This is a genomic window from Pseudochelatococcus sp. B33 (genome assembly GCF_053570585.1).
This window is the reverse complement of record NZ_JBSEFH010000003.1, coordinates 282398-331954: the sequence shown is the minus strand read 5'-3', so window position 1 is coordinate 331954 and position 49557 is coordinate 282398. Positions and strand designations below refer to the sequence as shown.

Here is a 49557-nt window from a genome sequence, read left to right as displayed (position 1 = left end):
ATCGATCGGACCAAGCTACAGCGCACTTTTACATCAAAAATAGAACCGCAACAGTCATGTCAGGGAGAACCGTCAATGAATGAAGTGATTTCGTCTACTCTTCATTCCCCTACCTCGCCGCCGGTTCGGGGTCTGTTCATCGATGGCGAGGAACAGCCCGTCGGTAACCGCGAGACCTTCCCCATTCACGCGCCGAATACCGGTGAAATCATTGCCCACACCGTGCACGCCACCGACGCGGACGTGGACGCGGCCATCCGGAGCGCCCGCCACGCCTTCGAGGGTCCCGACTGGCGCAAGATGTCGGATCGCACACGGGCGAAACTTGTTTACAAGATCGGCGACGTGCTGGAAAAGTATCTTGACGAACTGTTCGAGCTGGAATCCCTCAACAACGGTCGACCGACCCGCGAGACCCGCGCCCAGCTCAAGAAGGTTCCCGATCTCTTCCGCTACAATGCCGGCCTTGCGCTCTCGCGACGCGATGCAACCATCCCTGTCGAGGGCGATTACCTCACCTACACCTTGCGCCGGCCGGTAGGGGTGGTGGCGAATGTGACGCCGTTCAATCATCCGCTGCTGATCGCATCGCGCAATCTCGCACCCACTTTCGCCTCGGGCTGCACAACCGTGGTGAAGCCCTCGGAATACACGCCCCTCACCACGCTGCGGATTGCCGAGATCTGCATTGAGGCCGGACTGCCGCCAGGCGTGTTCAACATTGTCACCGGCCTTGGCGCCACGACGGGCAAGGCCCTCTCGAGCCATCCGGACATCAACAAACTCGTGCTCACCGGCGGAACGGAATCCGGCCGTCTGGCGGGCGCCGCTGCGGCGCGCAATTTCGCTCACCAGACCCTGGAACTGGGCGGCAAGGCCCCCGTCGTCGTGTTCGACGACTTTGACGTGAATCAGGCGGTGGACTATGCGGCTTTTGGCGCCTTTATCGGCGCCGGCCAGACCTGCGTGTGCGCCGCGCGTCATCTTGTTCAGCGCACCGTCTACGATGAATTCGTCGAGAAACTTGCAGCCAAAGCGAAATCGATCAGGGTCGGCGATCCCTTTGACCGAACCACCCAGATGGGACCGGTCATCTCCGAGCGACAGCGCGCCCGCGTGCTCGATTTCGTGAAAATCGGTCTGGATGAAGGCGCCCGCCTGGTGGCTGGCGGCGGCGTTCCCCGGAACATGCAGAACTCCGCCGGTTTTTACGTGGAGCCGACCGTCTTTGCGGATGTTCGTCCCGACATGCGTATCGCCCGTGAAGAAGTGTTCGGTCCGTTCACTGTCGTGATGCCTTTCGACACGGAAGAAGAAGCACTGCGCATTGCGAACGACTCCATTTATGGCCTCGCCGCGGCCGTGCGCACCCAGAATATTGCCCGTGCCCATCGCTTCGCGGAAGAACTTGAGGCAGGTATCATCTGGATTAACGATCACCACCGGGTAGACATTTCTTCACCGTGGGGTGGTGTGAAGGCGTCCGGCACGGGACGTGAATTCGGGCAGGAAGCCTTCGACCATTACTTCTTCACGAAGGCCGTTACCGTAAACATGAGCAACGAGCCGTTCGACTGGTTCGAGGCTGAAATGCGGGACCTTCGACTGAACTAGATGTCGGGAATGTATAGAGGTTTCCATGCGGTAAAGACGCCGCGCAGGCATGTATGACTGCCTGCAAGAGAAGCAGAAGATCGTAGAAAACAAAAAGATAATAGATAACAGGAAACACTCAGGGAGACGTAAATGATCATAAATCGGCGAAGCATGATCAAAAGCATCGGCGCCGGTGTCGGGCTGGCCACGATTGGAGCGCCGGCTATTCGTGCGCAGGTCGAACCCGTCCGCATCGGTTTCATGACCGTGAAGACCGGACCGCTCGCATCGGGCGGCATTCAGATGGAGCAGGCCGTTACCCTCTTCATGAAGGAACGCAACAATGTGTTGGGTGGCGTTCCGGTCGAGCTCATCACCATGGATACCGGCGGCGCGCCGGCAGTGGCCCGCACGAAGATGCAGGAACTGGTGGAGCGCAACCGGATCTCGGCGATGATAGGCCCGCTCTCCACCCAGGAGGCATTGGCGCTCGACGACTATATCCGGGAAACAGAGACGCCCACTGTCTCAATCGCGGCGGCGGACGACATGACCCAGCGCCTGGCGAATCCATGGTTCGTGCGCTGTACGGCCACTTCCTCGCAGTGCACCCACGTCATAGGCCACTACGCGGCCAAGGAGCTCAACTATCGGAGATGCTCCATCATCGCCGACGACTTCGCCTATGGACATGAACAGAATGCGGGCTTCCAGCGGGTATTCGAGGAAGACGGCGGCAAGGTCGTGCAGAAGTTGTGGCCGCCGTTGGCCGTGCCGGACTATGGCACCTACATTGCGCAGATCCTGACCGACGTGGATGGCGTGTTCGCGGCCTTTGCAGGATCCAACGGCTTTCGCTTCTTCCGGCAGTTCAACGAATATGGCCTGCGTGACAGGCTGCCTCTGCTGGGTGGCATGACCGCGTTCGACGAAAGCCTGCTCCAGCAGATGGGCGACGACGCCATCGGCCTCATTTCGGTGAGCAACTATTCCGCCGCCCTCGACATCCCCACCAACCAGCGGCTCGTCGAGGACATGCGTCGCGAATACAAGGTCGACCCTGGCTATTACGCTGCGGCCGCCCATGCGGGCTGTTCCGTGATCGAGGCAGCTCTCAAGGCGACCGGCGGCACGGGAGGAAAGCGCGCTTTCATGGACGCGTTGCGCGCCGTCAAGGTGGATGACACCTGCCGCGGACCCATCGCCTTCGATGACTTGGGCAATATAATCGGCAATGTCTATATCCGGCGAGTCGAGAAGAAAGACGGGCGCCTCGTCAATACTGTCATCAAGACCTATGAAAACGTAAGCCAGTTCTGGATATATAATCCGCAGGAATACCTCAAGGAGCCGGTCTACTCGCGGGACTATCCGCCGGCGAGGAACCTGGAGAACTGAAGATTACGCTCGGGCCGCCCGGCGGTCGGGCGGCCCCTTCACGCCATCAGCCGCGAACCGACGCCGCCCGCCGCCGCGCCATACGCCAACCGCCAACGGCATTTGCGGCGGCACGGGATCAGGCTAGGCCCGGCGGCTGCCCGGCTCCATGACGCTTCCGGGCAAGCGCTCTCCAGAGGAAGATCAGAATGCAGTTCTGGCTGATCCAAACATTCAACAGCATCGCATTCGGCGGGCTGCTGTTCCTGTTGTCATCGGGCTTCTCACTCATCTTCGGCCTGATGCGCATGCCGAACCTCGCGCATGGCGCTTTCTTCATGCTGGGGGCTTATTTCGGCGCGACCTTCATGATCTGGGGGCTCAATTTCTGGCTGGCGGCTCTCGCCAGCGGCCTTGCGGTCGGCGCGCTCGGAGTTCTGTTGGAGCGCGGCCTTCTGCGTAGGCTGGCGGGCAACACCCAGGGCCAGGTGCTGGTGACGCTGGGCGTATCCTTCATCATCGCTGATCTGTGTCTCATGATCTGGACCGGTGATCCCGTGCCGGTGCCTGCGCCGGCCTGGCTGCGCCCGCCCCTGTTCCTCATGGGCTACGCCTTTCCCACCTATCGCCTGGTGGTGCTCGCCATCGCTGTTGTGGCGGCGCTGCTGCTCTATCTGCTGATGGAGCGAACCCGGCTGGGCGCCATGATCCGTGCCGGCGTCGACGATATGGAGATGGCGCGCGGCGTCGGCATCCGCGTCTCGATGCTGTTCATGATGGTGTTCATGCTGGGCGCGGCGCTCGCCGGCCTCGGCGGCACCATCGGCGGGCCCATCATGCAGGCCTATCCGGGTCTCGACCAGGACATGCTGCCGCTGGCTCTCGTGGTGGTCATCCTGGGGGGCGTCGGCAGCCTCCTGGGTGCGTTTGTCGGCAGCTTCACCGTGAGCTTCATCTACAACTTCGGCACGGCCCTGTTCCCCGATTTCGCCTACGTCATCCTCTTCCTTCCCATGGTCGCGGTGCTCGTGCTGATGCCCGAGGGCCTGTTTGCAGGGGCACGCCAATGAACCGGCTTGGCATCGCCTTTCCCGTCTCTCTCGTTGCGCTGGCGCTCGTACCCTTCGTGATGAGCGACTTCTTCATCAACCTGTCAAGTCAGATCCTCTGCTATGCGCTGTTTGCGGTGAGCCTCAATCTCATTGTCGGCTATGGCGGCATGACATCGCTCGGCCATGCCGCCTATTTCGGCATTGCCGCCTATGGGGTGACATGGCTCTACACCGTGGCTGGCTGGGATCATGTCTCCGCCGCAGCCGGCGCCGTGGCGATCGCGACCGCTGCCGCCGCGTTCTTCGGCGTACTGGCGCTTCGGGCGAGCGGGCTGTCCTTCCTCATGATCACACTTGCCCTCGGACAGATCGTATGGGGGGTCGCCTATCGGTGGGTCAACCTCACCCAGGGCGATAACGGCATGCGCTTTCCCGCACGGCCGGAGCCGTTCGGCATCTCCATCAATAGCGCCAGCAGTTTCTACTATTTCTCGCTGATCGTGTTCGCCGCCTCGGTCTACGTCATATGGCGCGTGGTCAACTCGCCTTTCGGGGCTGCACTGCGGGGCGCGAAGGACCAGCCGCGGCGCATGCGCATGCTGGGCTACAATGTATGGATGATCCGCTGGGCCGCCTTCGTCATGTCGGGCTTCTGGGCTGCTGTCGCGGGAGTGCTGTTCGTCTACTATCAGAAGTTCGTCAGCCCGTATGCGGTCTCGCTGCAGCAGTCGGCCGAGGTCCTGCTGATGACCATTCTGGGAGGGGCCTCGACCCTCACCGGGCCGATGGTCGGCGCGGTGGTCGTGACGCTCGTCAAGAACGTCGCCTCCACCTACGTCGAACGCTGGAATGCGCTGCTGGGCCTCATCTTCGTGCTGGCGGTGATCTTCATGCCGACCGGCCTTGTCCCGGGCTTCCAGAAGCTCTGGACGCGCCGGCGTAAACCCGGGGCGGCCACGCCGGCCGTCAGCATGCGCTCGGCGGAGCAGGCATCATGAACTTTCCTGCGCTCGAGATCACCGGTCTCTCCAAGAAATTCGGCGGCCTCACCGTCACCCGCGAGGTATCCATGCGCGTCGCTGCCGGCGAGCGGCGCCTCATCATCGGTCCGAACGGCGCGGGCAAGACCACGCTGTTCAACCAGATCACGGGTGACCTCAGGCCCGACGCCGGATCCATCCGCCTTTTCGGCGAGGAGCTGGTCAAGCTCCACACGCGGCACCGCGTTGCCAAAGGTCTGGCGCGCACCTACCAAATCCTGACCCTGTTCCCCGACGACACGCTGCTGCACAACGTGGTGCTCGCGCTGCTCGGTCTCAGGACCGAGCGCTGGGATTGCTGGCGCCTGCTGCGCAGGCGGAGCGATCTTTTCGACCTTGCCCAGCAAGTACTGGCACAGGTCGGGCTGGGCGAGAGCGGCCACCGGCTCGTGAAGGAAACCTCCTATGGCGAGCGGCGGCGGCTGGAGCTTGCCATGGCGCTGGCCCAGAAGCCCAAGGTGCTGCTGCTGGACGAGCCGCTGGCCGGCCTCTCCCAGGACGAGCGCAATTCGGTGAGCAATCTGCTCACCGCCATCCCGCGCGACGTCACCATCCTCATGATCGAGCACGACATGGACGTGGCGCTGGCCTTCGCCGAGCAGATTACCGTGCTGCATTTCGGCCAGGTCATCGTTGAGGGTACCCGAGCTGACGTCGTGGCCGATCCGCGCACGAGGGAGATCTATCTTGGCGAATGAAATCCTCCAGCTTTCCGACGTGCACGCCTATTACGGCGACAGCCATGTCCTGCATGGCATCAGCTTCTCTCTCGGGGAGGGACGCCTTCTGGGGCTGCTCGGGCGCAATGGTGCGGGGAAGACGACCTCGATGAGCACCATCATGGGCTTCCTGTCGCCCAGGCGCGGCACGATCACGCTCGCGGGCGAGATGATCAGCACCTGCACGCCCGAGGCCATCGCACGCAAGGGCATCTGCCTCGTGCCCCAGGGCCGGCGCATTTTCCGTTCCCTTACCGTGAAGGAAAATCTCCAGGTGGCAGCACAGCAGCACGAGGGCAGAGCCGCCTGGACGCTCGCGCGTGTGTTCGACATTTTCCCCCGGCTGAAGGAGCGACAGGCCCAGTTTGCGGGTTCACTTTCCGGCGGCGAACAGCAGATGCTCGCCATCGGTCGTGCGCTCATGGGCAATCCGCGCGTGCTCCTGATGGACGAGCCTTCCGAGGGATTGGCTCCCCAGATCGTCGCCGACGTGGGCCGCACCATCGCCCTGCTGAAGGCGGAGGGGCTGTCCATTGTTCTTGTCGAGCAGAACATCAAGATGACGCTGAACCTCGCGGACGACATCGTCATCATCAACACCGGACAGGTGATGTTCTCCGGCCCGGCGGCCTCCGCCGCCACCGACCATCATCTTATCTCCCATCACCTCGGCGTATTCTAACGCCTACTTGCAGGATCCCTAGTCCAATGACCGATATCTGGAATTCCTACGGCCCTACGGCTGGCCGCAGCCATGCCGCGACGACCCGTCCCCGGAGCCTGACTTTTGATATTCATTCCCACGTCGCGGTAGCGGAAGCGGCCAAGGTTGTAGACAGTCATCTCGACATGTCTACTGTCCCGCTCGCCCATTTCAGTTCGCCGGAAACCAAGGCCGTCAACCAAGTACAAGATAGGGACCGTGCCTCGCGCATCACACAGTATGACGAGCGCCTTGCGGACATGGATGCTGCCGGCATCGACCAGCAGCTCATCATGCCTCCGCCGGGCCAGTGCTATACCACGGTTTCCGCCGACATTGCCGGCAAGGCGGCCCGCATCGTGAACGAAGGACTCGCCGAATATGTCGCCGGCCGTCCCGACCGCTTCGTCGCACTCGGCACCGTCCCGCTCCAGGATGGCCATATGGCTGCCGAGGAGCTGGCCTATGTGATGAAGCTCGGGCACAAGGGCGTCCAGATCCTCACCAACGTCGCCGGCAAGGAACTCTCCGATCCCGAATTCGCGCCCTTCTGGGCCAAGGCGGAGGAACTAGGCGCCGTCGTGTTGCTGCATCCCAACGGCTTCACCGAGGCCTCGCGCCTGTCGCGATTCTATTTCAACAACATCATCGGCAATCCGCTCGAGACGACCATCGCCATCAGCTACCTGATCTTCGACGGCGTTCTGGAGCGTCATCCGGATCTGAAGATCCTTGCCGTCCATGGCGGAGGGTATCTGGCGGCCTATTCGGCGCGCATGGATCACGCCTGGGGCGCACGTTCGGATGTGAAGGTGATACCTCATCCGCCCACCACCTATCTCAAGCGCATCTATTTTGACACGGTGGTATTTTCGAACGAGCAGCTCGAAGCCTTGGTGAGGCTGGTCGGGCCGGACCACGTGGTGATGGGAACCGACTATCCCTACGACATGGCCGACAGTGACCCTGTGGGCCATGTCATGGGCGCGGCCCTGGACGACGATGTGAAGACGGCGATATGCGGCGGCAATGCCATGAAGTTGCTGGGGCTGTAAGATTCATGCATGTTCCGCGATCAACGGTGGCTCCGGGCCGTCTGCCGTTTGATCGGCAGCGGTGCCGGAAGTGATCTTGCTGCCGGCCTTCGCTCCATCCTATATTTTGTTCTGGCCTGAGAAACGCTGGCCGGACAAAGTCGGCTTCCGGCCAAGAAGCGGGCACCGATCCGAGGGTAGCTGGGCCAGGGTGGTTCTCGATGCGTTCGGACAGCTTCCCGGCGCTGCTTGTCGAGAATCGACGCATCGTTTCGCATCCATTGGCAGGCCATCACCATGTCGCCGTCACGTCTCGTGCTTCACATACCGGCCAGCGTGAACCAACGGGTTGCGCTGGCCTATCTCCCGCACCCGCCATCTCCTGTCGGCCGCAGGTTGCCCAACGGCACGATTATCGTCACGGACGATGCCTTCCCATCATTGTTGTACAAATTCAGTCCCTGGAAAAATTCTTTACTGGCTTTCAATGAGGTCGACACATATTCACGGCTATACACAATCGAAGATCCGTCCGGCATCGTGCAACTGGAGGGGGTTTCCGGGACGGAGGACCACTTCGTTCGCGTACTGGAGCGTTCTCATGCAGGGCCACTGGACAGGTTCTTGCTCGACAAGGCGCGGGGAGACCGCAGGCTGGTCGAGACCGAATTGACACGATCAATTCTCGCGCAGATAGCTGAGAGCATGGCGAACATTCATTCGCTGAACATCATTCATCGAGACCTCAAGGCCGAAAACATTCTGATGTTCGACGAAGATCCGGATGCCGGGAATGGGAGGAGCGTGAGACCGAAAGTGGCTGATTTCGATCGTGCCGTGGAGTTGTCCGATGGAGAATTTCTGCAGGAGCCCGTCGGATCGGTGTTTCACATGGCGCCGGAATTGCTGGCCTGGCAGAAATACAGCAGGAAGGTCGACGTTTACGCCTTTGGAATTCTGATGTTCGAGGTCGCGCACGGCGGAGCCCGGCCTCATTCCAATGTCGCCACCAGCATGCCCGGGGCGATTACCAGAGCGGAATTTGCGGACAAGGTGGTCAATGAGGAACTTCGGCCCAATTGGCTTCACGAAGACGAGGCTTTGAAACATCTCGCGTCGAGGTGCTGGGCTACGAATCCCGACGATCGGCCGGAGTTTCAGGAAATTGTCGAGCTGTTGAAAGCCGGTTCTCCGCGGCACAAATCGCTCGGCCAGGCCGCACTCGAAAAGCAGACAAGACGCGAGCACGCCGATATCGACGGCGTCGGGACCGCGAGCGACATCGGGAAGGTGCGAACGAGCATGGAGGACGCGGTTTGCGTGTTGAAAACCCCCGATGCCCTCGTTGCGTGCGTGTTCGACGGCTTGCGCGGGCCTCGCACCAGCGCCTTTTCGGCCAGACGATTTGCCATGGCCTTGATCGACGAACTGACGAAGAACGCCGAAGATGGTGAGGCCGCGGTAAGACATGCGTTCAAGATCGTGGATGCCGCGTTGCGGACGATCGAACCGCCGATCGAGTGTGGAAGTACAGCGGTCGTTGCCTTACTGCGTGACAACGACCTGCTGGTTTCGTGGCTTGGGGACTCGCCTGCCTATCTGTTTCGAAAGACCGATGCCGGGACCGGGCATTCCGCCGTCCCCCTCGTAGACAGGCATCACCCGGGCCGCGACGACGAAGCCGCTCGCATCGCGGCGAACGGAGGTGTCGTGCATCGGGAGCAAAGGTGGCTTGACAGCGGGGAGGCTGTCCCGTGGGGTCCCTTGCGTGTGTTTGTTCCGGACGTCAGCCGGAGCAGCGGCATCTCGCTGTCGCGGGCGCTTGGCCTGTTTCCCTTCAGGCCCGCCATCGGCGATGAACCGGAAACTGTCCGGCTCGAACGGCAGGGCGATGATCTTTTCCTGGTGCTCGGTTCCGACGGCGTTTTCGATGTACTCGATACCGAAGCAGCGTACCAAATCGTTGCTGCGGCCGGTTCGGCCCAATACGCGGCGGATGCCGTTATCGATACGGTATTGAAGAATGGCGCTCCCGACAATGCCAGCGTTGTCGTCATCGACATGAGAAGATAGGGCACGAGGGTGGCTGACCTCGACCGAACGCCGGAGCGCATTCACGCCGGCGATATCGCCGCGATCAAATCCGGCAGATCGGCAAAACGGTCGAACGCCGCCAGGTGGGGCAGGGTGTCTATCGGTGCCTTGCGGTAGCCGCGGGTGAACAGGAAAAGCGGCATTCCCGCCGCTTCCGCCGCAGCCGCATCGATTTCGCTGTCGCCGACGAATACCGTCGGGGCGTCGCCCAGAAGGGCGCTGGCGTGCAGGAGCGGCTCGGGTAAAGGCTTGCGCTGCGGCAGGGTGTCGCCGCCGACCACCGCGTTGAAGAGGGGTGCAAGCCCGGTTGCTGCCAGAATGGCCTTTGACTGGGCCGCCGGCTTGTTAGTGCAGACAGCCAGGCGGTCGCCCCGTGCCCGCAGTTCCGCCAGCGCCTCCGCGACTCCCGGATAGGGCCGGGTGTCGCGCAGCATGACGGCCGTGTAGTGATGGAGAAAGGACCGGTGCCACGTGTCGAGTTGCGCCGGGTCCGCGCCGACTGCGGCGATCACACGGCGGGTCAGCATCTCCGTCCCTTCGCCGATGAAGCCGCGCACCGCTGGCAGGTCCAGACCCCGATAACCGGCCGCCTCCAGCATCTGGTTCACCGCAGCATGGATATCGGGCACACTGTCGACCAGCGTGCCGTCGAGGTCGAAGAGGATATTCATGTCAGTGCCTCCAGCCGGAACCGCAGCCCGCTCAAGCCGCCGAGATCGGCAAAGCTGCCGATGCAGAGCGTCGCGTCCCCCGCCGGCTCGTGGAGCGTGTAATAGCCGCGAGACAGGACGACGGCCAGTCCCGCTGCGCGCGCGGCCCGCACGCCGTTTGCCGAATCCTCGAAGGCCACTGCCTCGTGCCGATCCACGCCCAGCAGCTCCAGCGCCAGCAGGTAGACGTCGGGGGCGGGTTTCTTCACGGCAACAATGTCGCCCGCGGCGATGACGTCGAAGACCTGCTCGGCCGGTTGGCCAAAGGCAGCGAGGCAAAGAGCCTCGACGTTTTCCGGGCTGGTCGTGGTGGCTGCCGCGAGACATAGCCCGCTTGCCCGCGCCTCGGCCATCAGGTCACGGATACCCGGCCTCAATGCGATGCCCTCTTCGATCAACCGGGCGAACGTGCGGGTCTTTTCCGCATGCAGCGCGGCGACAGGCACTTTAGCGGTATCCCTCTCCCGGGCGAAACGCGCGATCCGCTCCTTGCCGCCGGTGGTGGTCAGGAGCGCACGGTACGTGTCGCGGTCCCAGTGCCAGTCGAGGCCAAAGTCCGGGAAGACATGGTTGAAGGCCGCCCGATGCAGTTCCTCCGTTTCAGCCAGCGTGCCGTCGATGTCGAAGATCAGCGCTTTCATACCGCTGACCTCGCCACTTCGGCGGCGGCCCGGATGGCGCGGATATTCGCCCCATAGACCGCGGGTTCGGCGACGGAGCCGCCCCGGAATACCGCCGAGCCCGCCACCAGCACGTCCGCCCCGGCTTCGACCGCCAGCGGCGCGGTTTCCGGAGTGACGCCGCCGTCGATCTCGATGTGCACCGGCCGGTTGCCGATCAGGGCTCGCAGGCGGCGCACCTTCTCGATCTGGGAGCGGATGAAGTTCTGTCCGCCAAAGCCGGGATTGACCGTCATGACGCAGATGAGGTCCACCATGTCCAGCAGATGGTCCACCCCGTCGAGGCCCGTGCCCGGGTTGATGGCGAGCCCGGCCTTGCAGCCCGCCCCGCGGATGGCTTGGAGCGTGCGGTGAGTGTGCGGCCCCGCCTCGATATGGACCGAGATGATATCGGCTCCCGCCTTCGCGAAGGCCTCGACATAGGGGTCGACCGGGGCAATCATCAGGTGGACATCCATCACCCCCTTGATGTGCGGCCGGATCGCGGCGCAGATGGCCGGACCCAGAGTGATGTTGGGCACGAAATGCCCGTCCATCACATCGACGTGGATCCAGTCGGCGCCTTGCGCCTCGACGGCCTCGCATTCCGCCCCCAGGCTCGCGAAATCGGCTGACAGGATCGAGGGCGCGATCAGGATCTTGCGGTCAGTGATCTTGCGGTGAATCATGGCGATCTCCGATGTTCAGGCCGCCCGAGAAAACGCGGCTTGTTGCGATATCCTCGGCCTCGATGGTCGACAGCATCGCCGCATCCACCGGACCCTCGACACGGTCGAACAGCCGGCTCGCCTGCCGCAGGCGCGCCCGGTCCAGGGCATTGCGGATCGAGCGGGCATTGGCGAAGTGCGGCTGCGCCCGCCGCAGCTCGATGTAGCGGGCCATCACGTCCTCCGCCTGCGGAGACAGGCTATACCCCTGCGCGGATAGCATGGACCTGGCGATCTGCCCGAGTTCCGCGTCGGTATAATCGGGAAAGTCGATGTGATGCGCGATCCGGGACCGGAAGCCGGGATTCGACTGGAAGAACCGGTCCATCCGGCCGGCGTAGCCCGCCAGGATCACGACGAGGTCGTCGCGCATGTTTTCCATGACCTGCAGCAGGATCTCGATTGCCTCCTGTCCGTAATCACGCTCGTTGTCGGGGCGGTAGAGGTAATAGGCCTCGTCGATGAACAACACCCCGCCCATCGCTTTCTTGAGGACTTCCTTTGTCTTGGGGGCAGTGTGGCCGATGTACTGGCCGACGAGATCGTCGCGGGTGACGCTGACGAGATGGCCCTTCCGCACATAACCAAGCCGGTGCAGGAGGTCTGCCATCTTCAGCGCAACCGTGGTCTTGCCGGTGCCCGGATTGCCGGTGAAGGACATGTGCAGCGTGGGCACTTCCTGCGTCAGCCCGATCCGCCTCCGCGCCCGGTCGACCAGCAGGAAGGCAGCGGTGTCGCGTATCCGCGCCTTCACGGGCGCGAGCCCGATCAGGTCGCGGTCGAGTTCGTCGAGCACCTCGCGCACGCCGGCACTCTCGAACTCGGCGCGCAGGTCCACGCTCTCGGTGTTGCGATCGACGGTTGCGGCGTCTTCCCCTTCCATGCTCGTTCCCTCGCTCTCGCAAGTTGCCGCCGGATCCCCGGGGGGAGGGAAGTCCCCCCGGGGCAGCCCCGGGCGGGCGTCAGCGCACGACTTCGTGCGTGTAGTGGATCGACCTTCCGTTCACCTCGGTCCGCACCATGCGGATCGTGGGTTCGTTCTTCGGGCGGTTCACGATGAAGCTCATCGTCACCGTCTCGAAACCCCGGGTGGAATCGAAGGCGTTGAGGCGGATGTAGGCTTGCGGGTGTGCCTTGCGGCATTCCTCCAGCTCCAGCATCACGCCTCTGGCATCCCTGAGGTCGAACATCGGATTGCCCCACATCTCCCAATAGGTGTTGCGGGGGTGGGGGTCGTCGGTGAACTCGATGCCCACGGCCCAGTTGTTGCCGAGGCAGTATTCGACCTGCGCCCAGATCTGCTCGTCGGTCAAATCGGGCAGGAAGGAGAAGCAACCTTGAGTAATGCGCATGTCGGCCTCCTTTGTTAGCTCACGGCGGCGGTCGGTACGAAATCCGACGTGTCGGTGGAGGTGTAGTTGAAGGTGATGTTGCCCCAGGTATCGAGGGCGGCCTCAAGCGGTTTGCACCACTTCGCCGCGGCCCGCAGGATCTCGGGACCTTCGGACTTGATGTCGCGGCCTTCGTTGCGCGCCAGCACCATCGCCTCCAGCGCCACGCGGTTGGCGGTCGCGCCGGCCTGGATGCCCATCGGGTGGCCGATGGTGCCGCCGCCGAACTGCAGCACCACGTCGTCGCCGAACAGGTCGAGCAACTGGTGCATCTGCCCGGCGTGGATGCCGCCCGAGGCGACCGGCATGACCTTCTTCAGATCCGCCCAGTCCTGTGCGAAGAAGATGCCGCGCGGCAGGTCGACCTCGTTCCTGAGTTCCCGGCAGACGTTGTAATAGCCTTGCACCGTCAGCGGATCGCCTTCCAGTTTGCCCACCGCCGTGCCGGCATGAAGGTGATCGACGCCGGCGAGCCGCAGCCATTTGGCGATGACGCGGAAGCTGATGCCGTGGTTCTTCTGCCGTGTGTATGTGCCGTGGCCGGCACGGTGCATGTGCAGGATCATGTCGTTGGCGCGGCACCACTCGCTGATCGACTGGATCGCCGTCCAGCCGATGATGAGGTCGACCATCACGATGACTGAACCCAGTTCCCTGGCGAATTCCGCCCGCCGGTACATTTCCTCCATCGTGCCGGCGGTGACGTTGAGATAGTGTCCCTTGATCTCGCCGGTCTCGGCGCTCGCCCTGTGCACTGCCTCCATGCAATAGAGGAACCGATCCCGCCAGTGCATGAAGGGCTGTGAGTTGATGTTCTCGTCGTCCTTCATGAAGTCGAGGCCGCCCTTCAGGCCCTCGTAGACCACGCGGCCGTAGTTCTTGCCCGAAAGGCCGAGCTTGGGCTTCGTGGTGGCGCCGAGCAGCGGCCGCCCGAACTTGTCGAGCCGTTCGCGCTCCACGACGATGCCCGTCGGCGGCCCCTTGAAGGTCTTCACATAAGTCACCGGCAGCCGCATGTCCTCGAGGCGGGCGGCCTTCAGCGGCTTGAAGCTGAAGACGTTGCCGATGATCGAGGCCGTGAGGTTGGCGATCGATCCCTCCTCGAACAGGATGAGGTCGTAGGCGACGTAGCAGAAGTACTCGCCGGGCCGGCCGGGCACCGGCTCTACCTTGTACGCTTTGGCCCGGTACTGGTCGGCGGCGGTGAGGCGGTCGGTCCAGACCACGGTCCAGGTGGCGGTCGAGCTCTCGCCGGCGACGGCGGCCGCGGCCTCGATCGGGTCCACGCCGTCTTGCGGGGTGATGCGGAAGAGCGCGAGCAGGTCGGTGTCCTTCGGCGCATAATCGCCGTTCCAGTAACCCATCTGGGCATATTTCAGGACGCCGGCCTGGTAGCGTTCCTTGCCCCTGAGCTCCTTTATCTTGGTCATTTTATTGTCTCCTTTCAGGTTTCAGGCGGCTCTTGCATTGGTACGGGCGGGCGCGAGGGCGCCCGAGGCATAGCGTCTCGCCATCTCGTCGAGCGGAATCGGCTCGATCCTTGAAGCGTTGCCGGCGTTGCCGAAAGCCTCGAACCGTTCGCGGCAGAGCTTCGCCATGGCGTCCATGGCGGGTTTGAGGAACTTGCGCGGGTCGAACTCGTGCGGGTTCGTGAACGCGACGCGGCGGAACGCGGCGGTCATCGCCATGCGGCAGTCGGTGTCGATGTTCACCTTGCGCACGCCGTGGCGGATGCCGCGCACGATCTCCTCCACCGGCACGCCGAAGGTCTGGGGCATCTGGCCGCCGTTGGCGTTGATGATGTCCTGCAACTCCTGCGGCACGCTCGACGAGCCGTGCATCACGAGATGCGTATTGGGCAGGCGCCGGTGGATCTCCTCGATGACGTGCATGGCGAGGATCTCGCCATCGGGCTTGCGGGAGAACTTGTAGGCGCCGTGCGACGTGCCGCAGGCGATGGCGAGCGCGTCGATGCCGGTCTTCGCCACGAAGTCCTCCGCCTGGGCGGGATCGGTGAGCAGCTGCGCATGGTCGAGCTTGCCCTCGGCGCCGTGGCCGTCCTCGGCCTCGCCCTCGCCGGTCTCCAGCGAGCCCAGCACGCCCAGTTCCCCCTCGACCGAGGCGCCGACCCAGTGCGCGGCACGCGCGACGCGTTCGGTGATCGCCACGTTGTATTCGTAGGAGGCGGGGGTCTTCATGTCGGCTTCCAGCGAGCCGTCCATCATGACGGAGGTGAAGCCGTGACGGATCGCAGTCAGACAGGTGGCTTCGTTGTCGCCGTGGTCCTGATGCAGGCAGATCGGGATCTCCGGATAGGTCTCGGCCAATGCCTCGACGATCCGCCGCAGCATCAGGTCGCCGGCATAGGAGCGGGCACCGCGGCTCGCCTGCAGGATCACCGGCGCGTCCGCCGCGCGGGCCGCCTCCAGGATGGCGAGGCCCTGCTCCATGTTGTTGATGTTGAAGGCGGGAACGCCGTAGCCGTGCTCAGCCGCATGGTCGAGAAGCTGGCGCAGTGTGATGAGTGCCATGTCAGACCCTTTCGCTGTCAGACCCTTTCGCAATCAGACGCTTTCACTCGCGCGCGTCAGGGCAACTATGCCGGGGAGTTCCCGCCCCTCCAGCCATTCCAGGAATGCGCCGCCGGCCGTCGAGACGTAGGTGAAATCGCCGGTGACGCCCGCGGTGTTCAGCGCGGCCACCGTGTCGCCGCCGCCCGCGACCGCGACCGCCTTCCCCGCCTTGACCAGCTCCGCGGCATGGCGGGCGAGCATCGTCGTGCCCGCGTGGAAGGGCGGCAGTTCGAAGGCACCGAGCGGCCCGTTCCAGAGGATCGTCGCCGCCCCGTCCAGCACCCGCTGGAAGGCCGCGACCGATAGGCGCCCCGCGTCGAGGATCATCGCATCGTCAGGGCATTCCTCGGCCGGCAGGCTCAGCGCGGGGGCGAGGGCGCGGAACTCGCGCGCCACCACGACGTCGGAAGGCAGATGGACGGTGCAGCCGGACCGGGCGGCGAGATGCATGATCTCGTTCACCGTATCGGCCTGTTCTGCCTCGTGCAGCGACTTGCCCATCGGCGCGCCCCGGGCGAAGAGAAACGTGTTCGCCATGCCGCCGCCGACGATCAGATGATCGACCTTGCCGACGAGATGCCGCAGCACGTCGATCTTGGTCGATATCTTGGCGCCGCCGACGATGGCGACCGACGGCCGTGCCGGTGCATCCAGAGCGGCATGCAGCGTGGCGATTTCCTCGGCCATCAGCGGCCCGGCCGCAGCGGGCAGGATATGGGCGATCGCCTCGGTCGACGCGTGGGCGCGGTGGGCGCAGGAAAAGGCGTCGTTGACGTAGAAGTCGCCCAGCGCCGCGAGGCGGCGGGCAAACTTCGGGTCGTTCGCCTCCTCGCCCGGATCGAAGCGCAGGTTCTCGACCAGTAGTGCCGTACCGGGACGCACCTCGGCTGCCGCCTCCTCGGCGTCGCGAAGTCCGGTGAAGCCGACCGGCGCGGCGAGCGCCGTCTCAAGCGCCTCGCGCAGGGGCAGCAGACTGAACTGCGCGACAGTGCGCCCCTTCGGGCGGCCCAGATGCGACAGGATCACCAGCGCCGCGCCTTGCGCCAGCAGCGGGCGCATCCCTGCCGCGAAGCGATCGATGCGGGTCGTGTCGGTGATCCGCCCGTCCTGCATCGGCACGTTCAGATCCGCCCGCACGACGAGTCTGCGGCCGGCGACATCGATATCGGCGAGGGAGTGGATCACAGGAGCCTCCCGTGGCCTGCGATACGGCCGAAGCCGTTGACGCCAAGTCCGATGGTCATGTTCTTCTCGCTTCCTTTGCCGCACGAACGATGTCGTCGGCGGTGATGCCGAATTGCCGGTAGAGTTCGGCCGCGGGAGCCGAGGCGCCGAAACCCGTCATGCCGATGAACGCATCGTCGTGGCGCAGCACGGCTTCCCAGCCCACACGAATCGCTGCCTCAATGCCGATGCGGGGAGCGTCGCCAAGGATGGCGTGCCGATAGTCCGCGTCCTGGGTCGCGAAGAGCTCGAACGAGGGGAGGGAGACGACAGCCGCTTCGATATCCTCGGCTGCGAGCCGATCGGCCGCAGCTGTCGCGATCTCGACCTCGGAGCCGGTGGCGATCAGCGTCACGTCGCGCCTGTCAGGTCGGCGGATCAGATAGCCCCCGCGCGCGGTCAGGTTCTCGTCCGCTTGCCCACGCAGGGTCGGCAGGTTCTGCCGCGACAGGGCGAGCAGGACGGGTCGGTCGCGTGTCGCGAGCACGATCTCCCATGCCTCGGCGGTCTCGACCGCATCGCAGGGCCGGATCACGGTGAGGTTCGGAATAGCCCGCAGACTCGCCAGATGCTCGACGGGCTGATGGGTGGGGCCGTCCTCACCGAGGCCGATCGAGTCATGGGTCATGACGAAAATCGTGGGCACGCCCATCAGCGCGGCGAGGCGGATCGCGGGGCGACAGTAGTCCGCGAAGGCGAGGAAGGTGCCACCGTAGGGGCGGAACAGTCCGTGCAGCGCGATGCCGTTCATGGCAGCCGCCATGCCGTGTTCCCGGATGCCCCAGTGAATATAGCGGCCGCTGAAATCTTCCGCAGTGACGGTGGCTAGGTTCCGGGTCCGGGTGAGGTTCGAACCCGTGAGGTCCGCCGAACCGCCGATGGTGAAGGGCAGGACCGCGTTCACCACCTCGAGAGCCAGCTCACTCGCCTTGCGGGTGGCGATTTTCGGGCGTTCTTCGACGAGTTTCGCCTTGTGATCCGCCATCGCCGCATTCAGCGCGGCGGGATTGCGCGCCTGGTGGGCCAGGAAGGCGGCGCGATCGGTGGAGGTGGCCAACCGCGCCGCCCACGCCTCGTGCGCGTCGGCCCCACGGGAGGCGATGCGCGCGAAGGCGGCGTAGATCTCCGGCGGGACCTCGAACGGGGGAACTTGCCAGCCCAGTCGCTCACGGGCGGCGGCGACCTCTTCGGGGCCGAGTGGCGCGCCGTGAACCTCGTGCCCACCCTGCCGGTTAGGTGCGCCATAGCCGATGATGGTGCGACAGGCGATCATGGTGGGGCGGTCTGCGCGGCGGGCTTCGTCAATGGCGCCAGCGATCTCGGCGGGCGCATGACCGTCGCAGGACAGGACATTCCAGCCCGAAGCCCGGAAGCGCGCCGCCTGATCCACAGAGGTCGACAGCGCGGTGTCGCCGTCGATGGTGATGCCATTGTCGTCCCAGAAAACGATGAGCTTCGACAGTTTCAGGTGGCCGGCGAGGTCTATCGCCTCCTGGCTGATACCTTCCATCAGGCACCCGTCACCCGCCATCACATAGGTGTAGTGGTCGACGAGATCGGGGAACCGCGCCGCCGCCAAGCGCTCGGCGAGCGCCATGCCGACTGCCGTGGCGATGCCTTGCCCGAGCGGGCCGGTCGTCACCTCCACCCCCTTGGCGTGGCCGTATTCCGGATGGCCCGCTGTGCGGCTGCCCCATTGGCGGAAGGCGCGCAGCTGGTCCATGCCCATATCGGGATAGCCCAGCAGGTGGTTCAGCGCGTAGAGCAGCATCGAGCCGTGGCCGGCCGAAAGGACGAAGCGGTCGCGGTCGGGCCAGTCATGGGCTGCTGGGTCCAGCTTGATGAAGCGGTTGAACAGCACCGCCGCCACGTCGGCCATGCCCATCGGCATTCCCGGATGGCCGGATTTCGCTTTCTCGACGGCGTCCATGGCCAGGATCCGCAAGGCATGCGCCATCAGCCGCTCGTCGGCGGTCGACAAAAGAGGATTCATGATCTGCTCCTTCAGGCCCGCTTCTTGCGCTCGATCAGCCGCATGATCAGTGGCGTCAGGATCAGCTGCATGGCAAGATCCAGCTTGTTTCCGGGGATCACGACGGAATTCGCCCTGCTCATCCAGGATCCGTGGATCATTGCGATGAGGTAAGGGAAATCGATGCCGCGCGGGTTCTTGAAACGGATGACGACGAGGCTTTCGTCCGCAGTGGGGATCCAGCGCGCGATGAACGGGTTCGACGTGTCGACGACCGGCACCCGCTGGAAGTTGATGTCGGTCTCGGCGAACTGCGGGCAGATGCAATGCACGTAGGCATGCATCCGGCGCAGGATCACGTCCGTCACGGCCTCGGTCGAATAGCCGCGCTGGGCCCGATCGCGGTGGATTTTCTGAATCCATTCAAGGTTGATGACCGGGACCACGCCGATCTTGAGATCCGCCCATCGGGCGAGATCGATTTCGTCGTTCACCACCGCGCCGTGCAGCCCTTCGTAGAACAGCAGGTCCGACCCTTCCTCGAACGGCTTCCATTCAGTGAACGTGCCTTGCGGGGCGCCATAACGCGCCGCCTCCGTTTCGTCATGGACGTAATGGCGCGTGTGGCCGGTTCCCGTCTCCCCATACCGGCGGAAGACGCGGGCAAGTTCCGCAAGTTCATTCGCCTCATGGGAGAAATGCGAAAAGGTCAGGTCGCCCGCGGCCGTGCGGCGGGCAAGTTCGGCTTTCATCGCCTCGCGATCATAGCGATGGAAGGCGTCCCCCTCGATTGAAACGGAGGTGATCCCCTCGCGGCGAAAGATCTGGTCGAAGGTGTGCTTGACCGTGGTCGTGCCGGCTCCCGACGACCCTGTGACCGAAATGATCGGATAGCGGATGCTCATGGAACTTCCTCCAGGATTTCCTTAGGTGCGGAACAGGCTGCGGTTGCCGAAGAGCGCGGTCGTCTCGGCCTCGGGCAAGTCGTGGTAGGCGGCCACGCGTGCCACGTTGTCGGTGGAACCGAAGACGAAGGGGCTGCGCTCGTGCAGACTTTGCGGGGTGTGATCAAGTATGCGGTTTATCGCATCGGTGGCATGCCCGCCGGCCTGTTCGACGATGAAAGCGATCGGCGCGCATTCGTAGAGATAGCGCAGACGTCCGCGCTCGTAGCCGCGCCGTGCATCGGCGGGATAAAGGAATACGCCACCCCGGGTCAGGATACGGTGCGTCTCGCCGACGAGGGATGCGAGCCAGCGCATGTTGAAGTTCCGCTCGCGCGGACCCGTTGCGCCCGCCATGCAATCATCAACCCACGCCCGGATGGGCCGGGACCAATGGCGGTAGTTCGATGCGTTGATGGCGAATTCCCAGGACTTGCGCGCGATGCTCAATCCATTCTCGGCAAGGCGAAAATTACGCGTTTCCGGATCGAGCAGATACTTCTGCACGCCGTTGCCGAAGGAGAGCATCAGGCAGCACTGTGGCCCGTAGATGGCGTAACCGGCGCCGCGCATCTCGTGTCCGGGGCGCAGAAAACTGTCCGTTGGGCTGGCGCCCGCGGGATAGATGGCGAAAATCGAGCCGATAGGGGCGTTGGCCTCGATGTTCGACGATCCGTCGAGCGGATCGATGGCCAGTGCGAGGCTGCCTTCGGGATTGAGCGTTAGCGCCTCCTCCTGCTCCTCGGAAACGAGGAACCGCACCTGCGACCCGGCCAGCGCGGTGCGGAACGCTTCATCGGCGATGACGTCCAGTGCCTTTTGCACGTCCCCGCCGCCCCTGTCGCCTTCCGCTTGCCTGCCCAGTGCCTCATCGGGGCCGCTGCTTGCGATGCGGCGCGAAAGATCCGCGACGACGCCTGCGATCCTGTCGACAACATTCCGGTATTGCAGCGGAATCAGATGTTCCGGCACAGTGAGCCTAGTCTCCAGCACCATGCTTTCCTCCCGATCTGTTCTTCTTGGATTCAAGCTTGCAGCATTCCGACATTTGATGATATTTAAAAAAATACATAGATCATTCAGGAAAATTTAATGCCCCGTGCCGATGCCGTGACCCTTCGCCAGTTGCGCGCACTCATCGCCGTGGCGGAGACAGGGTCCATTACCGCTGCGGCGGAGAGGATGGGCCTGACGCCACCCGCCGTTCACGCCCAGATCCGGGGGCTTGAAATTGCATTGACCGTGCCGCTTCTGCAGCGGGCGGAACACGGCGGCGGATCTGCCCCGACGGCCGAGGCCGCACCCGTGCTTGAGGCCGCGCGCCGGATCGAAGTCGCGCTTTCAGCCTGCGTCACTCAGGTCGCTGCGTTGAAATCCGGCCATGCCGGCCACGTCACCTTGGGCATGGTGTCCACTGCGAAGTATTTCGTCCCCCGCCTCGTGGCGCAGTTGAAACAATTACTACCGGGCATCGACATCGCCCTGATCGAGGCCAACCGCGGCGGCATCATCGCCGATCTCCAACGTCAGGCCATCGATCTGGCCATCATGGGCCGCCCACCGCGCCAGCCCGAGGTCGTCTCGACGCTCATCGGACCGCATCCCCACGGATTTATCGCACCCCCCGACCACCCGTTGGCCGGTCGGCGACTGACGGTGTCGGATCTGTTCGATCAGCCCCTCATCACCCGCGAAGAGGGCTCCGGCACGCGTATCCTGATGACGCGCTATCTGGACTCGCAGGCAGAAGGTCGGGTTTTCGCGCTCACCGTCATGGGCTCGAACGAGACAATCAAGCAGGCGGTTATGGCTGGCCTCGGCATCGCCTTTCTGTCCCTGCATACGGTGATGGACGAATTGCAGGCGGGCAGGCTGGTCGCGCTGGACGTGGCGGGCCTGCCGCTGATGCGCCAGTGGTTTCTCGTTCATCCCGCCGCGACGCGTCTTTCGCCCGCCGCGGCCCTGATCCATGCGCAGATCGAGGCGCTTGGAGCCTCGTTCCTGCCGGCGTTGCCCCCGCGCATTCTTTCCGGACGGTCAGCGGAGCGCATTGAGCACCTCGACAACCGATGACGTGAAGCCGAGGTCCGGCACCGCCTTCGGTCGCACTGTGACGAATACGGTGCCGGAAGCCAACCAGATGCCCCCATAAGGCCAGCAGATGGCAAGCGCGACTTTGACATGAAAAGAATTTTCAGATGTCGGCATAGCATGATTGCTCTGCTTCGTCGCACCGACAGGTTTGCTGTTTTGACATCTGCGGTGCGGGATGAACGGCCGCACCGCAATCACAATTCACCTAAACAGGGCGGCGGTTGTCTGCAGCGTGGACCAGATTCCCCAGAGCAGGGGAATGCCGACCGCAGCCCACGCGAGCAACGTCACGAGATCGAACCGGCCCCGACCGATGCCGTGGGAGCCCATCTGCCCGCCGTTGCCCGATTGCTGCCCCTTGGACTGGAGAGCCGCGAGTTCTTCGGCCGACATGAACCATCGGGAATCGAGCGGCCGTACCATTGCATTGGCGATCAGCCCGACCGCGAGGAAACCGGCGAGGATGTACATGGTGAAATCGTAGACCTGTCCACGCGGAATTCCTGCCGCGATTTGCGCTTCACGGATGTAGTTGACCACCACGGGGCCGACGATGCCGGCCGTTGCCCAGGCGGTCAGCAGCCTTCCATGGATCGCGCCCACGAACTGCGTTCCGAAGATGTCGGCCAGATACGCCGGCACGGTGGAGAAGCCGCCGCCATACATCGACAGGATCACGCAGAAAATCGCCACGAACAGCACCTGGTTACCCATATGCGCGGCCGTGGGGGCCAGGGCATAGAGCAAAATCCCGAGGCCGAAGAAGATGAAGTAGGTATTCTTGCGCCCGAACCTGTCGGACGCCGAGGCCCAGACGAAACGCCCGCCGATATTGAACAGCGACAGCAGCCCCGCGAAGCCGGCCGCGATGGCGGCGATTGCGGTTTTCTGCGGGACGTTCAGCTCGGTGAAGGACAGCTCCGGCAGGCCGATCAGCCGGCCGGCGAAAATCTCCTGCAACATGGGGGAGGCCATGCCGATCACGCCGATGCCGGCTGAGACGTTGAGGCAAAGAACTGCCCAGATCAGCCAGAACTGCTTTGTCTTATGCGCGTCGCGCAGGTGGACGTGATGCTCGGTGATCATCGCTGCCTTCTTCGGCGCGACGGCTTTCGGCTCCCATCCATCAGGTTTCCAGTTCCCTGGCGGCACGCGGTATCCGAAGGCGCCCCCCATCATGAAGACAGAGTAGATCGCGGCCATTACAAAGAAGGTCTGCCAGACTCCGACGCTTTCCGGGGACTGGAAGAAGGTCATCAGCCTGTCGGCGAGCGGGGCCCCGATCATGGCGCCGCCGCCAAAGCCCATGATCGCCATGCCGGTAGCCATGCCTCGCCGGTCGGGAAACCATTTGATCAGCGTCGAAACAGGAGAAATGTAGCCGAGCCCGAGTCCAATCCCGCCGATAAAGCCGGCACCGAGCCACATCAGCCAGAGCTGATGGAGCATGACGCCGATCCCGGCGAGCACCATGCCGCCGCACCAGCAGAGCGCCGCCACGACGCCGGCCTTCCGGGGGCCTGCCACTTCCAGCCAGCCACCCCAGATCGCGGCCGAGGAACCGAGCAGAACGAAGAACAGGGTATAGATCCAGCCGAGATCCGAGATCCGCCAGTCGCAACTGGTGGTGAAGAACGCCGAGAAGAGATTCATCCCCTCGCAGACCACGGGGTCGCTGACCCCGATGGCACGCGAAAGCGGCAGCCAGAAAACTGAAAACCCGTATGCCATGCCGATGCAGAGGTGGATGGCGAGGGCGGCGGGCGGCACCAGCCAACGGTTGAAGCCGGGCTTCGCCACAATCCGCTCGCGGGACAGCAATCCGGGAACATTCTGTTGCCAGGTATCGCTTGCAGCCGTCATTGTTGTTTCCTCCCTGTCCGGGGCATTACCCAGCCTTATCGCGGCCGAGCCGGCCGGCCGCTCCTTGTACGCGGCGGCGTAAACCCCGTTTTGTGGCCTTTTTTCTTTCCTGGTGGATTTCTCCGATCCGACCGGCTGGAAAATGCGCTGTGATCTTCTGAGGTTGAAAGAATTTTCAGCGATCAGACACTGTCATCTGATCGCAAGGCGCTTCGGGCTCAGACGGGATAGGGGCGTCTTGAAATGAAGCGGTGATAGAGCAAGGCCATGACGACTAGCGCCGTGGCACCCGCCAGTATAGGCAGACCGAGAAACGACCAGGCCGAGCCTGTCAGGATGATGACCAACGGGTCCCCGCCGGCGGGCGGATGCAGCGTGCCGGTGAGCTGCATGACCGCAATTGCCAATCCCACGCCCAGACCGCAGGCGAAGAGGCCATTTCCCACCATGGTGAGAACCAGAAGACCAACCAGCGCCGAGAGGAAATGTCCGCCAATCACGTTCTGCGGGCGGGCAAGCGGACTGTGAGGGAGGGCGAACAGGAGAACGCAACTCGCACCGAAGGGCGCGATGAGCAGGGCCTGTTCCAGCGTTTCGGTCAGCAGTGCCAGAATCCAGATTGCAAGCCCGCCGCCAAGGCCGGAAACGAGCGATGGCAGCCAGTTTCGCCCGATGTAGGCGGCAACGGTTTTGGGCATTGCAGCGGCGCGTACAGGATTGGGTATCGTATCCATCATGATACTCCGGCAATCCGAACGGCCCGCGCAGGGCATATCCTGCGCGGGCCGAAACGGTCACCCGATTTTCCTGAACTTGGCGGCCTCTTCGGAACCGCCCGTGGCGTTGCCCTTGGAATAGGAATGCGCCCCGGTTCCTGCCAGCGCCCCACCCTGGACGATCAGATATTCCTCACGGATCGGGCGCCCCTCGAAGTAGGCCTCCAGTATCTCGCGGGTGCCCGCCGCGTAGCGCGCCTGCGCCGACAACGACGTTCCCGAAATGTGCGGGGTCATGCCGTGATGGGGGGCGGTGCGCCAGGGATGATTCTGCGGTGCGGGCTGGGGGAACCACACATCACCGGCATAGCCTGCGAGCTGGCCGCTTTCGAGCGCACGCACGATCGCGTCGCGGTCGCAGAGCTTCCCGCGGGCCGTATTGACGAGATAAGCGCCGCGCTTGAACAGCTTCAGCGTCTCGTCATTGATCATATGCTCCGTTTCGGGATGAAGCGGGACGTTCAGGGTCACCACGTCGCTGACGCCGTACAGTTCCTCGCGCGTCGGATGCCACGTGAGGCCCAGCTCCTTCTCGACGGCTTCCGGCAGGCGGTGGCGATCGGTGTAGTGGAGATGGACATCGAAAGGCTTCAGGCGGCGCAGCACCGCAAGCCCGATGCGCCCGGCGGCGACAGTGCCGACATGCATGCCTTCCACGTCATAGGATCGCGTCACGCAGTCGGCGATGTTCCAGCCGCCTTTCACGACCCACTGGTAGGAGGGGATGTAGTTGCGCACCAACCCGAGGATCATCATCACCACGTGCTCCGCGACCGAGATCGAATTGCAGTAGGTGACTTCCGCGACGGTGATGTTGCGCTCGATGGCGGCCTGAAGATCCACATGGTCCGAGCCGATGCCTGCCGTCAGGGCGAGTTTCAGTTTGGGCGCCTTGGCAATGCGCTCGGCCGTGAGATAGGCTGGCCAGAAAGGTTGCGAGATCACAACCTCCGCATCGGAAAGGTGTTTTTCAAATTCTGAATCCGGGCCGTCCTTGGAGGAGGTCACGATGAACTCGTGTCCCAGCGATTCCACGTACTTTCTCAAGCCAAGCTCGCCGGAGACGGAGCCGAGCAGGGCTCCGGGCTCGAAGTCGATAGACTTGGGCGTCGGTAAGGTTTGCCCGTCCGGATAGTGGTCGATCTTCGGCAAACTGTCGCGGGCATAGGAGGTGGGATATCCATCCACCGGATCGTCGTAGAGGATGCAAACAACCTTGGCCATTGTCCTTCCCTTCAAGGTCATGAGGCAGCCGTCGGCTCAGCCCACAGGGCCTGTCCGGCACACACGGGTCACGTGCCCGCCTCAAAGAGGCTTGCAGTCCCGGCCTCCGCCGGCCATTGCTTCGTGGCTTCTTTCTTAGACGCCTCTGGTTTATCGATAAGTCTTATGAGGCAAGCACAGGGTGCATGTGGTTCTGGGGCGTTTCCAATGGATTTTTCTTACTGATCAATAAGAATCTCCGATCATGTCGCAGTGCAAGATCAGCATGCATTCCGAGTGTAAATGGGTTTTGTCACTGAGTTGAACTTGCCGACGCGGTGATATTTTGCATCGCACAAGTGCAGATGGCCTCAAGAGGCAAAGTACAACACGTTTTTGGAAATTGTTTTAAATTATTGAACCTGATAGGGAGAAGCTACTGATTTTATGTCATATTATAACGATTGTTCTATATGCACTATGGCAGGCGGGGCTCAGAGTGACTTACGGAATGCCAGCGCGAACCGCTGTTCGAATTCTGCCTCGCCGGTGCAATCGCGCAGAGCCGCGGCCATGGGCGATTGCGGAAGCCGATCGGACAACACGAGCCCGACGAGCTGGCGGCGTGACGGCTTGACCATTTCGCGCAGCACCAGATCCGGCGTTCCGCCGAAGACGAAAGCGAAGGTGTGGGGCACGATCGCGCACCAGAGCCCGTTGCGCAAATGTGAGGCAACACCGAGGAAGGAATTGCTCACCACCCGGGGGCGCAGTTCCAGTCCGGCGCTGAGAGCGATGCTGTTGAGGATACGGCGGTTCTGCATGTCTTCCGTCAGCAGGCACAGCGGTTGAGTCACTGCATCGGCCCACGTAACTGCGTCATCCTGCGCGAGCGGATGGTCCCGCCGGCAGGCGAATACGTAGCGCTCATGGTAGAGCGGCACGCAGTGCACGTTTTCGAGAGGCTCGTTTTCTAGATAGGTCAATCCGCCGTCGATATCAAAATTATCGAGACCCTTTTGAATGGCGCGCGACGACATTGAATGGACTTCGATCGATACGAGCGGATGCCGCGCCTCAAACCGCTCGGACAGGAAGGAGACCGATGGCATTGCAGCGGGGATGACGCCAAGGCGCAACGTTCCTGTCAGGCCTTTTCGATTGCCGCTCAGATCGTCCTGCAGGCTATTGTAGTCCGCCAGGATTTGACGTCCCCATTGCAGCATCTTTGCCCCCTCCGGTGTCAGAGAGGTAAAGCGGTGGCCACGGGCAATCAGGGCCACGTTGAGTTCGTCCTCCAGTTTGCGGATCGCCTGTGAAAGGGTTGATTGGGTCACGTTACACCGCTCTGCGGCCCGCCCAAAATGCTGCTCCTCCGCGAGCGTCACGAAAAACTTCAGGTGCCGGATCAGCATTGCCCCTCCTTCCTCCCCATTCATGTTCTGGTTTCGACAGGCTTCGCGCTGGTCTCGATACGGTTGAGCACGAAAATCCGGCGTGTCCGATCCGGCAGCTCGGCAACGGCCGAGCGCAACCGGTCCAGCCTTTGGCGGGCGTCCGCTTCGTCCTCTTGTGACGGGCGATCGTCGGGAATGCCCGCCATTTCATCAAGGGCGGCAGCGTCGGTTCTCTGGCGGGCCTTGAGCCGGACGTGGTCGATCGCGAGGTATGAGCAGTACGATAGAGATAAGAGCGTCCCTGCAGGGCGGCAGCACTACCGCTTGCGTCCTGTTCGGCATAGCGCAAGAACGCCTCCTGCGTCAGATCCGCAGCCGTCTCGGAATCCCGGAGTTTTTCCGTGAGATAAGCCTGTATCTCCCGCCGATGCGCGAGAAAGAGACTTCTTAATGTCTTGCCCGTCACTCTTGCTTGTCAATACTTTCTGTCTGGTGTCGAACATATGTTTAAACGAAGCACTCCCCATTCGCAATGCCGCAAGGCATAGAGAATACCGAGTAGAGGATGCGTAGCATATCCGAAGGCTCTCGCGCCACCCAGGGGCGCGCTGAACCCGTCGATCATCCACCACAAGCCCCGTGTCGACAGTTATACGATCATTGCCTCGCGTGACCGGCAGGCGTAGCGCGGACGGATCGTCCGCCTGGCACGAGCCGAAGTCTGCCGTGCCAGGGGCAGGCCATAGTTTGTGGGGAGGGTAAAGCCGGCGAATAGATAGGCCTGCTTTCTAGACGAATTCTAATTCATTGCAGTTGCAAGGAAATTTCCAGCTGATAATGAATTCCTGGTCTCGTGCAGGCGGGCAGGCATTAGCATGGATGCAAACCAATCGTGGGAACCGACCGAGCGAAAGATATTGCGGCCCATGACTGTCAGTTTCCAGGCCAGTCAGCCGTCTGCTCGTACCTTTCTGTTCTCGCGCGTCGGGACAGCGCTGGAGTGATAGCGAATTGGATGCGGCCCTGACCGATATCTTCCTGAGAAACCGCAAGTCCCTGATGTGGAGCGTGATGCGGATTGTCCGCGATCCGCAAACGGCGGAGGATGTCGCGCAGGAGACCTATGTACGGGCACACAAGGCGATGAGGGAAGGCTCAATCGACCACCTGGAAGCCTTCCTGCACCAGACAGCCCGTAATCTTGCGATCGACTATACGCGACACCATGAAGTGCGCAGCAGGATCGAGCGCGACGATGTGCCGGAGGCTGACGTTGCCAAGATCGCTTCGGCTGCTCCGTCCCAGGAGGTGGAACTCATCCATCGCCAGCGGCTGCGCCTTCTCGAGAATGCACTGGCGAAGCTGCCGAAGCGCGTGCAGACAGTCTGGCTTCTGAGTCGGATCGAGAAATGGCCCTATCCGAAGATCGCCGACCATCTCGGAATTTCACCGAACACGGTATTCAACGATCTCAAGCTTGCGCATGCCCATTGTGTCGACGCCATGGCCAGGATCGATCGCAGCTAAGCGCTTCTCCCCTCACCCGTCTTCCGGCGATACCCGGCTGTCAATCAATCTCACATTCGTGCGTTCCGTCATGGTGGACGGGGATCATTTTTGTGAGATTCTGGATTGTCGAACGTCTCATGTATAAGCCCGCTCTGTTCACGACTTGCCAGAATGGATTGACCTGAGTGGAACGCGAAAAGCCAGAACGCAACGATGATGAAGAGAATTACGTTCATCCGGATCCGGTGGTGGATGCTGCATTGAGCTGGCTTGTTACCCTTCAGGGCGCTCCGGAGGATGAGGGACTGAGGGGGCGGTTCGAGGCATGGCGCAATGCCGATCCCGCCCATGCGAAAGCGTATGCGCTGGTCGCGGGCGTGTGGGACCTTCCCGAAATGGACGTGGTCGCGGATCGGCTCGTGGCACGTGCGGAGCACGGCAGGGCTGGAAGTGCGCCGGTCGTCAGCGAATACGGGCGTCCGAATCGCAAGCTCCTGCGAAAGGCGATCATGGCCGCCGCCGCTGTGGCGCTGCTCGCAGTGGGAATACAGCAGTACCCTGCACTCAGGCTGCAATGGCGCGCCGATTACGTGACCGCGACTGGCTTTCGCGATGAAATCTCGCTTCCGGACGGGTCCCGGATGATTCTCAACACGGCATCGGCCGTTGCACTGGACTTCGAGGGGGGGAACCGATCAGTCATGCTGCTTCAGGGAGAGGCCTATTTCGATGTCGTGCCCGATCCTGCGCGGCCTTTCAGGGTTACGGCGGTGTTCTCCGAGGTCGAGGTCACGGGAACGGCGTTTTCAGTGCGGACCGAAGACGATCAGGACACTGTCGTGCTGGAGCATGGCCACGTTGACGTCGCCCTGCTTCCGGCGAGAACCGATTTGGCATCGCTGGAGCCCGGTGAGAGCATCACGGCGACGGCGACGGCGCTCTCGGCTGTCCGGAAAACGGATCCCGCCACCTCGCTTGCCTGGCTCCACGGAAGGCTTGTCTTCGAAGATCAGCCCTTCGGCCGGGTCATCGACGAAATCGGCCGCTATTACGGCTATCCCGTCATTGTCGCGAACGGTCGGCTTGGTCGGGTCAAGATCAGCGGCAATTATCGGCTCGATAATCCGGAAGGGGTCATCCGCTCGCTCGCCACCGCTGCGGGGGCTTCGGTCACGCGCATTCCAGGCGGTATCCTGTTGCTGCGCTGACCGCACAACTTTTTTTGTGAGATTGGCATCGCCCATTCGTCAAGTGTCTATGGGCTGAATGGCGCAAGCCGCGCATCGGCCCCGGGATCGAGACGGGAGGGATGACCGATGGAGCGGAATGCGAGCGGTCGCGCAAGCAATGGTAAAGGCAGGACAGGCGCGGATCGCGGCAAACGGGGCCTTGCATGTCTTCTGATCACATCGGCGATCCTCGGTAGCGCGTCCTTCTTGACTCCCGCCGCCGCGCCTGCACAGCAGCAGGGCGCCGGTCAGACGGTGAGTTTCGACATCCCGGCCCAGCCGCTGTCCGCGGCGATCGCGGCCTTTATCCGGGCGACGGGGTGGGAGGTCGGCTACACCTCTCAGGCCGTCGCGGACAAACGCTCGGCTCCGGTCATGGGCACGATGACGCCCGCGCAGGCCCTGCAGGGTCTGCTCGCCGGTACCGGTGTGAGCGCCCGGATCTCCGGTCCTTCGACGGCGGCACTGGTTGCGGCTCCGGCCGGGAGCGGCGCGGTGGGGGAGGATGGCTCGCTGATACTCGACACCATCACGGTCGAGGGGCAAGGAGATGGCACAAGGGGCGTCGTGGCGACCCGCAGTTCGTTCGCCACCAAAACCGATACGCCCATCATGCGGATACCGCAAACGATCAACGTCGTGACGCGGGATGAAATGGAAGTCAGGGGAGTGCAGGATTTCAATACCGCCGTGGCCTATACGCCGGGCGTCAGGGTCATCGACTATCCAGGCGGGCAGGGCGCCCCCAGCATGTACCTGCGCGGGTTCCGCGCCGTCAACTTCCTCGGCCTTTACAGGGATGGACTGCGTGGCAGTTACAGCACCTACGATGCGAACATCGAGACCTTCGGCGTCGAGCGCATCGACGTTCTGAAAGGCCCTTCCTCGGTCCTCTACGGACAGGGCACGCCCGGCGGCATCATCAACATGGTGAGCAAGCGGCCGACCGACACACCGGTGCGCGAGATTCAGCTGCAGGCCGGCAACTACTCCCGTTTGCAGGGCGCAGTCGATTTCGGCGGGCCGATCGATCCGGAGCGCAAATTCCTCTACCGTTTCACTGGCCTTGTGCGCGACAGCGATACGCAGGTGGACTTCACGCCGGACGACAGGATTTATCTCGCCCCGGCGCTGACATGGAATCCGACCCCCGATACCAGTCTTACCCTTCTCGGGAACTACGCCCGCTTCAGGAACGGCGGTTCCGAGCAGAGTTTTCCTATCTATGGCACCGTTTGGCCGAATCCGAACGGTAAAATTCCGACAAGCCGTTTTTTTGGCGAGCCGGATTTCAACAAAGAGGATATCGAGAACACCTCAATCGGCTATGATTTCAGGCATTCCTTCAATAGCAACTGGACGTTGCGCTCCAACGCGCGATATCTCCATAGTAGTTCGGACTATCAGACCACAGGTGGCAGCGGTGCGGCCTCGCTGGTCAATAATCGCTACATGACCAGAACGGCGCAGAAGCGTGACCAGACAAGCGATCTCTACCAGATCGATACGAATCTCGAAGGCAAGTTCAGCACTGGCCCACTCGAACATACCCTGCTACTCGGCGTTGACTATGCGGACTATTACAAGGACGAGGCACGCAGAAACGGCAGCTTCCTGAATGCGGACGGCAGCGTCGCTCTCTTCGACGTGTTCAATCCCGTTTACGGGCAGCCAATAACTTGGTCCCCGACCCTTAATCCGGCTGTGACCAGCAAGATGGACTCAAGCCAGTTCGGCCTCTACGTTCAGGATCAGGTGCGCCTTGACAACTGGTTCCTGCTTGGCGGGCTTCGCTACGACAAGGTCAAGACCGATGTGAACTACTACCTGGCAAACACGAAGAATACCTATGACGACTCCGCCTATACATGGCGAGCCGGTCTGGGATATGAATTCGAGTTCGGCCTAACCCCCTATGTAAGCTATACAACTTCCTTCGTCCCGCAGGTCTACAACAAATACGGCGGTGGCATTTTCGACCCGGCAGAAGGAAAGCAACTGGAAGCCGGCATCAAATATCAGCCGGTCGGATCGAACTCCATGATCACGGTGTCCGCCTTCGACATCCGGCAGACCAATCAGCCGGTGGCGTCGCCAACCCTTGGCGTTTACTATCAAACGGGAGAGGTGCATTCGCGGGGTATCGAAGTCGAAGGCAAGGCAAGCCTGAGCGACAATTTTGCTGTCATTGGATCCTATACCTATCTCGATGCCAAGGTTTCCAAGGATAATCCGCCAGCTGGTGTCGCCAGCAAGAAAGGCAATCTTCTTGAAGCCGTGCCGCGCCACACTGCGGCGCTGTGGGCCAATTATACCTTCCGCCAGAGCGGGCTGAGGGGTCTTGGACTGGGCGCGGGTGTCCGGTACGTCGGTGCCAGCTATGATGGCAATAACCTCAACAAGATTCCGGGCTACACGCTGGTCGATCTGAGCGTCAGCTACGATTTCAGCGGGCTTGATGCCAAACTCGACGGTCTCAAGCTGGCGGTCAACGTGAACAATCTTTTCGACAAGATATACTGGAGCCCCGGCTTTTACACGAACACCGTCAAGGCCGGAAATCGCCGGACCGTTTTCGCCACGCTGTCCTACAAATGGTGAGGCGGCATGGCGGGCGGTTCGAGGAGACAGACACTGCAATGGATCGGCGGGGCCTGTCTCGCCCTTGCCCGTCCCGTCCGGTCGTTTGCCCGGTCTTCACTGATTGCGAGCCCGGGATGGGTTGCAACCCAGAGCCTGCTCGCGCTCGGCGTCGAGCCGGCGCTGGTCTGCGAACGGGTGCGATATACGGATCTCGTGATCGAACCTGCCCTGCCGCCGGATGCGGTCGAGGCCGGGCTGCGGTCCGAACCCAATCTCGAACTGATTGCCGGAGCACGGCCGGAATATATCGTTATCGACGCCACGCAACTCTCCCTGCGTCAACGGCTGGAGAAGATCGCGCCGGTCCTCGTTCATCGCCCTGTCGGCGCGGAGGGATTCGCCTTCGATGAAGCTGAAGCGGCGCTGATTGCGCTTTCCGTTCTATTCGGCAGGCAGGATGTCGCGCGCGGCTACGCCGCGACGGTGCGCGCCGAGATCGCGGCCTGCAGGGAGCGCCTGTCGGGAAGCGACAAGCCACCGATCTATCTCGTCTCTCCCATTGACACCCGCCGCCTGATGGTCTTCGGCCGGACCAGTGTGTTCGGTGTGACGACGGAAGCGCTGGGCTACCAGAATGCGTGGGAGCAGCCCGTCGGCTCCTTCGGTTTTTCCGTCACCGGCATCGAACAACTCGCCGCCCGCGATGACGCTGTGGTCGCGCTCATCGGATTGAGGGCGGAAGCCGCGCGGGCGCAACTCGCGTCGCATCCACTGTGGGCGCGGCTCGATTTCGTTCGCGCGAACAGGATCATCACCATTCCTCAAACACTGTCTTTCGGCGGCCTCCCGATCGCGCGCCGCTTCGCGCGCTTCGCGGCGGAGCGGTTTTCGCAATTGGCCGAGTCGCATGTCTGAAGCTCTTACAGTCACACCGCATAAAGGCATCCAGCGCGGCATCCTCGTCGCGATGTTCGTGCTCGCGGCTCTGCTTACCGTCCACGACATCGCCGGGCGTCTGGCGGGCGTGCCTCTGTACGAATTCATCCTGCGGCCCGATCTGGAGGATATCAGGCAGGCTTTGGTCTTCTACGTCAGCCTGCCACGCATCACGGTCGCCTTTCTGGCCGGGGCTATCCTTGCACTCGCCGGCATCATCATGCAGCAGGTGCTGCGCAACCCGCTGGCGGAGCCGGCCACGCTGGGCATCGGGTCGGGCGCCTATCTGGCTCTGGCCGTTGCCACCTTGTGGGCACCGGCGCTCGTCGCGGCCGGCCGCGTATGGGTCGCGATCGGCGGCAGCGTCGTCGCGGCGGTGCTCGTCTTCGGGTTGGCGTGGCCGAGCCGATTGTCGCCGCTGTCGATCATTCTGGCAGGGCTCGTCACCGCGCTCTACCTCGGCGTGCTGGGGTCGGCCGTCGTGCTGTTCAACCACGACCATCTGCTCGGGCTGTTCATCTGGGGCACCGGCTTCCTCGGCCAGACCGACTGGGGCGTCGCCGTTAGACTTGCGCCGCTGATGGTCGTGGCGGCAATGGCGGCTGTTCTGATGCAGAGGTCGCTCGCCATCCTCGATATCGGCGACGAGGGGGCGACGAATCTCGGCCTCTCGCTGACGAAAACGCGCTTCCTGGCGCTCGCCATGGCCACCGTCCTGGCAGCCGTCGTGGTCGCGGAAGTCGGCATGATCGGTTTCATCGGGCTGGCCGCCCCCGCCATCGCCAGGCTGAGCGGCGCGCGGCGGGTGCGCGATCGTCTGTTGTGGGCGCCGCTGCTGGGCGGCCTGCTGCTGTGGCTGACCGACGAACTCGTCCTGCTGATACCGGCGGGCTTCAGGGAGGTGCCCACCGGAGCCGCAACGGCGCTGCTGGGCGCGCCCCTGCTGCTGTGGCTGCTGCCGCACCTGAGATCGGCGGGACCGTCCTCCGTCCGCCCGGCGGACACATTCCGGCGCTGCGCGCACGCCGGCCGATACATGCTGGGGCTCGGCCTCCTGCTGGTCATGGCTGTCGCTGGCTCGCTGTTCGTATCGCGGGGGTTCTTCGGGGCGAACGAATTCGCTCTCGGCTTTGTCGAAGCCCTGGAATGGCGCGGCCCGCGCATCCTCGCCGCTATCGCCGTAGGCGTGCTGCTGGCGCTGGCGGGTGTTCTCATGCAACGGATGACCGGCAATCCGATGGCGGCTCCGGAGATACTGGGTGTCTCATCGGGTGCCGCATTGGGGATCGTCGGGCTGCTGCTGTTCGCCGCGGAACCCACACGGGGGGCGCAACTGATCGCCGGCGTGGCAGGCGCGACGGCTATCCTCTGCCTGCTCATGAGTCTCGGCAGACGCAACGGGTTTTCACCCGACCGGCTCCTGATCTGCGGCATCGCCATCGGTGCCGTGTTCGGAATCATCGTCTCCGTGGCGTTGGCGACCGGCCATCCGAGGATGGGCTTCCTGCTATCATGGCTTGCTGGCTCGACCTATGCGGTCCGGTGGCCGGACGCGATTGCGGCTGCCGTTCTGGCGTCCGTTCTCGGGCTCGCCTCGATAACGATCTGGCGGTGGCTGGATATATGGCCGCTCGGCGCTGCCGCGAGCCTGGGGCTCGGCGTGAACGTGACGCGCAGCCGGGCGCTCATCCTGCTGATGGTGGCCACGATGACCGCCGCCGCGACGCTGGTGATCGGACCGCTCAGCTTCATCGGCCTGATGAGCCCCCATATCGCCTATCGCCTCGGACTGCACCGCCCGGTTCAGCAACTGGCCGGAGCCGCGTTGATCGGTGCGCTCCTGCTCGTGCTGTCGGACTGGATCGGCAGGACCGTGATCTTTCCGTTCCAGTTGCCGACCGGCCTCGTCGCCGTGCTGATCGGTGGTCCCTATCTGATGTGGCTGATCGTGAGGCGCAGATGAACGCAGTTCCCGACGATGGTTTCCGCTTCATGACGGTCGTGGCGACGCACGGCATCGCACCGCGCATGCAGCGGTTGCGGCTGGCGGGCGACGATCTCGCGCGTTTCGATACGTTCGCCAATCTGCACGTCCGGCTCTATGTGACTGACGATCCGGACAGGCCCTTGCAAAGGCCCGTTTTCGACGACGAGGGCAGGCCCCGGATCGAAGGCTACGCTATCCGCTATTACACCATCCGTGCCATCGATGCCCAAGCCGGATGGCTCGATATGGATTTCGTGCTGCACGACGACGCAGGTCCGGCCTGCGACTTCGCCCGCCGTGCCCGGCCGGGAGACGTGTGCGGGATATCCGGCCCTTGCGGTCTGAGCGTAAAGCCTGCGAGACGCTACGTGCTGGCGGGCGACGAGACGGCACTGCCCGCGATCGCCCGCATCGCGGAAACCGTGCTGCGCAATACCGAGGGAACCATCCTGATCGATGCCGGGATGCCCGACGACCGGCTGGATCTCGTCGTGCCCCCGTCCATGTCGGTCGACTGGCTGTTCCGCTCCGTGAGCCCGCCGGGCGCTTTTGCCACGCGCGTGTCGGAGGCGATTGCCGAAACATCGGCCGAGACGGACGACTACTTCATCTGGATCGCGGGAGAGTATGCCAATTACCTGTCCATCCGGCCCGCCCTCGAAGGAATATCGAAGAAGCGCCATATTAACGTGCCCTATTGGCGCGCGCCACGTGTCGACGGGGAGAGGTGATGAAACGGGATGTCTTGCCGTGGCCTCTCGCCGCTGGATACCGGCGTTTCGGGCTGCTCATCGCGGTTTCCGTGGCCGCGGGTGCGATTGCCGGCCTCGGCACTGTCCTGCTGCTGTCGGTGGTCAACCGTGTCCTCCACAGCGAGGCGGGAATGACCACCGGCCTGCTGCTTGCTTTCGTCGCCTTGTCCCTTCTGACGCTGGTGACGCGCGCCATATCCGACATCTCCACCAACCTGACCGGCCAGCGCCTCGTGGCGGAGTTGCGGACATGGCTTGCCCAGCAGGTTCTCGCGGCGCCGGTCAATGCGCTCGAGCGGTATCGCACCTACCGTCTCACGCCGATCCTGACTCACGACGTGGACACGATCAGCGATCTCGCTTTCGTGGTTGCGCCGCTGGTGATCTCGATGCTCATCGCCATCGGCTGCTTCGTGTGGCTGGCGTGGCTGTCGCCCTTCCTCTGTCTCGTCGTCTTCTTGGTGCTCGCAGGCGGTGTGTGCGTCCAATATGTCGCCCGGCGCAAGGGGATCGCCGGTTTCAGGATGTCGCGCGACATGGAGGATACGCTGCACAAGACCTACCGCTCGATGGCCGATGGGGCCAAGGAACTGAAGGTCAACCGTCAGCGGCGGCAGAAGCTCTTCACCGCGCAGATCGGCGAGACTGTCGAGAGGATCAGGGCAAACAACACCCGTTCGATCAGGATCTTCGTGGTCGCCAACGCCTTCGGCTCCGCCCTGTTTTTCCTGCTCATCGCGCTCGTCCTCTTCTGGCGGAACGTCGCGCCGATATCCCCTGAAGTCCTGTCAGGCTTCGTGCTCGTGCTGCTGTTCCTGCGTGGGCCGGTGGAGCAGATCACGAACACGCTTCCGGCCATCGGCCGGGCGCAGATTGCCTTCCAGCGGATCGCCGATCTCGCACGCCATTTCGACAGTCTGGAACCGGATATCCGTCACGATGCCAGGGATGAAGCACAGTTCGACGGGCAGGCATTGCCCGCGATCCGGTTTGACGGTGTCAGCTATCGTTTCCCTCGCAGCGATAACGTCGAGCCGTTCAGGTTCGGCCCCGTCGACCTGACCTTCGAGCCGGGACGGATAACCTTCATCGTCGGGGAGAACGGTTCCGGCAAGACTACACTGGTCAAGCTGCTGCTCGGTCTCTATGCGCCACATGAGGGAGCGGTGTTCCTTGGCGATATCGCCATCACTTCGGAAAACCGCGACGATTACCGGCAGCTCTTCTCGACGGTGTTGTCGGACTTCCATCTGTTTGACGATCTGATGACTGAAGACCGACCGCTCGCGGACAGGACACTGGCCTACCTCACCATGCTGGAACTGGCCGGCAAGGTCGAGGTGAAGGACGGGCGCTTTACCACCACCGAACTGTCGACCGGCCAGCGCAAGCGTCTGGCGCTGGTTCATGCCCTGCTGGAAGACCGCCCGATCATCGTCTTCGACGAATGGGCCGCCGATCAGGACCCTGACTTCCGGCGCGCGTTCTACGAACGGGTGCTGCCCGATCTGAAGCGCCAGGGCAAAACCTTGATTGCCATTTCCCACGACGACCGCTTCTTCCATGTCGCCGACCGTGTTGTGCGTCTGGAGAACGGACGGATAGCGTCGGATTCAGACGGTCGGTACGCCGGTGATGTCCTCACGCATGCCATCGAGATGAAGGGAGGCAGTTGATTGGCCATGATCGCTCTGCTGAAAGAAAATCCGGCGCGGATTGAGGACGCCGCCGATCATTTCGCTGCCCGTCAGGCCGTCGATAACCCCCCGTCGTTCCACCTCGATCGGGTGACATTCTCCGTTGCCAGCCGGTTGCTCCTTCAGCCACTGACGCTGACGCTGCCGTCGAACCGCATCGTCGGGCTGATCGGCCATAACGGCTCGGGCAAGTCCACACTCCTGAAAATCCTTGCCCGCCAGCAGCCGGCGACCGATGGGACCGTCAGGTTCAGGGACAGGAAACTTTCCGATTGGGGTGACCGGCCTTTTGCACGACAGGTTGCCTATCTCCCGCAACACACACCGCCGGCGTCGGGCATGCTGGTGAAGGAACTGGTGGCTCTCGGGCGCTATCCCTGGCATGGCGCCTTGGGACGGTTCGGCACTGCCGACCGCGATAAGGTCGAGGAGGCCATGACCCTCACGAATGTTACGGGCATGGCGGACCGTCTCGTTGACACGCTTTCAGGTGGAGAGCGTCAGAGGGTATGGCTTGCCATGCTGGTGGCGCAGGATGCCGAACATCTCCTGCTGGATGAGCCGATATCCGCGCTCGACATTTCGCACCAGATCGAGGTGCTGTCCCTGATCCACAACCTCTGCCGGGAGAAAGGGCTTGGTGTTGTCGTAGTGCTGCACGATGTCAACATGGCCGCACGCTTCTGCGACGAGATCATCGCGCTTCATACTGGCAGGCTAATCGCGCGCGGAAGCCCCTCCGAGATCATGGTGCCGACGATGCTTCGCCAGATTTACGGCATCGAGATGGCGGTGCTTTCCCATCCTGTGACGGGTCATCCGATTGCCGCCGCCATTTGATAAAGTTGCAGCGTGTCCACCGCCTTCCCCCCGAGCTGTTGAGCGACGAGGCATTGAAAACCTCCGAGATCGAAGGGGAAATACTGGACCGCGTCAGCATCCAGTCGTCCTTGCGGCGGCAGCCTGGGCTTGCCGCCGATCATCACGCCGTGAAGCCAGGGGAGCATGGTATTGCGGAAATGATGGTCGACGTGTACGCCACCTATGCCACACCGCTCGATCACGCAACATTGTTCCGCTGGCACAGGATGCTGCTGGGCCACGAGTTGCTGCGCCATGGCTCGACGCTTGAGACGATCGGCGGCTACCGGACGGTCGTGGCTGGCATCAGCGGGAATTCCTCGAATTCAACGATGAGGTTGCCGTGGTCACAGGTGGGCCCCGGTGCGTCGGTTGAGGCCAGGGCGAACATCTCTTCGTCGAGACGTTCCCGCTCGGACTTGTCGGATTCCAGACCGCCGGCTGCGAAGATCAGGCCGGCGATGACGCCGATTGCGCCGATATGCACGCCCAGATTCCTGACGGCCTCGGATCGCATGTCCTTCCAGGTGTGACGTTGCATCGTCATCGGATGTTCAATCCTTCAATTGATGGCATAGCTGCAGATATCGCTCGCATGAGCGCGTATCCTGTCGGCGAGACGGTTGATGTGAATGCCGTCCGGAGCATGGACGGGCTCGTGCCAGACAGGCTTGCCGGATGTCTTCGGATCACCGGCGGCGTCTGCAGCGGGGAACAACTCGACGCGCCGGCACTGTTCTTCGGAACAGATATCGCTGATGATTGCGTCGAATCCGGTGATCGCCGCTGCGGAAAAGCCCGTCGATCCGGCATCCCGCAATGGGGGAACCTGCGATACGACAACGCGCGTCCCTTTCCAGTGCAGGATCGAGAGGAGCGTGTCGAGGTTTTGTCGGAAGCGGGCGTGCGCTTTGCCGGCGTCCGGGTCGCGCTTGAGATTGGCGTCGTTCGTACCGATCGAGAGCAGCGTCAGTTTCGGCGATCTGATTCCTGCGGCGGACAGGAACGACGCTACATCAGCGAGCGTGGCGCCGGAGAGACCAGCATTGAGGGTCGGCAATCCGCAAAGTTCGGGAAGATAAAGCCGCTCCGTGTGTGAGTCGCCCGCAAGCAGGACGTAGTCCCCCTCGATCTGTTCGGCCTGCGCTTCCACTGTCCGCAGCCGGACGAGCGCATAGCCGTCACGTGGCTTGGGGGCCTCCGTCACGACGAGAACCCAGGCAAGGACCGCGCCGGCCGCCGCCACGGTTCCCATGCCAATCAGTATCATCGTCATCCGGGTATAGGGCGGCAGGCCGCGCGGCGCGAACAGGAGCGAGCGAAGCCATGTCGGGGAAAGGGGGCGAACCTGCATCCGGGTCTCCTTTATCGGCCCGGACGATCGCCGATGTTTGTTTCCCGGTTATTCAGGTTTCGGGGAATTTTGTTTCGTGCCGGTTTCCACTGGCGGCCCAGAAACAATTGGAAACAAATTTCCGATTTGATCGGTCACGCACCTGCAGTAAGTGATTGCTGGAAATGGAATATGCGTTCGGAAGCCGCCCCGGCTGCCGGACATCGACATGAAGGAGCTGTCGGGACAATGAGCGAGACGCCTCATATCCTGATCGTCGAGGATGACCCGGATATCAGTGCGCTCATTGCCCGCTATCTGGAGAAGAACGGTTTCAGGACATCGGTCGCCGCGCATGGCCGTGCGATGGACCGCATTCTTGCCGACGCCCGCATCGACCTTGTCGTTCTTGACCTCATGCTGCCCGGAGAGGACGGCCTGAGCATCTGCCGCCGGATGCGGGCTGCATCCGCCATCCCGATCCTGATGCTGACGGCGAGAAGCGAAGAGGTGGACCGCATCGTCGGGCTGGAAATAGGTGCGGACGATTATCTTGCCAAGCCGTTCAACCCGCGTGAACTCATGGCCCGCATCCGCGCCGTCCTGCGCCGGTCCAGGCCGGACGACAGCATTCCCGGCGACGATGCTTCCATCCTCACTTTCGAGGGATGGTCGGTGGATCCACGCCAGCGCCACCTCACGGACCCGGACGGCGCGCGGGTATCCCTCACCGGCGCGGAGTTCGACCTGCTGCTGGCCCTGTGCACACGATCCCAACGCGTTCTGACGCGTGAACAGCTGCTCGATCTGACGCGCGGAAGGGAGCCGGGTCCGTTCGACCGCAGTATCGACATTCTCATCAGCCGTCTGAGGCAGAAACTCGAACGCGATCCGCGGGATCCGCACTTCATCAAAACCGTCCGCAACAGCGGTTACGTCTTCGCGGTCAAGGTGGGGCACCAATGATCTCCGGTCTCGCGAGAGTGATCCATCCCCGCCGCATCGCAGGTCAGATCGCGCTTCTGACCATCGCCTCGGTCGTGCTGTCGCAAATCCTCATATCGACGGCGTTCCTCATCCTGTTGCCGCCTCCACAGCAACCCGAACACGAGCGCCGGGAAGCGGAACTCGTCGCCATCGCCGTCGTGCTGAACGCGATCCCCGCGGGAACAATGCCGCGTGCGGCAACGGGATCCCTGGCGGCACGTTACCCGTGGCTTGGCCTTTCCATGCAGCTGCCCGCATGGGCGACGGTACCCCTCATGCCCGATCATCCAGTCGCGAGAGAGACCGCTCGCCGTCTCGGCGAAGGCGTGGCCGTCTATCTCCGCCGCTCTGCCTTGGGGGTGGCGGGAGAGAGAGGGGGAGGAGACATCGCACTGCGCCTTGCGAACGGTATTGTGCTGACCGGTCCCGGCCAGCCGGAAACCCGTCCCGGGCCACCGGTTGGAGTCCGGCTGATGGTGATGCTGGGATTCCTCGCCCCGGTCCTCGTGCTGCTGACATTCTGGGCGGTGACGGCCGTCACGGCACCGCTGCGCCGCTTCGCGGACGCGGCGGAAAGTTTCGACGCCAGCCGGGAGCACGAGCCGCTTCCCGAGCAGGGGCCGGAAGAAATACGGACCGCCGCGCGTGCCTTCAACCGCATGCGCGACCGTATCAAGGAACTCATCGACGAGCGCACCCAGATGCTGCTGGCCGTCAGTCATGACCTGAGGACCCCCATTACCCGCCTGAGGTTGCGCACGGAGTTCGTGGAGGATGAGACGGTTCGTGCGCAGATGGAACGGGATCTCGACCAGGTGAACGCCATGCTGCGATCGGCGCTGTCGTTTATTCGCGGCGAACGGACGGAGCTCGCGCTTTCCAGCATTGATATCGCAAGCCTCACGCAGACTGTCACTGACGAGTTCGCGGAACTCGGTCATGCCGTCAGCTACGTGGGGCCCGATCGGCTTGTCTGTCTCGGGCGGCTCGATGATATGCACCGCGTGCTGACGAACCTCGTCGACAATGCCGTTCGCCACGCCCGTACCGTCGTCGTGCGCCTGCGTTACGGCGACGATGGCGGAATTGTCCTGACGGTGGAAGACGACGGCCCCGGTATTCCCGAGGATCGCAGGGAGGCTGTCGTGAAGCCCTTCGTCCGGATGGAGGACGAGCGTCCGATCCGTTCGGGGCAGGGTTTCGGACTCGGACTGGCGATCACCCGCTCTCTTGTCCGCGCTCAAGGCGGGCGTCTTTCAATGCATGATAACGTTCCGCATGGGCTTGTCGTGCGCATCGACCTGCCACAGGTACCGGCGCATTCTTCGGGGTTGGCGGGCTCATGAGCGACGGAAAACGACGGTGGACGGCCTTCACGGTGCTGCTGCCGGTGGCCGTGATCGCCGGACTTGCCGGCGCCTATCTGTGGTGGGTGCGCGAGCAGGCCTCCTCACAGGCGGCGAACGTCATCACGGCGCCCGTCACGAGGGGGGACGTCGAGGTCACCGTGCTCGCGACCGGCATCCTCAAGCCGGCCAGGCTGGTCGCCGTCGGCGCGCAGGCGTCGGGCCGGGTGACGGCGCTCAAGGTCGAGCTGGGACAGCAGGTGACGGCAGGGGATCTCATCGCTGAAATCGATTCGGTGACGCAGGAGAACGCGCTGCGCAACGCACAGGCGGCGCTTGCCAGTGCGCGCGCGCAACGCACGGAGAAGACCGCCAGCTTGAAATTGGCCGAGATAACGGTCGAGCGCCAGCGCAAGATGGCGGCGCAACGCGCCGTCTCGCGGGCCGACCTCGATGTGGCCGAAGCGGATCTCGCCGTCACGCAGGCACAGATCGAGGCGCTGGATGCGCAGATCATCCAGTCGGAGGTCGCGGTCGAGACCGCAGAGGCCAACCTCGGCTATACCCGCATCACCGCGCCCATCGACGGCACGGTGCTGGCTATCGTTACCCAGGAGGGGCAGACGGTTAACGCCGCCCAGTCCGCGCCGACCATCGTCATTCTCGGACAGCTCGATACCATGACGGTGCGCGCGGAAATATCGGAGGCCGACGTCGTTCGCGTCGCGCCCGGCCAGCCGGTGTATTTCACCATTCTGGGGGATACGGGCCGGCGCTATGACGCCACGCTGCAGCAGATCGAGCCTGCGCCCGAGTCGATATCCAGCGACAGCAGTTTCAGCACGTCGTCGGGCGCTGGTTCCTCCGCCAGCTCAACAAGCACGACGTCCGCGATCTATTACAACGGCGTGTTCGATGTCCCCAATCCGGACGGCAGGCTAAGAACCTACATGACCGCCGAGGTCCATATCGTGCTGGGCCGGGCGACGGACGCGCTGACGATCCCGTCTACCGCGCTCGGCCTGTCCTCGCCGGACGGGCACACCTACACGGTACAGGTGGTTGCGCCTTCGGGCGGGATCACCCCCCGGCCGGTCGAGATCGGGCTCAACAACAAGATCAGGGCTCAGGTGTTGTCGGGTCTCGAGGAGGGTGAGCGGGTGGTGACGGGTGTGTATTCGGCCTCGGCTCCTGCCGCTTCTGGCGCTGGCCGGCGGGGACCGCCGTCCCCGATGGGGTTCTAGGACATGAGCCGGCCAGGGGATGACGCGCCACTGCTAGCGGTCGAGGGCCTGCGGCGGGAGTTTCCGGCCGGAGAGGAGACGCTCGTCGTCCTCAAGGACATCGACCTCACCATTCATGCCGGGGAGATGGTGGCCATCGTTGGCGCTTCCGGATCCGGCAAGTCGACGCTGATGAACATTCTCGGCTGTCTCGACCGGCCGACCGCCGGGCGCTACCTTATCCGCGGACGCGAGACTTCGACGCTCGACAGCGACGAACTGGCCGAGCTGCGGCGCGAGCATTTCGGGTTCATCTTCCAGCGCTACCACCTGCTGCCGGAGCTGACGGCCGTCGGCAACGTGGAGATTCCGGCAATCTACGCCGGTGCATCGCCGTCGGAACGCGGGGAGCGCGCCGCGCAATTGTTGACGCGCCTCGGCATGGCGGACCGCCTCTCCCACCGGCCGGGACAATTGTCGGGCGGACAGCAGCAGCGCGTTTCCATCGCCCGGGCACTGATGAACGGGGCCGAGGTCATTCTGGCCGACGAACCCACCGGCGCGCTCGACTCGCGCAGCGGCGAGGAAGTGCTCATGATCCTGCAGGAACTCAACCGCGCCGGCAAGACCGTCATCATCGTCACCCATGACATGGACGTGGCGCAGCGTGCCCAGCGGATCGTCGAGCTGCGGGACGGGGTCATTGTCGCCGACCGCCGGACGGAGCAGGACGGCGGAGGTGCTGCAACCGAAGCCGCACCGGCGGAGCCCGCGAGAGAAGCGAAACCCATGCAGGCGGCATTCGATCGCCTGGGCGAGGCGTTCCGCATGGCGTTCCTGTCGATGAGGGCCCACAAGCTGCGCACATTTCTGACCATGCTCGGCATCATCATCGGCATTGCTTCCGTCGTGAGCGTGGTGGCGCTCGGCACCGGGTCACGTCAGCGGGTGCTCGCCAACATCAGCAGTCTCGGCACCAACACGCTGGAGGTCTTTGCGGGGCGGGACTTCGGCGATACACGCTCCGGCAGGATCACGACGCTCGTGGTCGCCGACGCCGAGGCGCTGGCGACCCAGTCCTGGGTCGCGGCCGTCACGCCGACGGTGTCGACCAACGACCTGGTACGGTTCGGATCGGTTTCGGCCAATGCGATGGTCAACGGCGTCGGGGACCAGTATTTCGATGCCAGAGGCGTCAGGGTCGCCGAAGGGCAATTGTTCGATGCCCACAGTGTCCGCGATCGGGTGCAAGAGGTTGTCATCGATGAAAATACGCGCAGTGCCCTGTTCCCGGATTTCCCCGGCAGTCCGGTGGGCCAGTCGATCCTCATCGGCAAGATGCCGGCGCGTATCGTCGGCGTCACGCAAGCGCAGCAGGGCGGCTTCGGCTCCAGTCAGAATCCGTCCGTCTATCTGCCCTACACGACTGTGCAGACGCGCCTCCTGGGCAATACCACGTTGCGCAGCATCACCATCCGCGTCGCCGACGACGTCCCGACCACTCTCGCCGAGCAGGCGGCGACCGAGTTCCTGCTTGCGCGCCATGGCGTGAAGGATTTCTTCATTCTCAACACCGACGACATCCGCCAGACGATCACCAGCACGACCGAAACGCTGACACTGCTGATTGCGGCCATCGCCCTGATCTCGCTCGTGGTGGGCGGCATCGGCGTGATGAACATCATGCTGGTGACCGTGTCCGAGCGGGTGGGGGAGATCGGCGTGCGCATGGCGGTCGGGGCGCGTCAGGGCGATATCATGCAGCAATTCCTGATCGAGGCGATCGTCGTCTGCTTCATCGGCGGGCTGGGCGGCATCGCGCTGGCTCTGGGCTTCGGCGTGCTGTTCCATATACTCGGATCGAACTTCAGCCTGGTCTATTCAACTGGCTCGATCGTCGCCTCGCTGGCGTGCTCCACGATCATTGGCGTCGCCTTCGGATATCTGCCGGCCAGAAACGCCGCAAGGCTCGATCCGGTCGTTGCCCTCGCGCGCAATTGACGCTGCACTGTGGGCTTTTGCTGTTATGTGGCCGGTGGAGCTATGATCTTTTTGGAGGAACCGGGCACCATTATTCCGGCGTGCTGGTGATGGGGCGCTGCATTGGAGGAATGCATGCCTTCGCCGCACCACCGGGCAAATATCGCGGTCTCGTCGCTGTCACACCCGTGTCAGGCCAGGGACGCGGCTGTTCAGTCTGTCTATCTCCGATGCGGAAAGCGTCGATATCGTCACTGACGGCCTATTCGCCTTCGTCAGGGCGGAGGAGGACGATCTTAGGCAGAAGGAGGGCGGCGTAGCGTCGCGATATCAACGGCGCCTTCAGCCTCGATGGCAGGCAGCGGAATACCAATCTTTTCGACTACCGTTTCCCGGATGAGATGTCTGACTTGCCGCAGAATACCAGTGTATTCATCCTTTTCTAAATCAGAAATAAACTCAATCGATTCTATTTCTTTCGAGAATCGTTCTATTGATTTATGGCATCTGTTATACATGAGAATAAACTCTTCTCCATCTGTATCCAGGTGAAGAAAATCGTTTATTGTTCTTTCCAGTCCCTTAAGGATATTCGGTCCGGTTTCTTCGGATACAATCGAGTCTCCTGCCAGTTTCATCGCGGACTGCGAGTATGTCGATATCCACCATATCGTTACAGCGCGAAGCTGTCTCTGTTCGTCGGTGAGTTGATGGCCTCTCATCGTTCTCCCCCTGTTACCTTTGCTGCGAGGCCACCTGGAATTTCTGCAGTGGCATTATGATCTGACGGAACATGCCTTCGGTCCGCATATTAAACAACGCTCACCTGTTTTTGTTCCTCCCGCTCACGCAATCGGCAGGTCGGTGGCGCCATTAACCCGGCCTGAAAGCAGGCTCAGGAGAGGGGGATTAGGACACGGTGAATCCGTGCTGGCGGCCTACGTCCCGTATAATGTCTCTTATCTCGTCCTCTGACAGTTCCGGATAGTCGGCTTGGTATCTTTGAGCGATTGCCAGAGAGTCGATCGTTGCCGGCGCCCGTTCTGCGATGCTCTGGATGTCCTGCTCGACCTGTCGCCTGAGGTGCTGTTCAGCGTTCATATGGTCCTCCGAGTGGATTGCGCGCGTCGCGCCTTCCGTTGGCCCATCAGCATAGCTTGCGCTTAGCGCGGCCATGAGTCCAGATGGACGAAGGTCGATGCGCGGGGAGGCGGCGTGATCCCGTCCGCGTGAGCGGGGGTGTGGGCGGGCTGCTCGGATGGTGGAATGGAATAATCTGTAATTTTCCCTTGCATAAATGTCGTATCGTCCTTATCTTGAAAAGATCGATCTTGCTTGCTGAATTTTGTTTTCTGCGCTACGGCGTTTTTGACGATATTTCTCTCTCAAATCGATCTGAAAAAACTTGTCGCGGCTTCAACGCGACAAACGATAATCTATGACCGATTGAAAGGAAATCGTCATGAGCACTGGAACCGTGAAGTTCTTCAACGCCACCAAAGGTTTCGGCTTTATTACGCCTGACGACGGAAAAACGGACGTATTCGTGCATATTTCCGCTGTCGAGCGCGCAGGCCTGCACACCATCGTGGAAGGCCAGAAGCTCAGCTTCGAGGTGGTGAAGGATTACAAGACAGGCCGGTCCTCGGCCGATCAACTGCAGGAAGCATGATGTTTCCCCCTCCGATCCGTGACCACGGATGTACTGGCACGGATTGTTGAGATGGAGAGGCCGGGTGATAGCCCGGCCTTTTCGTTTTGTGCGTATCTCAAGCAGGGAGTGAACGATATGACCAATAGTGTCACCAAGGATAATCTGTTCCGACCAACGACAAGAATGACAGCCACCACGAGGTCAGCAATGACGGACCTAGCTGTACGGTCGATACTCGATGCAGAGACTAGCCTCCGGGACGCCAAGACTGCGCGGCTCCGCAAGGCGAGGTTGGAACGGGAGGCGCAGATTGCGGCCGTGCAACCGTTGGCGAAGCCACGCCGAGCGAGGGCCAAGTGAGAGCAAAGGGTGTTGGGGTGGCCTTGGTGTATCCTTCCGCTGATCGTTATTGCTCCACGAAATGTTGACTCCGTGGCAGGCGCTGCCATCTTCGATCGAGAAACCGGGAGAAAGGCTGCCTTCAGGGGACCGACGCCGAGCTTCAAATGCCGCAGGCAGGAAGAAAAATTTGAGGCAGCCATGGAGACTGGGCTACGGCGACTCTTCGGGCAGGTTTAGGAAAACACCTCGCGCAAAAGTGCCACGAGGAAGCGGGCGAGGGAGCCATCCGGGTCGAGGTCGGGGTCGAAGATCGTGACGTCGAGGCCCGTGCAGCGTTGGTCCTCGACCAGATGCCGCAGCAGGAGGATGAGGTCCGCCGGATCGATGCCTGGACTGCCTGGCGTATCGACAGCCGGCATGATGGTCTGATCGAGCACATCGACGTCGAAATGCACCCAGAACGGCCATCCTGTCTGATCCAGCGTCGCCCGGGTGCGCTCGATGATGCCGGCAGCACCCAGCTTGCGCGCCGTGAAGACATCGATACGGGTGATGGCCGTGTCGTTGACGTCGGGCCAGGCGAAATCGGCGTCTCTGCCCTCGCGCTCGCCGATCTGGACCACCTGTTCATCCGGCACCAGCGGAGCCGGAGCGCCCGGCCAGTCGATGAGCAGTGTCTCGCCGCGGCCGGTTGTCAGTGCCAGATCCATGCCAGCCACCGCTCCCAATGTCGCAGCCGCATCGTAATTGCCCGGATGTCGGAAATCACTGTGCCCGTCTATGTGGACAAGGGAATGGGGACCGACCCGGCGCGCACCGGCCAGCGCACCGAGCAGGATGGAGCAGTCGCCGCCCACCACCACCGGGAACTCGCCCGCCGCGAGAGCGGTCGCAATCGTATCGGCCAACCCGAGATTGAATGTTCTGATCCCCATCCCGTTGCGGAGCCTCGTGCCGGGTTGCGGCTCTGTATCGTAGACGGGTCGCTTCAGGGAAACCGTGCGCGCTGGCGCCAGCGCCGCGTCGAGCCCGGCTTGCTCCAGTGCCTCCGGTGCTCGCCAGGTTCCGGGCTCATGGCCGGGGCGAAGAGGCCGCAGGCCGAGATTGGAAGGCGCCCGGATAATCGTGATCGATCGCGTCATGCTGCCTCCTTCATGTACTTCGGACACCCGAGGTCCGGCGCAGGCGCTGACGTGCCTGAGGCGCTTGCCCGGCTAGCAGCCCGCTCTTCCGCGCCATCGGTGATCCATACGAGCAAATCCTCGCATCAGATTGCTTAGGAGTACAGAGAGGCGTGCCTCTCCTTCCTCATATCGTATCGCCGCATGATCGAGAGCGACGCGCCCCGAGCTGCTATCCTCGACTGCCTGCGCAAGCTGAACGAAGCATCGCCGGATATCGTGGCGAAGTGGTGACATGGCGCGGTACTTCGTATTGGAGGAATTGAAGGTCATCGAAGAATGCAGCCCGAAGACGGCCGAGCGTCTCCACGAGGCCGGCTTCATCTCCGCCGAAGAGGTGAGGCCGCCCCGGCGGAGCGCTTCAAGAGTATCAGCGGGCTGGGACCGAAGACGGTTGCGAGGCTGCAGGGCGCGTCTTAGGCGCCAGGCGTTCTGGAATTGGCCGAGTGGAATCAGCCCACCTAATGGTAGCAAGCAGGGCTTCTTCCACCGGGACGGCTATATGCCGACCTCCCGCCGCACCTTTGCCCGTTCCGGGTCAGGTCGTACGGGCAATCGCACGTTCCGACGTAGGGTCCTCTGACTGGCTCACCCGAACGTCTGGCCGGGGCGGGCTGACGCCTTAGCAGCGGGACGGGTTGATAAGCTGGCGCTGGGGAAGCTGGAGGCGGCGGCTTCGCCACGGGGCGTGTCTCGGATAGATAATCGCCGTGCATCCAGCCTGTCTCGTTGTCAGCCCTCACCCGGTGCCACGCGCCATCGGTTCCAAGAGAGGTGACGGCGCGCCCAGCTTGCACGGTCGAGATGA

General features: G+C 62.8%; 43 protein-coding genes and 1 pseudogene (1 of these 44 running past the window's edge). 23 read left to right on the top strand and 21 right to left on the bottom strand.

Annotated elements, in window-relative coordinates; genetic code table 11:
• The first annotated feature begins 75 nt into the window (after positions 1-75).
• From ACUSIJ_RS05050 to ACUSIJ_RS05015, 8 genes are all read left to right on the top strand, one after another.
• Positions 76-1614 carry an aldehyde dehydrogenase gene (locus ACUSIJ_RS05050; RefSeq protein WP_449307275.1) on the top strand — a complete coding sequence of 513 codons (1539 nt, stop codon included), beginning with the start codon at positions 76-78 and terminating at the stop codon, positions 1612-1614.
• A 132-nt stretch (positions 1615-1746) separates the two neighbouring features.
• Positions 1747-2994: an ABC transporter substrate-binding protein gene (locus ACUSIJ_RS05045; RefSeq protein ID WP_449307274.1), complete on the top strand. Its 1248-nt coding sequence runs from the start codon at positions 1747-1749 to the stop codon at positions 2992-2994.
• A gap of 188 nt (positions 2995-3182) precedes the next feature.
• Positions 3183-4043, top strand: coding sequence for a branched-chain amino acid ABC transporter permease (locus tag ACUSIJ_RS05040; protein WP_449307273.1), 861 nt, complete (start codon positions 3183-3185; stop codon positions 4041-4043).
• Positions 4040-5023, top strand: coding sequence for a branched-chain amino acid ABC transporter permease (locus ACUSIJ_RS05035; RefSeq protein ID WP_449307272.1), 984 nt, complete (start codon positions 4040-4042; stop codon positions 5021-5023). Before ACUSIJ_RS05040 ends, ACUSIJ_RS05035 begins: the two co-directional genes overlap by 4 nt.
• A complete protein-coding gene (locus ACUSIJ_RS05030; protein ID WP_449307271.1) occupies positions 5020-5763 on the top strand; it encodes an ABC transporter ATP-binding protein in 744 nt (247 codons plus the stop codon). The genes ACUSIJ_RS05035 and ACUSIJ_RS05030 overlap by 4 nt, the downstream gene beginning before the upstream one ends.
• Positions 5753-6466 carry an ABC transporter ATP-binding protein gene (locus ACUSIJ_RS05025; RefSeq protein ID WP_449307270.1) on the top strand — a complete coding sequence of 238 codons (714 nt, stop codon included), beginning with the start codon at positions 5753-5755 and terminating at the stop codon, positions 6464-6466. The genes ACUSIJ_RS05030 and ACUSIJ_RS05025 overlap by 11 nt, the downstream gene beginning before the upstream one ends.
• A gap of 26 nt (positions 6467-6492) precedes the next feature.
• Positions 6493-7542, top strand: coding sequence for an amidohydrolase family protein (locus tag ACUSIJ_RS05020; RefSeq protein ID WP_449307269.1), 1050 nt, complete (start codon positions 6493-6495; stop codon positions 7540-7542).
• 228 nt (positions 7543-7770) lie between these two features.
• A complete protein-coding gene (locus ACUSIJ_RS05015; RefSeq protein WP_449307268.1) occupies positions 7771-9594 on the top strand; it encodes a bifunctional serine/threonine-protein kinase/phosphatase in 1824 nt (607 codons plus the stop codon).
• Positions 9595-9635: 41 nt separating this feature from the next.
• On the opposite strand, the gene gph is transcribed toward ACUSIJ_RS05015, so the two are convergent.
• The 11 genes from gph to ACUSIJ_RS04960 all read right to left on the bottom strand — a co-directional run bounded on the left by gph (position 9636) and on the right by ACUSIJ_RS04960 (position 20812).
• Entirely contained in the window at positions 9636-10286 is a 651-nt protein-coding gene (gph, locus tag ACUSIJ_RS05010) for a phosphoglycolate phosphatase (RefSeq protein ID WP_449307267.1), read from the bottom strand.
• Positions 10283-10966: an HAD-IA family hydrolase gene (locus tag ACUSIJ_RS05005; RefSeq protein WP_449307266.1), complete on the bottom strand. Its 684-nt coding sequence runs from the start codon at positions 10964-10966 to the stop codon at positions 10283-10285. Before ACUSIJ_RS05005 ends, gph begins: the two co-directional genes overlap by 4 nt.
• On the bottom strand, positions 10963-11673 hold the full coding sequence (gene rpe, locus ACUSIJ_RS05000) for a ribulose-phosphate 3-epimerase (RefSeq protein ID WP_449307265.1): 711 nt from the start codon (positions 11671-11673) through the stop codon (positions 10963-10965). The genes ACUSIJ_RS05005 and rpe overlap by 4 nt, the downstream gene beginning before the upstream one ends.
• Complete coding sequence (gene cbbX / locus ACUSIJ_RS04995; RefSeq protein WP_449307264.1) at positions 11651-12595, bottom strand: CbbX protein; 945 nt, start codon at positions 12593-12595, stop codon at positions 11651-11653. The genes rpe and cbbX overlap by 23 nt, the downstream gene beginning before the upstream one ends.
• A 79-nt stretch (positions 12596-12674) precedes the next feature.
• Positions 12675-13064 carry a ribulose bisphosphate carboxylase small subunit gene (locus tag ACUSIJ_RS04990; RefSeq protein WP_449307263.1) on the bottom strand — a complete coding sequence of 130 codons (390 nt, stop codon included), beginning with the start codon at positions 13062-13064 and terminating at the stop codon, positions 12675-12677.
• A 14-nt stretch (positions 13065-13078) separates the two neighbouring features.
• Entirely contained in the window at positions 13079-14533 is a 1455-nt protein-coding gene (locus tag ACUSIJ_RS04985) for a form I ribulose bisphosphate carboxylase large subunit (RefSeq protein WP_449307262.1), read from the bottom strand.
• A 21-nt stretch (positions 14534-14554) separates the two neighbouring features.
• Positions 14555-15634, bottom strand: coding sequence for a class II fructose-bisphosphate aldolase (gene fba / locus ACUSIJ_RS04980; RefSeq protein ID WP_449307261.1), 1080 nt, complete (start codon positions 15632-15634; stop codon positions 14555-14557).
• A gap of 33 nt (positions 15635-15667) precedes the next feature.
• Positions 15668-16861, bottom strand: coding sequence for a phosphoglycerate kinase (locus ACUSIJ_RS04975; RefSeq protein ID WP_449307260.1), 1194 nt, complete (start codon positions 16859-16861; stop codon positions 15668-15670).
• Positions 16862-16916: 55 nt separating this feature from the next.
• On the bottom strand, positions 16917-18893 hold the full coding sequence (gene tkt / locus ACUSIJ_RS04970) for a transketolase (RefSeq protein WP_449307259.1): 1977 nt from the start codon (positions 18891-18893) through the stop codon (positions 16917-16919).
• A gap of 11 nt (positions 18894-18904) precedes the next feature.
• Positions 18905-19777, bottom strand: coding sequence for a phosphoribulokinase (locus tag ACUSIJ_RS04965; protein WP_449307258.1), 873 nt, complete (start codon positions 19775-19777; stop codon positions 18905-18907).
• Positions 19778-19798: 21 nt separating this feature from the next.
• Complete coding sequence (locus tag ACUSIJ_RS04960) at positions 19799-20812, bottom strand: class 1 fructose-bisphosphatase (protein WP_449307257.1); 1014 nt, start codon at positions 20810-20812, stop codon at positions 19799-19801.
• 96 nt (positions 20813-20908) lie between these two features.
• On the opposite strand from ACUSIJ_RS04960, the gene ACUSIJ_RS04955 reads away from it, so the two are divergent.
• Complete coding sequence (locus ACUSIJ_RS04955; protein WP_449307256.1) at positions 20909-21889, top strand: LysR family transcriptional regulator; 981 nt, start codon at positions 20909-20911, stop codon at positions 21887-21889.
• Between the two features lie 222 nt (positions 21890-22111).
• On the opposite strand, the gene ACUSIJ_RS04950 is transcribed toward ACUSIJ_RS04955, so the two are convergent.
• From ACUSIJ_RS04950 to ACUSIJ_RS04930, 5 genes are all read right to left on the bottom strand, one after another.
• Positions 22112-23773, bottom strand: a complete 1662-nt coding sequence (locus tag ACUSIJ_RS04950) for an OFA family MFS transporter (protein WP_449307255.1) — start codon at positions 23771-23773, stop codon at positions 22112-22114.
• Between the two features lie 218 nt (positions 23774-23991).
• Positions 23992-24471, bottom strand: a complete 480-nt coding sequence (locus ACUSIJ_RS04945) for an HPP family protein (RefSeq protein ID WP_449307254.1) — start codon at positions 24469-24471, stop codon at positions 23992-23994.
• Positions 24472-24567: 96 nt separating this feature from the next.
• Entirely contained in the window at positions 24568-25773 is a 1206-nt protein-coding gene (locus ACUSIJ_RS04940; RefSeq protein ID WP_449307253.1) for an NAD-dependent formate dehydrogenase, read from the bottom strand.
• Positions 25774-26246: 473 nt separating this feature from the next.
• Positions 26247-27167 (bottom strand): LysR family transcriptional regulator, encoded by a 921-nt coding sequence (locus tag ACUSIJ_RS04935; RefSeq protein WP_449307252.1) that lies wholly within the window; start codon positions 27165-27167, stop codon positions 26247-26249.
• A 20-nt stretch (positions 27168-27187) separates the two neighbouring features.
• A complete protein-coding gene (locus ACUSIJ_RS04930; RefSeq protein WP_449307251.1) occupies positions 27188-27355 on the bottom strand; it encodes a hypothetical protein in 168 nt (55 codons plus the stop codon).
• A gap of 805 nt (positions 27356-28160) precedes the next feature.
• Between ACUSIJ_RS04930 and ACUSIJ_RS04925 the strand changes: the two genes are divergently transcribed.
• The 9 genes and pseudogenes from ACUSIJ_RS04925 to ACUSIJ_RS04885 form a co-directional block, all read left to right on the top strand.
• A complete protein-coding gene (locus tag ACUSIJ_RS04925; RefSeq protein ID WP_449307250.1) occupies positions 28161-28676 on the top strand; it encodes an RNA polymerase sigma factor in 516 nt (171 codons plus the stop codon).
• Between the two features lie 242 nt (positions 28677-28918).
• Complete coding sequence (locus ACUSIJ_RS04920; RefSeq protein WP_449307249.1) at positions 28919-29866, top strand: FecR family protein; 948 nt, start codon at positions 28919-28921, stop codon at positions 29864-29866.
• 108 nt (positions 29867-29974) lie between these two features.
• Positions 29975-32488: a TonB-dependent siderophore receptor gene (locus tag ACUSIJ_RS04915; protein WP_449307248.1), complete on the top strand. Its 2514-nt coding sequence runs from the start codon at positions 29975-29977 to the stop codon at positions 32486-32488.
• 6 nt (positions 32489-32494) lie between these two features.
• The gene (locus ACUSIJ_RS04910; RefSeq protein WP_449307247.1) at positions 32495-33385 is read left to right on the top strand and encodes an ABC transporter substrate-binding protein; all 891 of its coding nucleotides are present in this window, start codon (positions 32495-32497) and stop codon (positions 33383-33385) included.
• Positions 33378-35369 (top strand): Fe(3+)-hydroxamate ABC transporter permease FhuB, encoded by a 1992-nt coding sequence (fhuB, locus tag ACUSIJ_RS04905; RefSeq protein WP_449307246.1) that lies wholly within the window; start codon positions 33378-33380, stop codon positions 35367-35369. The genes ACUSIJ_RS04910 and fhuB overlap by 8 nt, the downstream gene beginning before the upstream one ends.
• Positions 35366-36124, top strand: a complete 759-nt coding sequence (locus ACUSIJ_RS04900) for a siderophore-interacting protein (RefSeq protein WP_449307245.1) — start codon at positions 35366-35368, stop codon at positions 36122-36124. The genes fhuB and ACUSIJ_RS04900 overlap by 4 nt, the downstream gene beginning before the upstream one ends.
• Positions 36124-37821: a cyclic peptide export ABC transporter gene (locus tag ACUSIJ_RS04895; protein ID WP_449307244.1), complete on the top strand. Its 1698-nt coding sequence runs from the start codon at positions 36124-36126 to the stop codon at positions 37819-37821. The genes ACUSIJ_RS04900 and ACUSIJ_RS04895 overlap by 1 nt, the downstream gene beginning before the upstream one ends.
• 6 nt (positions 37822-37827) lie before the next feature.
• Positions 37828-38682 (top strand): ATP-binding cassette domain-containing protein, encoded by an 855-nt coding sequence (locus ACUSIJ_RS04890; RefSeq protein WP_449307243.1) that lies wholly within the window; start codon positions 37828-37830, stop codon positions 38680-38682.
• A pseudogene (locus ACUSIJ_RS04885) lies at positions 38679-38765 on the top strand (hypothetical protein); the annotation flags it as partial. The gene ACUSIJ_RS04890 and the pseudogene ACUSIJ_RS04885, both read left to right, overlap by 4 nt.
• 221 nt (positions 38766-38986) lie before the next feature.
• Here the strand turns inward: ACUSIJ_RS04885 and ACUSIJ_RS04880 are convergent.
• Both ACUSIJ_RS04880 and ACUSIJ_RS04875 read right to left on the bottom strand, forming a co-directional pair.
• On the bottom strand, positions 38987-39250 hold the full coding sequence (locus ACUSIJ_RS04880; RefSeq protein ID WP_449307286.1) for a hypothetical protein: 264 nt from the start codon (positions 39248-39250) through the stop codon (positions 38987-38989).
• A gap of 15 nt (positions 39251-39265) precedes the next feature.
• Positions 39266-40057, bottom strand: a complete 792-nt coding sequence (locus tag ACUSIJ_RS04875) for an SGNH/GDSL hydrolase family protein (protein ID WP_449307242.1) — start codon at positions 40055-40057, stop codon at positions 39266-39268.
• A gap of 228 nt (positions 40058-40285) precedes the next feature.
• On the opposite strand from ACUSIJ_RS04875, the gene ACUSIJ_RS04870 reads away from it, so the two are divergent.
• The 4 genes from ACUSIJ_RS04870 to ACUSIJ_RS04855 are packed head-to-tail and all read left to right on the top strand — an operon-like array spanning position 40286 to position 45593.
• Entirely contained in the window at positions 40286-41002 is a 717-nt protein-coding gene (locus tag ACUSIJ_RS04870) for a response regulator (RefSeq protein WP_449307284.1), read from the top strand.
• Positions 40999-42369: an ATP-binding protein gene (locus tag ACUSIJ_RS04865; protein WP_449307241.1), complete on the top strand. Its 1371-nt coding sequence runs from the start codon at positions 40999-41001 to the stop codon at positions 42367-42369. Before ACUSIJ_RS04870 ends, ACUSIJ_RS04865 begins: the two co-directional genes overlap by 4 nt.
• The gene (locus tag ACUSIJ_RS04860) at positions 42366-43613 is read left to right on the top strand and encodes an efflux RND transporter periplasmic adaptor subunit (RefSeq protein WP_449307240.1); all 1248 of its coding nucleotides are present in this window, start codon (positions 42366-42368) and stop codon (positions 43611-43613) included. The genes ACUSIJ_RS04865 and ACUSIJ_RS04860 overlap by 4 nt, the downstream gene beginning before the upstream one ends.
• Positions 43614-43616: 3 nt before the next feature.
• The gene (locus ACUSIJ_RS04855; RefSeq protein WP_449307239.1) at positions 43617-45593 is read left to right on the top strand and encodes a MacB family efflux pump subunit; all 1977 of its coding nucleotides are present in this window, start codon (positions 43617-43619) and stop codon (positions 45591-45593) included.
• A 275-nt stretch (positions 45594-45868) separates the two neighbouring features.
• On the opposite strand, the gene ACUSIJ_RS04850 is transcribed toward ACUSIJ_RS04855, so the two are convergent.
• Positions 45869-46210 carry a hypothetical protein gene (locus tag ACUSIJ_RS04850; protein WP_449307238.1) on the bottom strand — a complete coding sequence of 114 codons (342 nt, stop codon included), beginning with the start codon at positions 46208-46210 and terminating at the stop codon, positions 45869-45871.
• An 824-nt stretch (positions 46211-47034) separates the two neighbouring features.
• On the opposite strand from ACUSIJ_RS04850, the gene ACUSIJ_RS04845 reads away from it, so the two are divergent.
• The gene (locus ACUSIJ_RS04845) at positions 47035-47244 is read left to right on the top strand and encodes a cold-shock protein (RefSeq protein WP_449307237.1); all 210 of its coding nucleotides are present in this window, start codon (positions 47035-47037) and stop codon (positions 47242-47244) included.
• Between the two features lie 557 nt (positions 47245-47801).
• Here ACUSIJ_RS04845 and ACUSIJ_RS04840 read toward each other — a convergent pair.
• Positions 47802-48710, bottom strand: a complete 909-nt coding sequence (locus ACUSIJ_RS04840; protein WP_449307236.1) for an arginase family protein — start codon at positions 48708-48710, stop codon at positions 47802-47804.
• 500 nt (positions 48711-49210) lie between these two features.
• Positions 49211-49557, bottom strand: the 3' portion of a protein-coding gene (locus ACUSIJ_RS04835) for an SH3 domain-containing protein (RefSeq protein ID WP_449307235.1). It continues 115 nt past the right edge of the window; only the last 347 of its 462 coding nucleotides appear in the window; the start codon falls outside the window, past its right edge — the gene reads right to left on this strand; its stop codon occupies positions 49211-49213.

What these genes read in the sequence shown, in the direction of transcription:
- ACUSIJ_RS05050 (WP_449307275.1), top strand. Translation starts at nt 76, where the DNA reads ATGAATGAAGTGATTTCGTCTACTCTTCATTCCCCTACCTCGCCGCCG.
- ACUSIJ_RS05045 (WP_449307274.1), top strand. Translation starts at nt 1,747, where the DNA reads ATGATCATAAATCGGCGAAGCATGATCAAAAGCATCGGCGCCGGTGTC.
- ACUSIJ_RS05040 (WP_449307273.1), top strand. Translation starts at nt 3,183, where the DNA reads ATGCAGTTCTGGCTGATCCAAACATTCAACAGCATCGCATTCGGCGGG.
- ACUSIJ_RS05035 (WP_449307272.1), top strand. Translation starts at nt 4,040, where the DNA reads ATGAACCGGCTTGGCATCGCCTTTCCCGTCTCTCTCGTTGCGCTGGCG.
- ACUSIJ_RS05030 (WP_449307271.1), top strand. Translation starts at nt 5,020, where the DNA reads ATGAACTTTCCTGCGCTCGAGATCACCGGTCTCTCCAAGAAATTCGGC.
- ACUSIJ_RS05020 (WP_449307269.1), top strand. Translation starts at nt 6,493, where the DNA reads ATGACCGATATCTGGAATTCCTACGGCCCTACGGCTGGCCGCAGCCAT.
- gph (WP_449307267.1), bottom strand. Translation starts at nt 10,286, where the DNA reads ATGAATATCCTCTTCGACCTCGACGGCACGCTGGTCGACAGTGTGCCC.
- ACUSIJ_RS05005 (WP_449307266.1), bottom strand. Translation starts at nt 10,966, where the DNA reads ATGAAAGCGCTGATCTTCGACATCGACGGCACGCTGGCTGAAACGGAG.
- rpe (WP_449307265.1), bottom strand. Translation starts at nt 11,673, where the DNA reads ATGATTCACCGCAAGATCACTGACCGCAAGATCCTGATCGCGCCCTCG.
- cbbX (WP_449307264.1), bottom strand. Translation starts at nt 12,595, where the DNA reads ATGGAAGGGGAAGACGCCGCAACCGTCGATCGCAACACCGAGAGCGTG.
- ACUSIJ_RS04990 (WP_449307263.1), bottom strand. Translation starts at nt 13,064, where the DNA reads ATGCGCATTACTCAAGGTTGCTTCTCCTTCCTGCCCGATTTGACCGAC.
- ACUSIJ_RS04985 (WP_449307262.1), bottom strand. Translation starts at nt 14,533, where the DNA reads ATGACCAAGATAAAGGAGCTCAGGGGCAAGGAACGCTACCAGGCCGGC.
- fba (WP_449307261.1), bottom strand. Translation starts at nt 15,634, where the DNA reads ATGGCACTCATCACACTGCGCCAGCTTCTCGACCATGCGGCTGAGCAC.
- tkt (WP_449307259.1), bottom strand. Translation starts at nt 18,893, where the DNA reads ATGAATCCTCTTTTGTCGACCGCCGACGAGCGGCTGATGGCGCATGCC.
- ACUSIJ_RS04965 (WP_449307258.1), bottom strand. Translation starts at nt 19,777, where the DNA reads ATGAGCATCCGCTATCCGATCATTTCGGTCACAGGGTCGTCGGGAGCC.
- ACUSIJ_RS04960 (WP_449307257.1), bottom strand. Translation starts at nt 20,812, where the DNA reads ATGGTGCTGGAGACTAGGCTCACTGTGCCGGAACATCTGATTCCGCTG.
- ACUSIJ_RS04955 (WP_449307256.1), top strand. Translation starts at nt 20,909, where the DNA reads ATGCCCCGTGCCGATGCCGTGACCCTTCGCCAGTTGCGCGCACTCATC.
- ACUSIJ_RS04950 (WP_449307255.1), bottom strand. Translation starts at nt 23,773, where the DNA reads ATGACGGCTGCAAGCGATACCTGGCAACAGAATGTTCCCGGATTGCTG.
- ACUSIJ_RS04945 (WP_449307254.1), bottom strand. Translation starts at nt 24,471, where the DNA reads ATGCCCAAAACCGTTGCCGCCTACATCGGGCGAAACTGGCTGCCATCG.
- ACUSIJ_RS04940 (WP_449307253.1), bottom strand. Translation starts at nt 25,773, where the DNA reads ATGGCCAAGGTTGTTTGCATCCTCTACGACGATCCGGTGGATGGATAT.
- ACUSIJ_RS04935 (WP_449307252.1), bottom strand. Translation starts at nt 27,167, where the DNA reads ATGCTGATCCGGCACCTGAAGTTTTTCGTGACGCTCGCGGAGGAGCAG.
- ACUSIJ_RS04930 (WP_449307251.1), bottom strand. Translation starts at nt 27,355, where the DNA reads ATGGCGGGCATTCCCGACGATCGCCCGTCACAAGAGGACGAAGCGGAC.
- ACUSIJ_RS04915 (WP_449307248.1), top strand. Translation starts at nt 29,975, where the DNA reads ATGGAGCGGAATGCGAGCGGTCGCGCAAGCAATGGTAAAGGCAGGACA.
- ACUSIJ_RS04910 (WP_449307247.1), top strand. Translation starts at nt 32,495, where the DNA reads ATGGCGGGCGGTTCGAGGAGACAGACACTGCAATGGATCGGCGGGGCC.
- fhuB (WP_449307246.1), top strand. Translation starts at nt 33,378, where the DNA reads ATGTCTGAAGCTCTTACAGTCACACCGCATAAAGGCATCCAGCGCGGC.
- ACUSIJ_RS04900 (WP_449307245.1), top strand. Translation starts at nt 35,366, where the DNA reads ATGAACGCAGTTCCCGACGATGGTTTCCGCTTCATGACGGTCGTGGCG.
- ACUSIJ_RS04895 (WP_449307244.1), top strand. Translation starts at nt 36,124, where the DNA reads ATGAAACGGGATGTCTTGCCGTGGCCTCTCGCCGCTGGATACCGGCGT.
- ACUSIJ_RS04890 (WP_449307243.1), top strand. Translation starts at nt 37,828, where the DNA reads ATGATCGCTCTGCTGAAAGAAAATCCGGCGCGGATTGAGGACGCCGCC.
- ACUSIJ_RS04880 (WP_449307286.1), bottom strand. Translation starts at nt 39,250, where the DNA reads ATGACGATGCAACGTCACACCTGGAAGGACATGCGATCCGAGGCCGTC.
- ACUSIJ_RS04875 (WP_449307242.1), bottom strand. Translation starts at nt 40,057, where the DNA reads ATGCAGGTTCGCCCCCTTTCCCCGACATGGCTTCGCTCGCTCCTGTTC.
- ACUSIJ_RS04870 (WP_449307284.1), top strand. Translation starts at nt 40,286, where the DNA reads ATGAGCGAGACGCCTCATATCCTGATCGTCGAGGATGACCCGGATATC.
- ACUSIJ_RS04865 (WP_449307241.1), top strand. Translation starts at nt 40,999, where the DNA reads ATGATCTCCGGTCTCGCGAGAGTGATCCATCCCCGCCGCATCGCAGGT.
- ACUSIJ_RS04860 (WP_449307240.1), top strand. Translation starts at nt 42,366, where the DNA reads ATGAGCGACGGAAAACGACGGTGGACGGCCTTCACGGTGCTGCTGCCG.
- ACUSIJ_RS04855 (WP_449307239.1), top strand. Translation starts at nt 43,617, where the DNA reads ATGAGCCGGCCAGGGGATGACGCGCCACTGCTAGCGGTCGAGGGCCTG.
- ACUSIJ_RS04850 (WP_449307238.1), bottom strand. Translation starts at nt 46,210, where the DNA reads ATGAAACTGGCAGGAGACTCGATTGTATCCGAAGAAACCGGACCGAAT.
- ACUSIJ_RS04845 (WP_449307237.1), top strand. Translation starts at nt 47,035, where the DNA reads ATGAGCACTGGAACCGTGAAGTTCTTCAACGCCACCAAAGGTTTCGGC.
- ACUSIJ_RS04840 (WP_449307236.1), bottom strand. Translation starts at nt 48,710, where the DNA reads ATGACGCGATCGATCACGATTATCCGGGCGCCTTCCAATCTCGGCCTG.